This window comes from Chryseobacterium candidae (assembly GCF_004916905.1).
In the GTDB taxonomy this organism is placed as follows: Bacteria; Bacteroidota; Bacteroidia; order Flavobacteriales; family Weeksellaceae; genus Chryseobacterium; species Chryseobacterium candidae.
The window spans coordinates 115,344-173,014 of sequence record NZ_SDLV01000047.1; the positions used below are offsets into that span (position 1 = coordinate 115,344).

Genomic DNA, 57,671 nt, shown 5'->3' on the forward strand with positions numbered 1-57,671 from the left:
CGTATCTTACTTTGGATATACTAAAAAAGAACCTGAAGTTCCGATTCTGATCAATAACCCGTCTGAAATGATGGATCCCTCAACGATGGACAGAGTAGAAGAACCATTCATCAAAGCTTCTATCATTACAAAATCCGATTTCGTAGGAGCGGTAATGACTTTATGTATCGAAAAGAGAGGAGAAATTGTTAACCAAAGTTATCTGACTTCAGAAAGAGTAGAGTTAATTTTCAATATGCCGCTTGCTGAGGTTGTATTCGACTTCTATGACAGGCTGAAATCAATCTCTAAAGGATACGCTTCATTTGATTATCATCCAATAGGATTCAGAGCTTCCAAGCTGGTAAAAATGGATATTCTTATCAATGGTGACATGGTAGATGCCTTATCTTCATTGATTCACGATTCCAACGCTTATTACATCGGGAAAAGAATGTGTGAAAAACTTCGTGAGCTGATCCCTAGACAACAGTTCGATATTGCTGTTCAGGCTGCATTAGGGACGAAAGTAATCGCAAGAGAAACCATTAAAGCCTTAAGAAAAGACGTTACTGCAAAATGTTACGGAGGAGATATTTCCAGAAAACGTAAACTATTGGAAAAGCAGAAAGAAGGTAAAAAGAAAATGAAGCAGATTGGTAGAGTAGAAGTACCGCAATCGGCGTTCATGGCAGTGTTAAAGTTAAATGATTAATTATTAATCTATTATAAAGTAAAAACCGCTTCACAAGAGCGGTTTTTTTATTATATAAACTTACTATTTTTAAATAGTTTTGGTAATTTTTGTACATTTATAAAAATCACATTATTAAATGAAATCAGAAGAAATAAAAGATTTGTTCTATAAATTTGAAGAAGCTGCTTCCGAATTAGAAGGAATAGAATGCTGGAGTGCAAGAGATTTACAAATATTATTGGGGTATAGTAAGTGGGAAAACTTTGAAAAAGTAATTTTAAAAGCAAAAGATGCTTGTAAAAACGTTGGAGAGTTAATTGAGTATCATTTTCCTGATGTCAGGAAAACGATACAAATGCCTAAAGGGGCAGAAAAAGAAATAGAGGATATTTTACTTACAAGATATGGCTGTTACTTAATCGCACAAAATGGTGATAGTAGAAAACAGGAAATATCTTTTGCACAAAACTATTTTGCTGTTCAAACTAGGAGAGCTGAATTGGTAGAACAGAGGCTGTTAGAATATGAAAGAATCAAAGCTCGCGAAAAATTAAGTCAGACTGAGAAACAACTTTCAGGAATTTTATATGAAAGAGGGGTTGATAGCCAAGGATTTGCTGTTATAAGAAGTAAAGGAGATCAGGCGCTTTTCCATTTAAATACACAAATGTTAAAGAAAAAAATGGGAGTTCCTGAAAGCAGACCTGTAGCAGACTTTTTACCTACAATTAGTATTAAAGCTAAAGATCTTGCCGCTGAAATGACAGGTTTAAATGTTCAAAATAAAAACTTAAAAGGGCAGGTGAATATTGAAGAAGAGCATGTAGATAATAATGTTGCTGTTAGAAATATGCTTACAAACAGAGGAATAATCCCGGAAGATTTGCCTCCAGCAGAGGATGTGAAGAAGTTACAAAGGAAATTAGATGGTGATGAAAAGAAAGTTTTAAAACAGACTAAAAAACCGTTTAAGAAATAATTTATATAAAAAAATCGCTTCATAAGAAGCGATTTTTTTATGGATTTATTTTTTACGCGTATATTTTATTTCCATGGTTTTGTACTCTTTTCCTGTCTTGGAATCAGGACCGTACATTTCCAGTTTTTGAGTATTGTCATCTACGAACGTGAATACTTCTCTGAAATCACAGTCTTTTCCTGGTCTTGAAGGATCTGTCATTTTTCCTTTAAATTCAACCGATTTTGAGGAAGGGTTCCAGCCGCCTTCGCTATGCATGATTCCGGTTCCCATATTGTCGATCCATGTACTGACAAACTTCTTTTTTGAATTATCGTATCCTACAATGCTCATTCCTTCAAAAGGCATTCCCATAAAGTCACCTTTGTGATTAGTGATCTGATAACGTCCGCCAAACATCATTTTATTCGTAGCCTCAGATTTGCTCATCATAGGTTTTGCTCCGTTTTCCATCCACATAGTGGTTTCTCCGTTCCAGATTCCATCAGACTTGGCAAGCATTTTCTGCATTTCTCCCGGAGTTGAGTACGCCATCCAATCTTTCATGGCGGTTGCTGAATCTACAGGTTTCCACTCAGAGTTTGCAGCCGTAGAATCTGCTTTATCGGTGCCATTGGCTGCAGGTGTTTTTCCTTTTTCACAAGCTATTAATAAAAATGCTGCAGAAAGAATTGCTAATAAATTTTTCATAATAATTTAGTTTTAAGATGGTTAGAATGATGAATTAAATATAAGAACTTTTATTATAACGGAAATTATTTTTTAATACAGGCATAAATTGTAACTTTGTGTATTCATAACGCAAATCAATTTATGGAGTCTCCAAAAAAATTACAGGATATAAAAGTGGCTGTAGATGCCGTTATTTTCGGATATTTTGATAAAAAAGACCTTCAGATCCTTCTGATTAAAAGAAATATTGAGCCTTTTAAAGGTGGCTGGGCTTTACCGGGAGGTCTGGTTCTCGATGATGAAAGTGTAGATGATGCAGTAAAAAGAGAATTGTATGAAGAAGCCGGCATAAAGCCCGATTTTTTAGAGCAACTCTATACATTTGGTAGTCTGGGTCGCGATCCGAGAAACAGAGTGGTTTCTGTGGCTTATTTAGGGCTTGTAAACCCCTCTTATCATGAGCTGTTTGCCGATTCAGATGCCGAAGAAGCCCAATGGTTCAGTATCAATAGACTTCCTTCAGTGGCTTTTGATCATAAAACAATCATTGAGACTGCTCTAAAAAGGCTTCGTACAAAAATTCAATACCAGCCTATCGGCTTCAATCTTCTCAATGAAGAATTTCCTTTTTCAGACCTTGAAAACCTTTATAAAACAATTGTCGGACAGGAAATTGACAGAAGAAATTTCCGCAAAAAAATCATGAGCTACGGACTGCTTAACGAAACCAACAACGTTAAAAAAGAAGGCAGTGGCAGACCCGGAAAACTTTTTACATTCAATAAAGAGAAATATAAAGAGCTGGAAGAACAGGGCTTTTATTTTGAAATTAAATAGTTTGTTTTAAACACAAATTTCACAAATGTCTTGCACGATTATTCGCTAATATTTATAGGCGTTTTCGGAATGCACATTATACAATATTAATTGAAAGACATTCAATAGGAAATATTTGACTCCAGATTGTATTATCGGGCTTCTGTCATTCTGACGGAGGAAGAATCTCGTAGTTGTTTAGATTCATCACTATACTGCATTTCGTTCAGAATAACATTGATGTAATAATAATTTTTAAGATCAAATTCCATTGGCTTTAGCCTAAACGCATCAAATTTGTGTCATTTGTGATCAAAATTTGTGTTATTCGTGTTGATTGAAATTAAATTTTTATCTCTGAAAATCAATTAGTTAAATTCATTAGCGTAAAATCAACACAAATAAATTTGGTTAATAAAATCATATTCCTTTAAATTTGTGTCAAAATAACGCAATCATGAAATTCACCCTACAAAATATTACAGAACGCTTTCAGAAAAAAGAAAAGATAAAATTTCTTTTTTTCTGGGGACACACGGCAAAAGATGAGGTTACCAAATCATGTTTCAGTCAGTGGTTTCCGGGAACTTTTGAAGAAAACGGAATTACCTATAGAACGGCAGAACATTATATGATGGCTGGAAAAGCCAGATTATTTAATGATGCTGAAATGGAAAAGGAAATTTTAAGAGCCACTACTCCTAATCAGGCAAAAGCTCTTGGCCGAAAAGTGAAAGACTTTGACCCGAAGCTTTGGGATGAACATAAATATCAGATTGTAACCCAGGGAAATCTTTTAAAATTCTCTCAAAACCAGAAATTTAAAGACTTCCTGCTGTCAACCGGAGACAAAGTTTTAGTGGAGGCAAGTCCTTATGATAGAATCTGGGGAATTGGGATGCTGGAAACAGATAACAGAGCTGAAAACCCTTTATTATGGAACGGAGAAAACCTTTTAGGATTTGCTTTGATGGAAGTAAGAGATGAATTAAGAAGGTAAAAACACAAACCAGACACAAAATATTAATTATGGAAAAAATAGAATTACATCCACAGATATTCCTGATTGAAGATTTTCTGACTGAAACGGAATGTGATCATTATATCAGTCTTTCTCAGGAAAAAGTCTTTGAAGAAGCAAAAATCAATGTATTCGGACGCCAGCAGATGAATAAAGGAATCAGAAATAATGACCGGCTGATGATTTTTGATACTGCAATTGCTGAAGAGCTTTTTAATAAGGCTGCAGAGTTTCTGCCTCAGGAATATGATGGATATCAGCTTCTTAACTTTAATGAAATGCTCAGAGTTTATAAATATGCTCCCGGACAGCAGTTCAAAATGCACAGAGACGGAAGTTATATCCGAAATGAAAAGGAGAAAAGCTTTTACACCTTTATGATCTATCTGAATGATGATTTTGAAGGAGGAGAAACAGAATTTGAAAACCTGTTTACAGTCGCTCCAAAGAAAGGGACTGCCCTTGTTTTTCATCATCTATTAAGACACGAAGGAAAAACACTGATCAGTGGCTTGAAATATGTTTTGAGAACAGATATAATGTATTCAAAAGTATAAATCAACCGGATCAGAGACATATATTGCTATGTCTTGTTTAATTAGCGTAATATTAACACAAATGAAAATATTTGATCATGGAAAATGAATTAAAACCCAGATTTATCAAATCATTACAAAGAAATAATGATCAGATCAGAGAAGACCGTGCTAGAATCATCGGAGCAGATTCCGAACTGATTTACATGCGCAGAGTGGAAGATATCGAATTAAAAATTAAAAGACTCGAGCGCGAACAGGAAGGGCTTATTGATATCAGTCCTTTAGACAGAAACAGTCTGACTTTTGCGGATTTTAATCCCGAAGCATTCGTTCAGAAAGATATGGAATTATCATTAACAATCAGAAATCTGAATATTCAGCTCGAAGTGACCCAAAAGAGATTTGAATATTTATTTGGAAAAACAGTGTAGTCATGGGAAGTACAAGATACGATTTAGGCGCTCGTTATGACAGAGCAAGCAAAGCAGGTTACGGAACAAAATCCGTGGGAGAAATTTTCACCCAGAATGCCAAAAGAATGGCTCACGAATCTATGAATCCTCACGGTATTTCTTTCAGAGAATCCAGAGATTCGGAAGTTCATCCCAATTCAGTTCCGATTATTTTAGGATTGGATGTTACCGGAAGTATGGGACATATTCCTCATGAGCTGATCAGAGAAGGATTACCAAAACTCATGGGAGGAATTATCCAGGGAGGAGTTCCCGATCCGGCCTTATTGTTTCTTGGAATCGGAGATCATGAATGTGATGGCTATCCGCTTCAGGTGGGGCAGTTCGAATCGGGAGATCAAGAACTGGATATGTGGCTCACACGAACTTATATTGAGTCCGGAGGAGGTGGAAATGCAGGTGAAAGTTATCTTTTAGCGTGGTATTTTGCCGCTTTTCACACCAGAACAGATGCGTTTGAAAAAAGAGGACAAAAAGGATTACTGTTTACCGTAGGTGACGAACCCTGTTTAAAAACACTTTCTGCATCCGCGATCAGAGAGATTATGGGAAAAGGACAGCAAACCTACACTCATTTTGAACTGCTGGAAGAGGCAAAGAAAAAATATGAAGTATACCACATCAGTGTTTTGCATTCCGATCAGGCATTGAGAGCAGACAGAGGCTGGAAAGAATTATTAGGACAAAACTGTATTTCCATAGCAGATCACAGGGAAATTCCGGATGTTATAAAAAACATCATCTGTGATAAGTTTAAAAATCAAAGCTTCGGAACAAGAGGAACAGGAGGATTAGATCAGTTTCAGATGCTTTAGAAATCTGTCAATGTCATCATAAAATATGAATGGCAATACTAGAAACCTCAAAAATTAAAAGACATGAAAAAGGCGCAAATAGTAATAGGACTTGGTTTTGGTGATGAAGGAAAAGGGATTACCACAGATTTTCTGGCTTCTCAGAATCCGGAGGCTGTTGTGATCAGATTTTCAGGGGGGCAGCAGGCGGCACATACCGTAATGATTGATGAAAGAAAGCATGTACATTCCAGTTTTGCAAGCGGTGCACTTCGCGGTCTGCCTTCTTACTTTACCGAGCATTGTACCATTCATCCGGTTTTTCTACTCAATGAAAGAGAAGAGTTAAAAGCAAAGAACGGAAACATTGAGCTGCATATCCATCCATTGGCAAAAGTTACAACTCCTTTCGATGTATGGCAGAACAGAACAAATGCCCATAATCTGGAACACGGAACCTGCGGAAAAGGAGTGGGAGCCACGATGAAAAGAAACGAAAGTCCTTACAAACTATTTGCTATAGACCTGATTGCGCCGAGGCAAATGCTGATGGAAAAACTGAAAGGAATTGCTTATTACTATGGTTTTGCAGATGAAAAAGAAGTTGCTGAGCTTTTACATCCTTTTTTAGAAGCTGTTGACAGCATTGACTGGAAAATAAATGATTATACCTGGCTGACTTCATTCGATCACCTTATTTTTGAAGGAAGCCAGGGTATTTTACTCGATATGGATCATGGCGTTTTTCCTAATGTGACTTATGCGCATACGACTTCAAAAAATGCCTGTGAGATTTGTAAGCTTTTAAAGATTGAAGATATTGAAATGTATTATGTGACAAGAAGTTATGCAACCCGCCACGGAAACGGCTGGATGATCAATGAAAAAGAAATGAATCTGAGAAATAATGAAGAAGAAACCTGTACATTTAATGAATTTCAGAAGGAATTGAGGACAGGAGAAATAGATTACAGACTGCTGAATTATGCCTTAAAACTGGATGGAGCTTATGTATTTCCAGTTAAAAAGAACCTGGTCATTACCTGCCTGGATCAGGTTGATGAGCAATTTAAATTGGAAAATCTTGATGTAAAATTTGATGCTGTCTACGGATCTTATTCTCCGTATTCAAAGGATTTTAAGCCCTTTTTTAATTTCAAAAGAAGTAATCAGACATAGAGTAAAAGCATTATTTTTATACTTAATAAGAGATTAGAAGAATGATTTAAAGATTGAAAATAATGACCATGAAAGCAATAAAATATATAAAAGGAGATGCTACCTGTCCTGACGCAGGAGGAAATAAAATAATTGCCCATATCTGTAATGATATTGGAGGCTGGGGAAAAGGTTTTGTTACTGCCATTTCAAAAAGATGGAGACAACCGGAGAAAGAATACAGGGAATGGTTTAAAAACAAAGAAAATTTTAACCTTGGAGAAATCCAGCTGGTTCAGACAGAAGAAGATCTCTGGATCTGCAATATGATTGCTCAGCATAAAATCATTACTCATTCTGATGTTCCTCCTATAAGATATGATGCCGTGGAAGAATGTTTATTAAAACTGGCTCATGAAGCTACCCAACAGAATGTTTCAGTACATATGCCGAGAATAGGATGTGGACTGGCAGGAGGAAAATGGGAAGAAATAGAACCTATTATTGAAAGAACATTGCTTGCAAAAGAGGTACAAGTATATGTATATGATTTTGAATAAAATTAAATATTAAATGAAAATGGATAAACTCTTTCTTGCCTCAAAATCACTTACTGGAATAGCTATAGGAGATGCTTTTGGTGAAAGCTTTTTTGGAGAAGAATCTATAGTAAAAATGTATATTCATCAGAGAATTATTACAGAAAGGTCTCTGGATTTTACAGATGATACCATTATGTCAATTGCTGTTTTCAGATCTTTGGAAAAGTTTGGCAGCATCCATCAAGACTTTCTGGCAGAAGAGTTTACTAAAAACTATTATAAGGATATCAACAGAGGATATGGACCTACTATGCATCGGTATTTCAGAGATTTGAAAAATGGAGAGAATTGGAAAGACGTTTCTTATTCAAAATTTGCAGGGCAGGGGTCCATGGGAAATGGAGGAGCTATGAGAGCCTGTACAATTGGAGCGTACTTCTATGATGATCTTAAAAAATTAAAAGAAAATGCCGAGCTTTCCTGCGAGATTACTCATGCCAATAAGGAAGCAATAGAAGGCACAAAAAGTATTGCTTTGGCATCAGCATTTGCTATTCAGGAGAGATTGGGGATCATAAAACTTACTCAGCAAGATTTTATTCAGAAAATTCAAAATGAGTTAAATGATTCTGATATGAAAAGTAAGTTGAATAAATCATTATATCTTGATGGTAACCCAAGTATAGAATTACTAATAAGAACTCTTGGAAACGGAATCAAAATGACAGCTCAGGATACTGTTCCTCTTGTTATCTGGATGTTATCGAGATATAGAAATAATTTTGAGCAATGTCTATGGAATACAGTTTCTGCTTTAGGAGACAGGGATACAACATGTGCAATGGCTGGAGGAGTAAGCATTCTATGTTGTAATGAAAATACAGTTCCTGATTGGACAAAAAATGTTGAAAACTGGAAAAAAAGCAAATTTTATGAAAATTGAATTAATAAAAGGAGACATCACAAAAATCCAAGCTGATGCAATTGTTAACGCCGCCAATTCTTCCTTACTTGGTGGAGGCGGGGTAGATGGAGCTATTCATAGAGCAGGCGGTCCTCAGATTTTGGAAGAATGTATTGCGATCAGAAATAGACAAGGAAAATGCAAAACGGGAGAAGCAGTAGTAACAAATGCAGGAAATCTCTCTGCAAAATATGTTATTCATACAGTAGGACCAGTTTGGAACGGTCACGAAGAAAAGGAATCAACTCTTCTGGAAAACTGTTATCGTAATTCTTTGAATTTAGCAGAAAGCCTTGGTGTGAAGACGATTGCTTTTCCTAATATCAGCACAGGAGTCTATAGATTTCCAAAAGAACTGGCAGGAAAAATTGCGGTAGATGAAGTAAGAAAATTTAATTCAGATATTATTGAGAAAGTTATTTTTGTTTGTTTTGATGATGAAAATGAATTGATTTACAAAAAACTATTATATTAAAACCAATGAAAAAACTAACCATATTAAGCGGCGCAGGAATCAGTGCCGAAAGCGGAATAAAAACCTTCAGAGACGGAGACGGTCTCTGGGAAAATCATAATGTAACGGATGTGGCAAGTCCGGAAGGATGGAGAAAAGACAGAGCATTGGTCCTGGAATTTTACAACCAGAGAAGACGTCAGCTGCATGAAGTACAGCCCAACGAAGCGCATCAATTGCTGGCAGAGCTGGAAAAGCATTTTGAGGTACAGATCATTACCCAGAATATAGATGATCTTCATGAAAGAGCTGGATCTACCAATATCCTTCACATTCACGGAGAACTGTTCAAATCATGTTCTTGTAATAATAAAAGCCTGATTTATGAACAAAAAGAAGATATCAATATTGGTGACAAAGCCGAAGACGGAGCACAATTAAGACCTTTTATCGTTTGGTTTGGAGAAGATGTCCCTTTATATCAAAAGGCAAAAGAAATTGTAAAAGAATCGGATATTTTACTGGTTATCGGGACTTCTTTGCAGGTTTACCCGGCTGCCGGGCTTATTCATGATATCAAAGATGACTGTCTTTTAATCGTCATCAATCCTAACGAAACAGGGTTTGGCTACGGACAGAGAGCTGTAGTAATGAAGGAAACAGCTACACAAGGAATGAAACTATTATTTGATAAACTGATCAACCTTGCCTGATGGAAAATAAAGTAAGAGCAGGAATCATGGGTGTCTGCATTGGAGATGCACTTGGTGTTCCGGTGGAATTCAGAAGCAGGGAAGAGCTTAAACGGTCACCTGTTACCAAAATGCGTGCTTTGGGAACCCATCGCCAACCCGCTGGGACATGGAGTGATGATGGATCTTTAACTTTGTGTTTAGCAGATAGTTTGTGCAAAGGATATGATACTGAAGATATTGCATTGAAATTCTTGCAGTGGTATAATGCAGAAATATGGACTCCTCATGGAAGGGTTTTCGATATAGGTATTGCAACTTCACAAGCAATTTATAGAATTGGAAAAGGTGTTTCTCCTACTTTATGCGGAGGAAATTCAGAGTTTGATAATGGAAACGGCTCTTTAATGAGGATCATACCATTATTATTTTATATTAAGGATTTGCCTATTGAGAAGCGCTTTGATATTATAAAAGACGTTTCCTCTATTACACACAGACACATCCGTTCAATTCTAGCCTGTTTTATTTATTTGGAATTTGCTTTGGAGATTCTAAAAGGAAAAGATAAATGGGAAGCATATCGAACAATGCAGAAAACAGTTCGGGAATTTCTGGATCATAATCCAATTTGTTCGCAAGATGAAATGAATAAATTTCACCGGATTTTAGAATTAAAAGTGGGGAAATATGATTTAGTTCCTTTGCATACTTTACAAGAGGAGGAAATAAGTTCTGGCGGATATGTTCTTCACAGTCTGGAAGCTTCACTATGGTGTTTTCTCAATTCAGAAAGCTATTCTGAAGCCGTGTTGAAAGCCGTAAATCTCGGAGAAGATACAGATACTACAGGAGCCATTACCGGAGGAATTGCCGGAGTTTATTACGGATATGAAAATATTCCGCAGGAATGGATTGCTGAACTGGAGAGAAAGGATGATATTGAAGCATTGTGTGAGAAATTATACCAAAAATTAATGAATTAAAACACAAACCATGAACGAAATAGAAAAGAAAAAGATAAGTAAATTTTTAAGCCTGATCTTACGGCATCAGCCAGAAAGTATAGGACTTACACTGGATGAAAACGGGTGGGCAGATATAGAAGAGCTGAGAGCAAAATCAGCCAAAAGAAGAGCGTATTTCACTCCCGAAGAACTGGATGAGGTTGTAGAAACCAATAACAAAAAACGCTTTGCTTTTAATGAAGATAAAACGATGATCAGGGCAAGTCAGGGCCATTCTATTGATATAGATCTGGCTTTAGAGGCCAAACAGCCCCCTGAATTTCTCTACCACGGAACTGCAGAAGCCAATATCTCTTCCATTTTAGAAAAAGGAATTGAAAAAAGAACCCGCCAGCATGTACACTTAAGTGCTGATAAAGAGACTGCTGCAAAGGTGGGAATGAGACACGGTAAACCTGTAATTCTTACCATCAGAACCGGAACAATGCATCAGGACGGATTATCTTTCTATCAGTCTGCGAACGGAGTATGGCTGACCGATTTTGTAGATGCAAAATATATTTCAAAATGATAATGTTGGCAAACTGTCCCAATTGTAAGAATACATTTGAATTTTCTGATTTGGATATAAAAAGAAGAGCAACGGTTAGGGGTGATGGAAAGCCTTATGCTACCTGGGACTATAGAAAGAAGTGTCCTCATTGTTCTGTAGAATTACTAAAAAAAGGAGGATTTTATCAAAGAGAATGGGTAGTATTGGGACAAAATGAAAATAAATAATGAGCAGAACATTAGTAATAGGAGACATTCACGGTGGATTTAAAGCCTTACAGCAGGTTCTTGAAAGAGCAGGAGTCACACCTGATGATCAACTGATTTTCCTCGGAGATTATGTAGACGGTTGGAGCGAGTCCTCCCAAATTATCCAGTTCTTAATCGAACTTTCTGAAAAGCAGGAATGTATTTTCATCAAAGGAAATCATGACGTATGGTTTGAAGATTGGCTGGCATTTGGACAAAAAACTGATGTATGGCTTTTTAATGGAGGAAAAAGTACTGTAGAAAGTTATGCGGATTATTCTCTTGAAGACCTGGATATTCATCTCGAATTCTTTCAAAGGATGAAAAATTATCATATTGATGATCAGAACCGGTTGTTTATTCATGCCGGATATGCTTCCATGCACGGCCCTGAAAGAGAGGTGTATTCCAGTAATTACCGTTGGGACAGAACTCTGTGGGAAACAGCTGTCGCAATGGATAAAAAATTACAGAGAAACTCGGAATTGTATCCTAAAAGACTGCTTCTGTATAAAGAAATATTCATCGGACATACCCCAACGCTGGATATTGGGATCAAAATACCCGCCAATAAAGCCAATATCTGGAATATGGACACCGGAGCCGCTTATACCGGAGCTTTATCCATCATGGATATTGATACTAAAGAATTCTGGCAAAGTGATCCGCTTCCCTCCTTATATCCTGAAGAAAAGGGCAGAAATTAATACTATTGAGAACAAACCTAACAGGTTTTCAAAACCTGTTAGGTTTCTATTTTAAAATAATTTTACCTTTTACAATTTAACTGCCAGCACATCCCCGTTTCGCAAAAGATGATTAATTTTAAAGTCTGAAAATATGACTTCAATGAAACTGAAATATCTTTTATTCACTCTAATCTCTACGCTGTTTTTAGCTCAAAAATCATTTCAGACTCCTTTTGAAAAAGGGAATGGTAACCAAACTGTTATCTACGATGAAATGAATAGCTATTTTCACGATCTGGCTAAAAATTTCAATACCATTCAATACCTTAAAAAGGGTGAAGATGACAGTGGAAAACCCATTTATGTGGTGATTTATAATCCCTTTCCTGAAAAAGATCTTGAAAAATTAAGAAAAAACAAAGCCATTCTCTTTGTCAACAACGGAATTCACCCCGGAGAGCCTGACGGAATAGATGCTACCATGATGCTGATGAGAGATCTTGCCTCCAAAAAGATTAAAACCCCTCAGAACTTTATTATTGCTGCTATTTCAGCCTATAATGTAAGCGGAATGTTGAACAGAGGATCTTACTCGAGAGCCAATCAAAACGGTCCTGAACAGTATGGTTTCAGAGGAAATGCAAGGAATTACGATCTGAACAGAGATTTTATCAAAGCAGATTCCAGAAATGCCAGAAGTTTTCAGGAGATATACCAGTGGCTGAAACCGGATGTCTTTATTGATAACCATGTCAGCAATGGAGCAGATTATCAATATACGTTCACCTATATTTCTACCTTTAAAGAACGCTTGGGAAATACCCTGGGAAACTATTTCTACAATGATTATCAGGCTAAAAATCTTGAAGATATGAAGAAATTGGGCTATGAAAGTACGCCTTATGTCAACATTCACGGAGATGTACCGGAAGTAGGATTTGCCTCCTTTGAAGACTCTCCCAGATACTCTACGGGATATACTTCCCTTTTCAACTCGTTGGGAACCGTTCCGGAAACCCACATGCTGAAGCCTTATGACAAAAGGGTGGATGCTACCTACAAATATATGCTGGTGAATCTGCAGAATTTAGATAAAGATTATCAGAAAATAAAACAGCTTCGTATTGAAAATTTAAAACAATATCAGGCAGGAAAACAATATGGCATCCGCTGGAAAATAGATTCCACAAAATTCTCTACGATGGATTTTAAGGGCTATGAAGGAAAATACAAACCCAGTGAAGTTTCAGGGAAGCCAAGGCTGTATTATGACAGAAACAAACCTTTTACAAAAAATATAAAGCTTTTTACAACAGCAGTTCCAACCGGATATATTACCATTCCGAAGTATTATGTCATTCCACAGTCGCAATATCGGGTGATTGAAGAATTTAAAAGAAATAAAATTCTGATGAAACCAATAGAGAAAGACAGTACAATAGCCGTTGAGTCTTATAAAATCAAAGATTTTAAAACCGTTAAAAACCCGTATGAAGGCCACTATCTGCATTTTGAAACAACAGTGGACACTGCTCTGAAAAACATGACATTTGCTGCCGGGGATTATCTGGTTTCTACCGATCAGCCTGGTGTAAAATATATCATAGAAACACTTGAACCTGAAGCATTAGACTCATTTTTCAACTGGAACTTTTTTGACGGAATTCTGGCTCAGAAAGAATATTATTCCGCCTATATTTTTGAAGATACCGCTGCCGAACTCCTGAAAAAGGATAAAAAGCTGAGAGAATCCTTTGAAACAGCTAAAGCATCGGATAAAAAATTGTCTGAAGATGGAGAAGCACAACTGGATTGGATCTACAGACATTCTCCTTATTTTGAGGAGAAAACGTTTAGACAGTATCCTGTTTATAGGGTGTTGTAGAAGTTTTTTGTAAAAAACAAGATTATTTCTTTTTTTTTCATGTCGATTTGTTAATAAATATGTTTTGTTTTTATTAAATTATCCGATAAAACAAACACATGAAACAAATTTATCAATTCGTAACATTGCTGTGCTTTGTACCAATAGGTCTGCTTGCACAATATTCTCAAAGTTTTGATTCGGCAACAATACCTGCTGATTGGACCGTAATTAATGGAGGAGATTCCGGAACCTGGGAAACTTTGGATTCCTATGATTCCTCATTCAATGCTCCTCATTCAGGATCTCATTTTCTGGGATTGGAATATGGCAGTACTGCGCATGATGATTATGTCATTAGTCCTGCCATAGTAGTTACCGCAGGAGTATCAGATAAGCTTACTTTCTGGGCAAGAAACAGAGGGTCAGGACTAGCTGAAACGGTGGATGTAAAAGTTTCAACAACAACACCTACCATTGCAGGGCTTACCAACACGCTCGCAACAGCAGTAAAACCACCTACTTCGTGGAATCAGTACACTTACGATCTGACTCCTTATGTAGGGCAAACAATTTATATTGCTTTTCATTCCACTACAGAAGATATCTGGTTTATAGGGATAGACGATTTCCAGATTTCAGCAAATAATCTTGCGGTTTCTGATGTAAAAGCGGATAACAGCCGTGCATCTATCTATCCAAATCCGGTAAAAGATATCTTATACATCAAAAATAAAACAAAGATATCTGAAATCAATATCTATGATTTTAGTGGAAAACTGGTGAAAAAAGAAATGATGGGCTTAGAAAACGGAACTATAAACGTAAGCGAGTTGGCCGCAGGAAATTATATAATAAAAATAAAAGATAAAGAGACTGAAAAGGGCTATAAAATCATTAAGAAATAAAGTTTCTTATGCATAGAATAAAAAAGACGTTTCAAACGAAACGTCTTTTTTATTTATCTTGGTAAACCTCTCTTCAGGGCTAATTCTGCTCTTTTAATTGCCATTTTCTCTTTCCAGTCCATATAATTTTTTTTGAAATTGGACTTCATGATGTCGTCGAATTTACGCTGTACGGTAAGATTCCACAGTGAATGTGCTTTTACTGCCCACGATTTGTCCCAGGCTCTTAAAGAAATTGAGAAACTTCCGTCCAGGTATTTCATCCAGTGCCACCATCCTGTAGGCATGAATAAGGTATCTCCATGTTCCAGAAAACACTCAATTCCTTCTACACCATCCAGTGCCGGAAACTTGGTGAAATCAGGATTTTCAATATCATAATCTTCCAGGGCATAGGTTGCATATGGAATCTGATAAAGTCTTTCTTTCCATTTATAATCAAAAAGAAGAATGTGCTTTCTTCCGTTGAAGTGAGTATGGAAAATATGGGCCATGTCAATGTCAAAATGAAGGAACGTTACCGATCCTTTTCCGCCAAAGAACATATTGGGATATTTATCCAGAAAACCTCCCATTAATTCCTTGGGAGAAATATAATCTTCCAACAATTTTGGGGCATATTTTATAGGATCGAAAAGAAATATTCTGAGATCAGTAGGCTCCCGCTGGATAAGATCTATATAATCTCCAAACTTCATTTTTGCTGCCGATGCATTGATGGGAGCAGAAGGATCTGCCTTTGAACTGTCATATAACGGAACCTCCACATCTCCTACAACTTCCTTCATATATTCCATCGTCCATTTTTGATAAGCAGGCCATTTTTTTGCCATATTCCTGATGACAACGGGCCTTCTTGGCTTCAGATATTTTGCGTAGAATTCTTCTTTTGAAATGTCTTCTACAACATCTATAGGCTTTAAAATAATTCCCATTTTATAAATTTTATGTTACAAAATTATTAAATATATATTTATGTAATAGCGTTTAATTTTTTTTTAATCTATGATTCAAATCAGATTTTACTATTTAGAATAAGTAAGAATATTAATTCCTTTACTTCCTTTTAAAATTGTTCTTTATGTAATAAAAAAAGACAATATCTATCCGGATAATGTTACAGAAATTTAAAAATAATTTCCTACTCCTTTTGCATATTTTTTATGCCAAACATGATCTTATGATGAAATAAATATTGGAAAAGAAACCTTCAACTGTTTATGTTTTTGTTTGAGAATATTTCTTTTTTAAACAAAATTCAAAAGCTTGAAAATTATAACTATGTTTGTAGTGATACTGATTTAACCTTTGAGGGTAAAATTGATCTTTATAAAAGTGTAACAAAAAACCACAATGATTAACTAATTGAGCAAATAATAAGTATGAAAAAAAATATTACTTTATTTCTGATGCTTTTCTTTACTGTGCTTACTTTTGCTCAGAAAACGATTTCAGGAAAAATTACTGATGATGACGGGGTGGCAATACCAAGTGCCAGTGTTACTATAGAAGAACCCGGCAAAGATGCTATTCTTGCTTACGGAATTACCAATTCTAAGGGAGAATATAAGGTAACTTTCACTTCCGGAGAATCCAATGTGGATCTGAAAGTGAAAGCATTCAATCAGAAACCTCTTACCAAGCAAATCAATAACAGCGATCAGACTCTGAACTTCAAAATGCAGTCTGAAGCCACAGAAATTAAAGAAGTACAGCTGAAAACAAAGATGATTACGGCAAGAGGTGATACCATTTCTTACGATCTTAAAGCATTCAACAGTAAAAATGACAGAACCCTTGCAGATGTTATGAGAAAGATTCCGGGGATTGAAGTCAATAAAGACGGAACAATTCTTTATCAGGGAAATGCCATCAATAAATTCTACGTCAATGGAAAAGACCTGATGGAAGGTGGTTATGGAACCATCAACAACTCACTTCCGAAGGATGCTGTACAGAAAGTAGAAGTTCTTGAGAACCACCAGCCGGTAAAAATACTTCAGGATAAAGTACCTTCAGATCAGGCAGCCATCAATATCAAACTGAAAAACTCCGTTACCATGACAGGTAGGGGAGAAGTAGGAGTTGGTTTGGAACCTTTCCTCTGGAATGTAAAATTAACACCGATGTTTTTCGGACAAAAAAGCCAATGGGTAGTCAATTATAAAACTAATAATATGGGTGAGCAGGTAGAAAATGAAGGGAATATTCTGGCATTTGGAAGTTCGTGGGAAGGGAGAAGAAGTAATATTTCTCAAAATAACTGGCTGAGTGTAGAGAATGCATCCGTGCCTGATCTTCCGGTAAAAAGATATTTGATGAACAGCGTTCATTATTTGTCAGCTAATTATTTAACAAATATTGATAAGAAGAAAGAATGGGAGCTTAAAGCTAACGCAAACTATACTAATAATGCGGTAGAAAGAGAATCGAACAGTATTACCAGAGATATCCAGCAAGGAACACAATACACGACCAGATTCCTGAACAATTTCTATACAGATAAATTGAAGGGAGAATTGATATTTACGAAGAATGCCAAAAAAGGATTCTTTAAAAATACAACTACATTTTCTCAGTTTTGGAATGCAGACAGAGCTGTTGCAGAAAGAAATGATAAAACCGGATATAGATTTGGAAATGAAGCTTTAGAATCTCCTACGACATCTTTCCAAAACTCTTTAAGTACAATTATCCCTTGGAAAGAAAAAATGGTGAATTTTAAGTCTTATATAAGCTATCAGGATGATAGACAGACATTAGAAATTAGCCCTGCTAATTACCTGCAGTTTCCTTATAGAGATTCGCTTAAAGGTCCTTTAAAAACAATAGATTTTGCGCCGGGAAGTACAGCGTTACAGTATTTCAGAATCAAGTCTTTAGATACGTCACATTCTGCAAATATCAGTTTCACTACAAAAGGATGGACCTTTACACCACAAGTAGGATTTGATCTGTCAACAGATAACCTTACCACCAACTTTGATGGAAGCACAGTTAATAATAAACCGGATTTCGCAGGCTTAGCTTATGAAAATGATTTAAAATTCACAAGAATCAATCCATCTGCATCTGTAGGAATTAATTATAAATCTGAATCGTGGAGTCTATTTTCAAGTTTCCCGGTAAACTTCAATAATATTAAGGCTGAAGATGCTTTTAGAAATGTTTCCAAATCATTAAGTAAAGTAACCTTTACACCCAATATTTTTGCCCAATATTCATTTGCTTCATTCTTTAAAGCCAGCGTGAATGCAGGAATAAGCAATAATTTTGGAGATATACAGACGGCTTATGCAGGGTATATCCTGACAAGTCCGGGAGGATTTAATGTAATGAACCCTAAAAATCCGATACCTGAAACCAATACAAAAAATGGAGGACTACGATTAGAGTACAGAAATCCTTTGAACAATCTGTTTTTTAACGTGGGCTACAGGTTAACTGATACAAAAAACAATTTACTCGCCTCAAGCGCTGTCAACGAATTAGGATTTAGCGTTATTGAGTATATAGAAAGTGAAAATAAAAGAACAAACAATAGCCTGTATGTAGAAATTGGAAAGTATTTTCCAAAATTCAAAACCAATGCTTCAGTAACATTTAATGATACAAGTTCAAAATCACAGTCCAGAAGAAATGATCAGGATATTGACACCAAAAATAATGGGAATACATTAGGATTTAAATTCAACAATACCTATTTCTCATGGATGAGTATTGATTTTAATATGACCAAATCATGGAATAAACAAAGTAATGGAATCATCCAGAATGATCTTGGAAAAACCGAATCTTACACTCATAACTTAAATGTATTCTTTTATCCTTTAGAAAATCATACCATTGGTTTTTACTGGGACCAGATCAATTCAAAACTGGGAGATACAAAACTAAACAATGGATTTTTTGATGTTTCATACCAATTCAGCTGGGCAAAGAAAAAAGTTGACTTTGAATTGAAATGGATGAATATTGCAGACCGAAAAGTATTTGAAAGAATAAATGTCGGAGATGCTACCATTACACAAACAACCATGCAGCTCCGCCCAAGCCAGGTGATGTTTACCGTAAAATTCAATTTTAAATAAAACAAGAAACCAATCCACGCGGATTGGTTTTTTGTTGAGATATACTTAGATAGTAATTAAAAGCTTTGCTGGTCTGCTGAAGGCCCATAGCTTCCTGGCAAAGGAATATTGTTCAGTCTGTAATACACTCCCAGTTGAGCCCTGTGATGGGTGATCTGATTTAAAGCATGGCGTATTGCTCCGTTTTTGCTCCAGCTTGCCAGCTCATGACCATCATTTTTAATCGTCCAGATGGGATTCAGATCATCTTCTGTACTGTTTTCCAATGCCGTTTTGGCCAATTGGTAGTCCTCCTCCAGCTTTTTCATGAGTTCATCCCTCGTAGAAAGAACGACAGGTTTGTAGTCTCCTTTGGCAAAATCCAGTTCGGAAGTTTTTAAAATAGTGTTTGGCCATTCAAAAACTTCTACCAGATGAGCGGCAAGGGGCATCATTTTCATGCTTTTTTCATGAGGAGCATAATCGTTTTTTCCTTCCGGGAACAATTCAATAAATTTTTTCGTGGTTTGAAATTCTCCCTCCAGCTCGGATTTTAATTGAGATAAAGTGTCCATAATATTTTGTTTTTTAGAAACTTAAAGGTAAGCGTTTTAAAAATGAAACCGTTTTAAGAGAATCATAATTTTTTAATTCTTATAACATTAAGGATAAATGATAAATAAAATTTGAAAAAAACTGTAACAAAATAAAACATACGATTACTAATTATATAAAACTTGCTATAATGAAAAAATTATTCTCCCTATTTCTTATCGCTCTTTTTGCTTTTGCTGGCGCTCAGGAATCAAAAGAGACTACAAACCGTTTCTTTTATGAACTTACTTTTAAGCCGAAGAAAGATTCAGCAAAGATTGAGAAAGTAATTATGTCTCTTGATATAGTTAAGGACAAATCTATATATAGAGATTTTACAGCTATTGGACAAGATTCTATTCTGAAAGTTCAATTTGAGGCAATGCAAAAGGCTGGAGTTTTGAAGGATTTATCTAAATCTTTCAAAATGCCAAAGTTTTCTGAAAAAATTGTAAAGACATATCCAGATATGAAAATCCAATATATTGAAAGAATTGCCAACGGATTTTCTCCTATGAGTATTGGATACAATGAAACATTAAAGTTAGACTGGAAAATTTCTAACGAAAAAGCAAAAATTGGTGCTTACAATGCTCAGAAAGCAACAACGGAATTTGCAGGGAAAAAATGGACGGCTTGGTTTAGCTCTGAGCTTCCTTTTCAAGACGGACCATATAAATTTTCAGGACTTCCAGGCTTGATCGTAAAGATTGAAGACGAAGACAAAAACTATTCTTGGATTCTTCAGGGAAATAAAAAAGTTCCAAACTGGGAAGAATTGACATACATGGAGAAACTTTCCAATATTGGCTTAAAAGTGACTGAAATGCCGAGAGAAAAGTTTGAAAAAACCTTCAACGACTTCAAAAAAGATCCTTTTGCTACTGCAAGACCTATGATGACTCAGGAAATTATGTCTAAAACAATTCCTGGAATGGATGGAACAATAGGTGACATGATGAAGAAGCAGGAAAAGATGTATAAAGATTTCTTCAATGCCAATGATAATCCAATTGAGCCTCCTTACGAAAAACTGAAAGTTGGGAAAGTAGAAAAAATCGGGAAAGAAAATTAACTCAGTATTCATATCAACTAAATTATATTTTGAATCAACCCAGATACAGCAATGTATTTGGGTTGGTTTCTTTTTATTGAAAATGTTCTATTATATAATATATATGATTGAAAAAAAACGTTATTTCGAACGTATATTTTAGAATAGGGAGTTATTTTTAAGATTTAGTCAACAAAAATTTGATTTTGTTATTTTTCATTATATGTTTGTTTTACAACAAATTAAAATATTATACAATGAAAAAAATCATTTTCGCGTTGTTATTAACAACATCTGCAATGTTATTTGCAAGAACGGAAGAGCCAAAAGTGAAAATAGAAGAAAGTAAAAGTAAGGTTGAGACTGTTTTAGTAGCTAAAAAGAATTTTAAGGACGAAAAAGCAGCAATAAAAATGAATAAAGAATTAAAGCAAGCAATGAATTTAGAAGGATGTTTGGCCATTGCATTTACTATTACACCTGTTGACCCTTCAGGAGGAGCGGCAATGATAGGTTATTGCTTGGAGACATATTCTAGATAAGTTGAAAAAAATAACGACGTAATAAAAATTATTATTCGTAAGAATTTGATGGGCTGTTTCACTTTTGAAACAGCCTCTTTCTTTTGTATCGAAACGTTATTTAGATTAAATTTAAATAGCGTATATTTGCAAGACTAAAAATCAGGCTTTGAAAGAGAAAGGATTACATAAATTAAGTGGATTCCCTAAAAATAAAATGGGGAAGATATTGGGGTATGATAACGACCATCTTAAAATGCCCAATAAAATTATTGAAATGGGACTTCTTCCGGATACCCTTTTCAGGATTTTGTATCAGGCTCCGTTCAGCGGGCCAATGTATGTAGAATTTGGAGCAGAAAAAAGCCGGATTGCTCTTCGTGAGGAAGAAGGAGATTACATCATTGTTGAAGAATTGAATTAATGCAGGAAAACAAGAAAAAACAGATACTTTTAGTCGGGAATCCTAATGTAGGAAAGTCAACGGTTTTCAACACGCTTTGCAACAAAAAGCAGAAAACCGGAAACTACGCCGGCGTTACCGTTGCAAGTCATTCGGGGAACTATGTTTACAAAAATGAAGAAGTTGAGGTGATAGATCTTCCAGGTTCTTACAGTGTATACCCGAGTTCAGAAGATGAGGCTATTTTTTCCAAATATCTTATCGATGAGCAGAAGAACTACGCAGGAGTTGTTTATATTCTTGAAGCATTAAGTTTAAAAAGAGGGCTGCTGTTGTTTCAGCAGATTCAGGATCTTGGTATTCCTATGATTTTGATTGTCAACCAGATTGATCAGGCTGAAAGAAGAGGGATTACGATAGATATTCAAAAATTTTCCGATGCATTAGGTATTAAAATTATTCAGACCAATGCCAAGGAACAGATCGGGATTGATGAAGTAAGGGAAGCTGTTTATAACAGCGAGTTTGTAAAAACAGACAAACTTTCTTTTGAAACCCCGAATGAACATAGAGACTTTATTCAGAAACTGGCAGCACATAAAGGTTTCGATAACGAATATAAAGCATGGGTGAGCCTTTCCCTGGGAACAGATCTTGGAAGAATCGGCTCAGTAATGGAACAGTTGAATGAATCAGATTCTAAAAGCCTGGTGCCTAAAAGGTTGCAGGTTCAGGAAACCGTTAGAAGATATCAGAATGTAGACAAAATACTGGCTGATGTCATTTCTAAAAAAGCTCAGTTCAAAGAATTGTTAACCGAAAAACTGGATAAAGTTTTAGTTCATAAATTCTGGGGTTATGTTGTCTTTTTAGCTATTCTGCTGGTTATTTTCCAAAGCGTTTTCTTCCTTGCAGAATATCCGATGAGCTGGATTGAAGAATCCTTCTCATGGCTGGCAGCATTCACCAATGAACATCTTCCGGAAGGACCAATTAATTCACTGATTTCAAATGGAATTGTTCCGGGAATAGGAGGAATTGTGGTTTTTGCACCACAGATTGGAATCCTGCTGTACTTCCTTTATTTATTGGAAGATTCAGGATATATGGCAAGAGTGGTATTCCTGATGGACAGGCTGCTGCGCCCTTTCGGGCTTAACGGAAAAAGTATCGTTCCCCTTGTATCAGGAACTGCCTGTGCGATCCCGGCGGTGATCTCTACAAGAAATATTGAAAATGTAAAAGAAAGATTGCTCACGATATTGGTAACCCCATTTATGACATGTTCTGCGAGACTTCCTGTTTACAGCATCATTATCGGACTGATTATCTCAGAAGGAACATTCCTGGGAATAAAATATAAAGCACTGGTCTTGATGGGAATGTATCTTCTAGGATTTTTAGTGGCTTTATTCTCAGCAGCAATTCTTAAAAGATTTATTAAAAGTAAAGGAAAAACATACCTGGTAATGGATCTTCCTGCCTATAAAAAACCACTTTTCGGATATGACTTTAAAATGGTTTTAGGAAAAGTATGGGACTTCATTACCGGAGCCGGAAAAATAATTTTCATCGTAAGTATCATTATCTGGTTTTTAAGCTATTTCGGGCCAAGCCAGAAAACAAATGAATTTGTAGCAGCAGATGTTCATCTGGATCATTCTTACCTTGCTAAAATGGGTAAAGGAATAGAACCCGTAATCGCTCCGCTTGGCTACGACTGGAAAATGGGAGTAGGAATCCTTACAAGCTTCGTGGCAAGAGAAGTTTTTGTGGGAACAATGTCTACACTTTACAGCCTGGAAGATGATGCCCCGGAAGTAAAAGTTATTGATAAAATGAGAAGAGATGTAAAACCCAACGGAGAAAAAGTCTTCAGTTTTGCAACCGGAATTTCGGTGCTTCTTTTCTACGCATTTGCAATGCAGTGTGTTTCTACACTAGCAGTAGTCTACAGAGAAACCAAAAGCTGGAAATGGACCGGCTTTCAGGTGGTCATGATGACAGGTTTGGCCTATTTTGTGTCGATGATCGTATATCAGATTTTAAAATAATGGATTCATCATTAATTTTTCAATACGTACTTGTTCTGTTAATCGTAGCATTCGCCTGCTACTCTTTATTTAAAGTACTTAAAAAGAATTTCGCACCAAAGAAATTCAGTTCCAAAAGAACCAGCTGTGATAAAGATTGCGGCTGCAGTTAAAAAATATTCTTATTTATCTTGTTCTAAAGCTTTTGAAAATATTAAATCCTTCACTTCTGCCCGTACCGGTACTTGAATCAACCTGCCGGTAAACAAGATTTCCGCCGGTAACCTCAAAAATAAGGTCATCACCCGTTTGAACATCAAAAGTAAGTGTATTGGTTCCTGAGCCTTGAACCGTTAAAGAATTAGAATTGTTATTTGCGAAATCGTGACCGTTGGAACTTATGATAAAACCTGAACCCCTGGACCAGGTAACCGCAGCATATTTAACGACACCCGTACCGCTTTGTCCTTGAACAAACCCTGTCAGTACAGTAAAACCGAGAATACTTCCTGAATTCACAGAGCACAATGTCTTATTCGTGGCTCCTGAAGTCGTATAAGATCCGTCAAAAGTTAAGGAATTACTGTTAGCTGTTTTCAAATCAAACTGTTTCACCAAATTCCCATTTTCATCAGAAATGAGTGGAGAAAAGAGATTATAATTAATCCCCGTATTTTGTCTCCCATTTGTTGTACTTACCGTATTGATCTTTAATACCGATTTTGTATTCGTTCCTGTATTAATGCCTAGTTGTGCGTCTGGCGATGTAGAATTAATTCCCATATTGCCGTTATTTAAAAGCGTAAATTTTTCCAGCAATCCGGAATCAGATATTCTTAATGCCTTTGTAAAAGAATTACCGGTGGATACAATATCAACCTTTGAAGTTGGGGTATTCGTATTGATTCCAAAGTTTCCTGTCTGTGCAAAAATGCTATTTCCTGTTATAAGACAGCTGATAATAAGACTATTTTTCATAAATTATCTGGATTTAAAGCTATAGTAAACATTAAAAGGGACGGAGGTGGCTCCAGAACCGGTAATATTATAATTTAAAGTTCCCATATTAGAGCCTGCCCCTACACTTCCGGTTAAGTTTACAGAAAATGTCAAGTCTGTTCCATTGGTAAAATTAAATACAAGAGTGTTGGTTCCAAGACCATTAATCACCATTGGATTAACCGTTGCAGAAGAACTGTCATATCCATAATTAGATACCAAAAAGCCGGCATTACGAGTCCACATAACATCAGCATACAAAACGTCTCCGGTTCCTAACGTGAAATCAGGAGTAAGTATTTGAAAACGCACAACATTTCCTCCGGAAAGATTGGTAAGGGTTGTGTTTGTTGAGGTTGCTGTATAGGATCCGTCAAAGGTTGAAGCCGTTCCACTGGTTGTTTTGATATCAAATTGCTTAAATACATTTCCGTTATTATCCACTACCAGGCTGCTGAACTGATTATAGTTAACTCCTGAAGCAATAGTCTTATCTTTAGTATTGCTGAGGTTATCTAATTTTAATACAGATTTTGTAGCCGATCCTGAATTAATGTTTAATTGGGCTGTATTGGCTGCTGCCGAAGAACTGTTTATCCCCACATTACCATCATTTTGAATAGTAAAGATTTCTGTAGGATTTGAATTGGTAATTTTTAAAGCCTTCGTTGCATTGGTATTTCCTGATGATATAATATCTAATGTGGCGATAGGCGTAGTATTATTGATCCCAACATTCTGGCAGAAGAAAATAGAAGGAGTAAATAATAAAATAATTTTTTTCATTGAATAGTAAATTTTTATTACACAAATTTAAAAAAACATAAATTAATAAAGGAATCTGAAAAATGAGAACAAAATGTTAAAAATAATACATTTATGTTGATTATGATAGAGTATTTTTCTGTTAATTAAAAATAAAACACAAATTGCTTTGTTTTTTCTTCAGTATTAATAAAAAAAAATAATTATGCATTAAAATAAATTGAAAAAATCAGTAATTTCATTTTCTAATGTAAATTATTCGATTTGAATTTCTTTAAAGCAGGATTATCCATTTTATTTTCTTTATTTGTTCTTCAGGTAAAAGCACAGTCAGATACCTTAAACATCAAGTCTTATGCAGAACAGGTGATGATTCGCCTTAATCTTGATACGAATCTTGAAAAATACATTCTTTCCCAGGGAAAAAACGATAAAATAGAACTGTCTATCAATAACAAAACTAGAACATCTGTATCCGTTGACTATCGTGTTATAAGTGCTACCATTTCTTTTTCTCCCCAATTTATCCCGGGAAATAATGAGGATGATTTGAAAGGAAAAAGCTCCTATACAGATTTGAGCTTCAGGTTTTTCCCAAAAAGATTTATCCAGAATATTTATTATAAAAAAGTAAAGGGATTTTATGTGGAAAATATGAAAGATTTTATTCCGGATTGGAAGGAGACAGATGCTTATTTACAGTTTCCGGACCTAAAAGTACTGAGTTTTGGTGGAACAACATCATACGTACTCAATAAAAATTTCTCAGCCAAAAGTATATATACTCACAGTGAATGGCAGAAAAAAAGCAGCGGAAGCTGGATTCCCTATCTGGATTATGATGTTAGCTTTTTTACCAACACAATCAATGAAGTGAAAAACAAAGAGGTTCAGTATAAGATAGGCGGTAATATGGGATACTTTTATAATTGCATTATAAAAGATAAGGTAAATATTGCTCCTTATCTTTCTGTAGGTCTTGGGGGACAGTTTTCAAGCTCCACTGAGGAGAATAAGAAGAAAGAAAATGAACAGTTTGTAACCCTGAGAATGGAAGGAGGACTCCACGTCGGATATAATTCGGAACATTTACTTTTTGGAGCAAGAATGAGCTTTAAGACTTATACCTATCAGAAAAACCAAGAGGCAGTAGAAAATAATAATCTGTACGGACTTATTTATCTGGGGTATCGTTTTGCACCACCGAGAGTTGTGAAAAATACCTATGATAAAGTCCAAAAAAAGATTCCTGTTTTATAAGTTGAAGGGTCTTTTAAGTATCTTTGCGTTGGAAAATTCAGAAAAACAAAATAAATTAAAAACATCATGTCATTAATAAAATCTATTTCCGGAATTCGCGGAACCATTGGTGGTAAAGTAAATGATAACTTAACACCGCTGGATGTTGTAAAATTCGCATCTGCATTCGGAAGCTGGCTTCAAAATAATAAAAACAAAAAAGATCTTACGCTTATCATCGGTAGAGATGCAAGAATCTCCGGTCAGATGGTATCTTCTTTAGTAACCGCTACATTGCAGGGATTAGGAATTAATGTGGTAGACCTGGGTCTTTCTACAACGCCTACAGTAGAAGTAATGGTTCCTGGGCTGAATGCGGACGGAGGAATTATCCTTACCGCTTCTCATAATCCAAAACAATGGAATGCTCTTAAGTTATTAAACGAAAAAGGAGAATTCATCAGCGGTGAAAACGGTGCTGAAGTATTGGCCCTGGCAGAAAGTGAAGACTTCAACTATGCAGAAGTAGATGATCTTGGAAAATATGAAACAAGAGATGATGCTTTTGATATCCATATTCAGCAGATTCTGGATTTACCAATGGTAGATGCAGAAGCCATCAAAGCAAAGAATTTTAAGGTTGTTCTTGATGCGGTAAACTCTACAGGAGGAATTGCCATTCCTATGCTTTTGGATAAATTAGGATGCGAAACGATTAAATTATACTGTGAGCCTACAGGTCACTTCCCACACAATCCTGAACCTTTAAAAGAACATTTGGGAGATATCTGTGAATTGGTGAAGAAAGAAAATGCAGATTTAGGAATCGTTGTAGATCCGGATGTAGACAGATTAGCTCTCATTGATGAAAAAGGAGAAATGTTTGGTGAAGAATACACATTGGTAGCGGTTGCAGATTATTTATTGAAAAATAAAAACGGAGTTGCTATTTCCAATCTTTCTTCAAGCCGTGCACTGAAAGATGTGGCACAAACCCATAATTCAGAATACTTTGCAAGTGCTGTGGGAGAAGTAAACGTAGTCACCCTGATGAAAGAGAAAAATGCTGTCATCGGAGGAGAAGGAAACGGAGGAATTATCTACCCTGAGTTACATTACGGAAGAGACTCTTTAATAGGAGTTGCGCTTTTCCTGACTCATTTAGCCAAAGAAAATAAAACCGTTTCTGAACTGAGAGCAGGATATCCGAGCTATTTTATGGGGAAAAAGAAAATAGAACTTACACCAGAGATTGATGTAGATGCTGTCTTAAGTAAAATGGAGCAGGAATATCAGAATGAAGAAGTTTCTACAGTAGATGGTGTAAAAATAGACTTTGAAAACAACTGGGTCCACCTTAGAAAATCCAATACGGAGCCGATTATCAGAATCTATACTGAAGCTAAATCTCAGGAGGAAGCAGATCAGTTAGGTGATGATATCATTAGCAAAATCAGAAGTTTAATCTAAAAATACAGGAAGAACGGACAATGAGTCTGTTCTTTTTTTATATCAGAAATGTTTCAGGCAGCTGTGGATGGAAAAATTAAAATGGAGACACAAGAAATAGATAGTAAAGATATCGAATCGGCATGAAACGCTGAGATACAAAACGGAAAACACCTTGTTATAAGAATTTAACCCCAATTTCCGGTTTTTTATCCACAATCCTTTTATCGGTTTTCTTTTTTTACTATTTTTATAATAGAAATTTATGAAATGGAAAATTCAAAAAAAAGTTGCAACTTTGCATAAATATTTGAATATCAGTTTCAGATATATTATTAATTAAACGTTTGCCGAGGTTTGTAAGCAAATTCAAACGTTGGGCCGACAAAGAGGACACTATTGGAAGAGTATTTTGGAAATGAACTTGTAAAAAAGTTCGAGGAAATGATGGAAAACAATGACGAATTCTACTTTGATACAGAAGAGTTGGAAGACATTATTGTTTATTATTTGGAGCTTGGGGATTTTAATTACGCTGACATGGCTGTTAATTATGGACTAAAGCTTCACCCTAATTCGTTGGATATTAAGATTAAAAGACTTGAGATCCTTCTGGAGTGGGAAGAGTATAATACGGCGAAAGAACTTATTGACGAACTGAAAGGCGCTTCTATGGAGAATACAGACTTTTTGGTTTGCTACGCCAAGTATTATTCGAACCTAGGAAATCCCAGAAAATCCATTGAAATCTGCAAAAAAGCTTTAACATTAGAGGAAGAAGAAAACTTTCTCCACAACTTTATTGCGGATGAATATGTGAATCTCGGAGATCCTTTTAACGCTCTTAAACATTACAGAAAAGCACTGAAGGAAGATCCTACGGATGAATATTCGCTGGAAAATGCTATGGTATGCTTCAGTGACCTGAATAAGAGTGAGGAGGCTATTGCCTTTCTTAATGAATATTTAGATGAATTCCCTTATTCTGAAACCGCATGGTTTGAATACGGACAATTCTACTTCAACAGAAAAAATTATGACGAAGCGATAAGAGGCTACGACTATTTGCTGGCAATCAACTCAAACTCTGTAGGAGTATATGCCAATAAAGCAGCTTGTTATGAAGCTTTGGGACAATACCAAAAGGCGATCGAAACTTATGAAGAAATGCTGGAGCTTGAATATACAAAAGCATTTACTTTTTATAAGATCGGATTGTGCAATAAGGCCCTGAAACAGCCTATTTTAGCATTAAACGCGTTCCAGAAATCACTTAGAGAAGATCCTCAGTTCTATCTTGCCATGATGGAGCAGTCTTATCTTTATGAAGAGATGGGCGGAATGTCTGAAGCATTGCATTTTGCCAAAGAAGCTACCCAGCTCAATGAAAACAATCTTGATTATCAAAAGAGACTGGCATTCCTGTTCATTGATTCAGGAAAGTTTGAAGAAAGCCTTTCCTGTCTTAAAAAACTGGTGGATGCAGAGCCGTCAAGATTCTATAACTGGTATGCCTATTCAGAAGTTTTGATGTTGGTAGGAGAGTATGAAGATGCGGTAACGGTTTTGAACAGAGCCATTAAAAAGCATTACAGAGCAGAGCTGTTTTATCAGCTTAGTAATTGCTTTTACAATCTGAAAGACCAGGATAAAGGTATGGAATCACTTCAAAAAGCACTTGAACTTGATCCTTCTCTAGCTAAGGATATGCAGAAAAAATATCCTTTCATTAAAGACGAAGTGAAAAAGGTAAAAGCCAGCAAAGTGAAGAAAAAGAACTAGAAGAATCTAAAATAAGAGAAAAAACCTGCAGAAATGCAGGTTTTTTTTATTGATAATTGTATTCGTAGAAAAATTTATCCGGAGCGCTGGTGTTTGCATTTCCGTTCATATCAAGAGACTGTCTGCTTTCTTCAGATGGATAACCTGCAGTATTAAAAGTGGTGGTATACTTATGAGAGGTAGCTCCGGTAACTGTTCCTCCTCCGGCTGTAGCATGGGTGAACTCTCCTTTATAAGTACTTAAGCTGTTTTTTATATTCGAAAATAGCATGCTTACCCCGTCACTGTTCTCATTTCCGTTGAATATGATTTTGTCAAAGCCTTTTACATTTTTAAAAGGATAGTTTTTTTCTGTGTAAGTATAAGTCTCTTTTTCGTTATAATTAACGGTATTTCCATTAACAGTTCCGGTTCCTGATCCTACGCTGCTTACCATATTTCCATTGTTATAAGTAAATACACTGTTGATGGTGGAAGAACCTGCAATTCCCGAATTTGTCTCTCTTTTCACCTTGATTTCCGTATTACTGGTGTAGTTATAGGTAAATGTAACCGTATTTTGAACAGTTCCGGTAGTAGAATATTCCTTAACAACCGCTGAAGCCATACGTCCATTGGAATATCCATATTCCACAGCACTTTCAAGAACATTATTTTCGTAATTCTTAATGCCCGAAACATAATCATCGGTATAAGAAAACTCCACTCTTTGTCCATGATTAATGTTGTTCATCATACTGATGATTTTGGTTCCGTTGTAATTGATTTTCATTACAATACCGTCCATGGTCATCTTCGTGGGAAGAATTACACTTTGATTAGACGGATCACTGTTGTCAAAAGGAGTGTCGTCAGAATTGTAACAGGAAAGTACAGATAAGGCTACAGACCCCAAAAGTAGAAGTTTTTTCATAGTTATAAGTTATAATCAACCAAATATAATTTAATTTATAATATGATTTTATTTTTTTGGATTTGTTCTTAAAAAGATGAGTCCTGCGATAATAATTCCAGCACCCGTAAATTGTAAATAAGTGAGTTTTTCACCATCAATTATTCCCCAGATAATAGCAACAATAGGCATAACTAAGGTAACAGTGGATGCGAAGAGGGGAGAGGAAACTTTTAATAGACGGTAGTTCATCATCATGGCCAGGCCGGTCCCGAAAACAGATAAAAGGCTGACAAACATAAGTCCCATCAGATTATCCTTCGAAAAACTGAATTCCGAAAAGAATCCTGTACCTGTGAGTGCAATAATGGATGGCAGCAACAAAACAAAGGAAAAAACAAAAGCAGATAAAACCGTAGAAGAGACATCCATCAGCTTTGATTTTACAGTTGTGGTACTTAGTGCATAGCATAAAGTAGCCAATAAAAGGAGCAGAATAGGGATCATTTTCAGCTCTTTGCTGTCTCCTCCTCCAAATGCGAGTATGCATACTCCGGTAAAGCTTATTAGGGTTCCTGTAATCTGTTTTTTCGTGGTTTCAAACTTCCAGACCAGTGCACCTACAATAATCACAAAAATGGGCATCATGGAGTTGATGATTCCGGCAATACTACTGCTTATTTCCGTTTCAGCAATCGGAAACAGAAACATGGGAATGAAATTTCCGGTGAAGGCAGCCAGAATTAACCATTTTAAATGTTTTTTAGGGAAAAGTTTGTAATTGGAAATAGCCACCGGAAGAAGAATAATCCCGGCAATAAGAACTCTTAAAGACCCAACCTGAAACGGATTGAAATGCTCCAGCGATTTTTTGATTAAAATAAAGGATGATCCCCAGATAATACTCAGAACCACCAGAAGAACCCATTTTTCTTTATCTGCGTTCATTATTTTCGTGTAAGATTTTTAGAAATTCTTTTTTAGGAATCATTTTCGCCCCCAGACTCTCCAGATGTTCTGTATGTGATTGGCAGTCAATTAACTCAAGGTTGTCTTTGTTGCTTTCTACAAAGTTGATAAAACCTGCTTTTGAAGCATTACTTACCCTGGCAAACATACTTTCTCCGCAGAATACATTTCCAATCTGCAATCCGTAAAAACCGCCAACAAGTTCTTCACCCTGCCATACTTCAATACTTTTGGCCAAGCCGTATTGATGAAGCCGGATAAAAGATTCCATCAATTCATCAGAAAGCCATGTTCCTGACTGTCCTTTTCTTGTAGCCTGCTGGCAATTCCTGATCACTTCTCTGAAATTCTTATTCTCGGAGAAAGTAAAAACATTTCTGTTGAGTATCTTTCTCATAGACTTGGAAACTTTTAATTCTTCAGGAATAAGAACAAATCTTGGATCGGGACACCACCAAAGGATTTCCTCACCGGGATTGTACCAAGGAAAAATACCGAGCTGGTAAGCAAACCAAATACGTTCTACAGACAGGTCGCCACCAAAAGCAACCACTCCCTCGTGGCCATCATACAGCTCAGGGTCAGGAAATGAAATCTCGTTTTCGTCTAATCAGACCATTTTTAGAAAAAAAATCCCACTTCAAAAAGCAGGATTTATATTTGATCTTTATTCTTTAATTAAAAAGGCAAATCGTCATCATCGTCTCCGGCAAAAGGATTTTCGTTAGAAACTGGAGATGCTGATTGCTGAGGCATAGCCTGAGTAGGTTCTGAAGTATTTTCAGAAACTTTTTCTATTCTCCACCCCGTAATAGAGTTGAAGTATTTCGTTTCACCCTGAGGAGAAACCCATTCTCTTCCTCTGATGTTGATTCCTACCTTTACGTTTTCTCCTTCTTTAAGGTTATCTAATAAACTGATTTTATCAGACAAAAATTCTATGTTTATCGGCTGTGGATACTGTTCCTGGGTCAAAATAACCATTTCTCTTTTTTGAAACCCGCTCGCAAATGTTTGAGCATCAAAAAGTTTCTTTACCGTTCCTTGTAATTCCATATCGTAAATATTAACGATGTAAAAGTATGAAAATGAAATGTAATAAAAGAAGGCATGAAAAAAAAATATGGAAATTTTATTTTTTTTTCCTGAAAAGTTTGGTGATAAAGGAAATTGTCCTATATTTGCACTCACAAAAACGAAGCAAGCTCTTTAAAACTTACAATATAAAAAACCAGCGGATGTGGTGTAATTGGTAGCCACGCCAGACTTAGGATCTGGTGCCGTGAGGCGTGGGGGTTCGAGTCCCTTCATCCGCACTATGCGAAAATAGCTCAGCTGGTAGAGCACAACCTTGCCAAGGTTGGGGTCGCGGGTTCGAATCCCGTTTTTCGCTCCACACCATGCCCTGGTGGTGGAACTGGTAGACACGCAGGACTTAAAATCCTGTGTCCGCAAGGACGTACGGGTTCAAGTCCCGTCTGGGGTACAAAGCCCTCTGTAATTGGATTACGGAGGGCTTTTTTGTTTTCACTGCAATAAATCCCGGTTTGTTTTTTTATATTTAATTCATTATAATTTAAAAATAGTGAATCAAAAAGAAAAACCATATCATGTCTTTTGGTACATTTGCCACAGAAAAAATAAAACCATGAAATTATTCAATACCATTGTAGTCGTTAGCATGATCGGTGCTTCTAGCCCATTATTCTCACAGACATCCAGCGAAAGCAAAGCCAAAGAAATTATAGAAAAAGCCATTCAGGCAGAAGGCGGGAAAAAACTTCTGAGCAGCATAAAAACGCTGTATTCCAAATCCGAAACGGTAATGGACGGACGAAATGTGTATTGGATTACCAAAGAAATGGTACCCAATAAAGGAAGCTTTGAAATTGAATATCAGGGAAGAATTGTTTACAAATCATGGTTTGACGGTAAAACAGGTTATGAACTGGTCAACGGTGAGAGAAAGCTGGCTGATCCTGCTGAATTTAAAGATAAGGCCGACAGAAAGTATATCATGAATGAACTTGCTTACATAGATCCAAAATTATACAAGATTGAACTTATTGACGAAAATCCGGATAAGATCTATTATAAAATAAAAGCAACCTATATAACAGGAAAGGTGACCTATCTGTATTACGATGTAAAGTCATTCTTTCTAAGCAAAGAAGAAACGGTGGAAAATGGTGAAAAGAATACATTCTCTACGGTGTTACAAAGTGATTATAAAAAATTCGGGGATCTTTGGCATCCTACTAAATCGACTTTTGTTTCTGAAGATGGTAATCAGGAAACAACTCTTGTAGATTTGTATTATAATAAAAATATTGAGGATAAAGATTTTAAATAATTGATTTACAATCTCTCCAGACTAAACCAAAAACCTTTTTAAATGCATTACAAGGGTTTTCTTTTTTAATAAGATGCACAAAAAACCGCCTCACAAGCTGCGAAACGGTTAAAATATATTGAGAGGTGATTAGTTGCCTAATTCAAGCTGATTTTTTACAAGGCTGTAGTAATCTGCTTTTCTGTTGACCAATTCCTGGTGGTTGCCTTTTTCAACAACAGCTCCGTTTTTCAGAACAATAATCTGATCTGCATTTTTTACGGTGCTTAAACGGTGTGCTACAATAATTACCGTTTTTCCTTTGAAGAATTCCTGTAAGTTATCATGAATGATCTTTTCATTTTCGGCATCCAGCGCAGAGGTGGCTTCATCGAAGAGGATAAAATGAGGGTTTTTGTATACGGCTCTTGCAATAAGAACCCTTTGTTTCTGCCCTCCGGAGATTCCGTTGCCGGCTGCCCCGATTTTGGTGCTGTATCCTAACGGAAGATTATCTATGAAGGAAGAGATGTTGGCTACTCTTACTGCATTTTCCATCTTTCTGGTATTGATTTCCACTTCGCTGGTGGCGATATTTCTTTCAATGGTGTCGGAGAAGATAAACCCATCCTGCATTACCACTCCGTAGTTTTCTCTGATGCTTTTAGGGGAAAGGGTAAGAATATCATCTTCGTTATAATGAATGGTACCGTGAGTAGGATTATAAAACTTTAATAAAAGCTTCATCAAGGTTGTTTTTCCGCTTCCGCTGGCTCCTACAATGGCTGTCACTTTACCTTCAGGGATAAACAGGTTGACATCTTTTAATACAAACTGAGATTTCGGCCCTTCATACTGGAAAGAAACATTATTTAAGGTAATTCCTCTCTCTTCGTCTTTTGAATGGTTATTGCCTATTTCCAGGGCTTTCATTCCTTCTTTTTCTTCTTCTTCGTGATTCTGAACTTCATTTAATCTTGAAAGACTCAGTTTCGCATCCTGTAAAGAACGGAAGAAAGAAATCATCTGGTTAACGGGAGAATTCAATTGTCCGATGATGTAAGAGATGGCCAATAGTTCGCCGATGGTCATATTTCCTTTCACTACCTGCAATGCTGCAAAGAACGTCACGAAAATGTTCTTTAATTGGTTAAGAAATTCAAATCCTGAAAACTGATACTGATCTACTTTTAAAATACGAAGGGTAGTTTTGAAAAGCTTATTCTGAATGCCTTCCCATTCCTGTCTTTTGTAATCTTCAAACTGATTTAACTTCATTTCAGAAACTCCGTTCAGGATCTCATAAACGCTTTCCTGGCTTTGTCCTTTTTCGCGGAATCTGTAATAATCCAGAATTTCTCTTTTTTTCAGCCAGTATTGAGCCCAAACCAATGATAATGCCGTCAATGAGGAGTAAATAAGCACAATTGTAACGTTATAATACCAAAGCACTCCGAAAAACACTAGAAAAGTAACCATAGAGAAGAAGGTCATAAGGCTCTGAGAGGTAAGAAAATCTTCTATTCTCTCATTATCCTGAATTCTCTGGGTAAAATCTCCCTTCATTTTGGTATCAAAAAAGCCCATTGGAAGGAGAAGCATTTTCTTCAGAAAGTCTGAAATAATGGAAATACTGATTCTGGTCCCGATATAAAGCATCAGCCAGTTTCTGAGAATTTCTATCGTGATACTTCCTAAATATAAAACGACCTGAGAGACCAGAATGATGGTAATAAGATCTACGTCTTTTGTGTTAACTCCTTTATCAATAAGTGTTTGCGTAAGGAATGGAAATACAAGGCTCAGGCAGCTACCGATAAGCAGCATTCCGGATAAAAAGAGGAATTTGCTTTTGTGCTCTTTGAAATATTTCATGGCAAAAGAAATACTCAGTTTATCTTCTTCCGGGAAGGTTTGCTGGTAAAAGCTGTTGGTAGGGCTTACAAAAAGAGCAATGCCGTTTTCACCGTCAGACAGCCAGCTTTTAAGAAAGTCTTTTTCGCTCATCCAGATCATTCCGTGGCTTGGATCTGCAATTTTGTAGCGTTTTTTTCCTGAAATAAGGCTTTTCTTTACATCAATAAGCACCACGAAATGATTTTTATTCCAATGAAGAATACAAGGCAGGCTGCCGTTTTCATCCAGGGTCTGTAATGTAAGCTTGGCAGGATAGGTTTCAAATCCAATATCTTCGCACAGTTCGCTGATGCTCAGTAAGCTAACTCCTTCTCTGGATAGGTTGGCATTTTCTTTCAAAAAATGTAACGGAATCTGCTTGCCGAAGTAGGAAGCCACCATTGCGATACATGCTGGACCGCAGTCCATTTGGTCGTGTTGAGGGATAAATTTTAGCTTCATGATACTAGATATTTTCTTTTGCCGATTTTCATTTTGTAATACTTTTCTACGATGCCGTAGATGATCAGTTCATGCATTCTGTGTCTGGATCTTATCAGCCTGTTGATATGCATGTGAATAAAACTGCTCACTAATCTTTCTTTCTGAATAGTCTTGAGCTTTTCAATTTCTTTACAGTTTTCTGTGACTGCATTAACAAACTCTGAGAAGTATGGATTGTCATCCGTTTCTACAATTTCGCAGATGATATTCAGGTTGCTTCTGTATTTAAGGTCGAGCTGCTTTTTCAGGTTGCTGTCTACATTAAACTCTTTCTGAAACTGGGTATAGATTTTACTGATCACTTCATGCCGTTTATCCAGATCCATTCTGAAGACATCAAAATAGACGTCAATACTTTTGATGGCATATAACCAAAGATCATCATTGTTCGGAATATTCTTTAACAGATTCACTGTCAGTTTACTGTCATAGTGGAAGATATGTTCCGCAGTGTCAATAAATTCACCTTCATATCTTTCATATTCTCTGTCGTAGGTTCCCATTTCCACTTTATTAATGATTCCTTCGCTGATATATTTATCAAAATAATCGTTGAAAGTTGTAATGATCTGCGCTGTATTGGTAAGGTCATTATCATTAATTTCCAGCCTTAGTCTGATATGATTATCAGGATCACTGTACCTGATGTAGAACCATTTTTTGATCAGATCTTCTTCATTAAGTTGTTCTAAAAGCTCCGGAAACACATCCTGTAATATTTTGTCTGAGAACTTGTTTCCGCAATAAATTTTATAGTAAAGCCATTTATTTCCCGGGATGAATTTATGATCAGCAATATTGTTATTGAAAAGATGCGGGTCAAGCTCAGTTTTAAATGCTGTATAATTTCTGTTGATCATGGGAATGATAATCTCATTGTTGAATTCATCTGCTTCAAGATCATAAAGACATTCTGTAAGTGTCACCATTTCTTTGGATCTCAGTTCATCCACAAGGAATAATAAAAGGTTATCATTTTCCGTATCGATCAGTAATTTGTTATCTCCCTGAGCAATAAAGAAATATCGGTTAACTTTTTTATCTGATAGATATTCTTTTAATTTTTTAATGCTTTCCGTATTGTTTTTGGCCTTTATTCCTGATACTTCGTTCTGGTATACTCGCCATAATGCCGGCGTAAAGATGATATCATTACCAAAGGTGATGCGGGGAATATAATCATACATCAGGTAATTGGTATCCCCAATGTTTAAAACCAATGCAGTGGAAATATCCTGATGCTGGAGGTCACATAAAAACTGGTATACCGGCAGCGAATTATAATCAAAATTATGAGCGGTAGAATGGAAGATTTTTACTTCTTTATTCTGTTCTTTATGGAATAAAACGATTCTTTTATCTATCATTTTAATGTAAAGGTCCGTCAGGCTGATGGTATTTTCCGACGCAGAAGGTTTCGTAAGATAAGAAAGCTGGTTTCCTCTTTTTACCTGTCTCAGAAGGATATTTCCGGCTCTGTTATCAGGTAGGTGAAGCAGTTCTGCGTAAATAAAATGATCATCGTTCTGTTCTTCTTTAATGATTCTGTTCATCGGGGCAAGGATTTCTTCATCTTCATTGGAAAACCTGGCGATAAGGTTGGCTCCGCTGGTACCTCCTACAGAAGAAATAGCAATTTTATCAGAAACCTTTTCTATCATTACTGCAAGAGATCTTGCCAGGCTTACTTCTTCCGTATTCTGAAGATTGCTGATATCATGCTGGCTGAGATCTATAGAAGTCTCTCCGTTAATGTTGGCTTTATTGATGAGTCTTCTCCAGAATTCATGAATCTTTTTATTGTAAGTGATGGAAAAAGAATCCGTGTTAGAATTGGGCCAGCTTAACGTATCTAAAAGAGAAGAAAAATCGTTTTCACTGTTTTGTTCCTGAATATACCCGATGCCGCTTTCATTGTCCAGCACTTCTACCAAAGGGACCAGGCTTTCTTCATATCTTGTGTAAAAAGCTGTTTTAAACTTTTCTAAGTTTTCATTCACCGTTTCGCTTCCTTTGTCCCAAAAACAGGCTAAGGTATTGATTCCTTTTTTGATTTTGGAAAGATCTTCTCTGGTAACCGGAGAGAAATCAAGGGTTCTTTTTAATGAAGAATTAATCAGGTATTTTCTGTCATATAATATGGAGAACTGGTTGGCAAGGGCAAATATTTCATTGTAATATTCCTGAGGCTGTCCTACTCCTGAATTAAGCAGCTTCATATAGTCGTCCATTCTGATGAGGGTATCAAGGTAAGCATCCAGTTCAGGAGCAATGCCTTTTTTCGAATGTAAATATTCAATGATCTGGCATAGTGGAGAATGCTCATTCAGGCAGATATCAAAATTGCTTTTAAAGAACTGGGCATCTATCAGGCTGAAGATATAATATTTAGCATCTTCTTCAGAAACTCCTTCTACGTTTTCTGCTACCAGAGCCACCAGGCCGTCGAATGAGTAAGACTTATTGGCTGTGTTTTCAACCAGAAAATCCAGAAGCTCGTCTTTTTCCAATGAGCTGAGCGTGTAAACTCTTTTTTCATTTTGTACTGTAGTTTCGATATATCGGTAATAATCACCCAGCTTATAGACGGAGTCATTAAGCTCATATTCGTGAACTTCCGGAAAGTCTCTGTTGATCAATGCGATAACCTGAAAAAGGAAAGACAGGTCCAGCGTTGTATACCGGTGGATAGAATCCATATTTCCGGCTTCAATATTTTTATGTTCTGCGTTCAGTTCAAAAGCGGAATGAGAAGCAAATGTTCCGAACGGAGTAGATCTGGTGGTAATTCTGATATAGTATTTCAGGATAGAATTGTTAATTCTGTTTCTCTTTACCTGGGATAAAGATGAATCGTTCTGGCATAATCTTGCCCATTCGTTATACAGCTCATAAGATGCTAAGAAAACAGATTCTCTGAAGACCTCATCATTCCACAGTTCCAGAACAAAATGATCAAGATCTGCTGTATTTTTCGGTATGTTGTTATATTGTCTGAATGAGTACAAAGCGTTTCTCATAAAGCCAATATTAATGTTATCTAACTGCGTTTTCATGTTGAATAGATTGTAAGTTGTAATGATTGCTTATCGTTTCAGCGTTTTCTATTTTCTTATCACTGTCGGGTTCCGTATCATATAAGATGAATTCATCTACGGCCAGTTGATCATCCAGGTTTTCAATGAGTTCAAAAAGCTCTTCAAAGCTGAGGTGTAGAATTTTGAACGCTTCGGATTCATCTGCGTCAGACTTTATTTCACTGATTTCTGAGAGGTTGATTGCCAGAGCAAGTGATGTTTTGGGTTCAAATCCGTTTTTCTGTATAAATGTTTCTTTATATCTGTTGATCTTTTCTTTTTTACCTTCAAAACTGTCAAGGAATTTTCCGTTTCCGTGAAATGCTGATACACAATAATTTGAGTATAAACTGACGGCGTCATCCAGATTGTTCAGGGAAGAGGAAAGATACCATAGATCCGGGATCAGTCCGCCGTAAGGAGGGATCAGAATGCCTTCTTTTTCATTCTTTTCTGCTTCAGAATAAAAAAGTTCATGAATCATGCGGGCATTTTCTTTGAAGACCACTCCGGAGCCTCTTTCAAGAATGTCCGGGTTTAAAAGGTTTTTCGTATGATTACTTTCAGGGATGCCTTTGGACAGGCCAAGGTCTATTCTCCCGTTGAATATATTGTTGATCAGCTTATAATTGGTAGCCACAGCATAAGGAGAATAGCTCGGTACTGAAGTTCCTGCGGATCCTACTCTTATTTTTTCCGTCATTCCGGCAATCATGGCAATCACGATGTCCGGATTTGAAAAGGCAAGATTCTTAAGATGGGAATAATGATGCTCTGCCAGCCAGAATCTGCTGTATCCTAATCTCTCTGCATGAAGGGCATAATCAACTACATCGTTAAGAGCTGTGATGGAATCTTTGCCGCTTCTGTATCCTAGTTCTAGTAATCCTATGCTTTTTGTTTTCATGTTACAGTAAAAATTTTAGGTATTTCGTTTGGTCTATTTTGTCATTCAGAGCAATCAGGGCTCCTGTTTTTCCGAAGAGTAAATTGCTGTCTTCCAATGTGAATGGCTGATCCAGTTCGTTTTCCAGGATTTCCAGTGATCTTTTGGTCCAGAAATTTTCAGCTTTTTCATACTCAGGATGGCTGTCTTTTTCATGAAGCTCATGGTAAAGCTGTACAAGTCCTGAGGTTCCGTGGCAGTACTGGATAAACTCTACTCCTGTGTTGGCCATTACTTTCCTTTTGGTGGTTTCCAGACCCAGTTCGCGGGCCATTTCTGTGTATCTGTTTTCCTGTAGTGTTTCTTCTGTTTTATAAAGAAGATAAGAGAAGGAAAGATCACTGTTGCACCAGCAGAGTCTGTTATTATGAAAAGGCTTCAGCCGGTTTTGTGCTATTTTGTAATTGTATGGTTTATATATTCTGGCATTTTCTACTTCATGAACATCAAAATTGGAGATAATGAAATCCAGGCATGAGTTAATAATATGTTTTGCTTTTTCCGTTATTTCCGGAAGGGCCAAAAGATTATTAACAATAGAAAGATAGCCATAATTGAATCCTAAGTTGATACCATCTGCATAGCTGTCGTTCAGCTTGTTTTCAAATGGAATGGGGTGAGAAATACATTCGTCATAAAGTATGTTTACGATTTCGCTGCTGTATTTTTCGTTTCTGATGGTGTTGAAATAGTGAAGATTTCCTATGGGTCCATCAAAAAAAGTGTAATTGTTTTCGTTCAGCATGGTGACAGACTGTTGGAAGATCAGTTCTCCGATGTCTGCAATCTGTTCATCAAAATCATCCTGAATAAGTCCGTCCTGTTTCAGCAGGTTCAGAATAATGCCCAGTCCGGTCATTCCTTTGGATAGATTCGGGAGGGTGTATACGTTGTTTTCTTTTTGCAGGTTGCCATTTTCAAATACTTCTTCCAGGATAGCGCCTACTTTGTTCACATAGATATCATTTCCGGAGATCTGATACTGTGCAAGAAAATAAAGCAGAAGTCCCAGTTTTCCATAAAGCAATCCGTCCGGTAAATTTCCATAATCAAAATCCAGCAGTTTCTGATCATATTCCTGAAGAAGGATTGTTATGTTTTGAGATTGTAGAGTTTCCATTATAGATCGTAATTATAGAATGAAACATAATTGTGATGGTTTGTAATGATATTGCTCATCAGATTAATACCAATTCCTGCTATTCCCTGGCCTAAAGCCATGTTGATATTGTCATATTCTGCATTGTAGTAGGCATTGAATCCTGCCCATTGCTCATTTTCATTTTTCTTAGACTGAAGAAGATGCTGGTGCCAGTAGTCTTTGGCTTCCAGAAAGACATCCTGTTCGGTAAGATGATAAAGGTTTTTGTACAAAGCGGATAATCCGGCAGAACCATAAATTAATCCCGGTTCCAGGATGGCAGACTGATCAGTGTCTTTAAATTTTGTGGTATTGATCAGTATCTGAAGGCCTTTGTCGCAATAGTCTTTATTGTCTAAAAGAATTCCGGCATTGTAAAAAGTATAGCCAATTCCTATTTCCCCATAAGCCAGATTATGATAATCTATATAAACATCTTCAAATGCATTGAACGGGAAAAGAGAGATATGGTCTGTAGTGCTTTCTTTACAGCTCCAGATGAATGAAAGTCCGGAGTGAATAAGCGCTAAAGATTCCGGAGTGTAGATGTTATTTTTGTAAAGGAATAACAAATAGTTGATGACTCCTGTAGTTCCGTGCCCTAAGCCCAGTTCTACATATGGATTTTCTTTATTGCGAAGATCAAATTTCCAGTAGCTTCCGCTTTCGTGAGTTTGAGTAAGCTCAATGATTTTATCCAAGGTATTGTTTATCAGATGTTTTTTATCCTCAAGATTTCTCAAAACGAAATACTTGGCAAAACTCGGAAAACCGCTGGTAAGGTCAAGATCTCCGTTTTGTGTTTTCTGGATCAGAATTTCTTCCAGAATGTCATCTATATTCTCCAGTAAAGAATCTATTTCATTGTCTAAAACTTCCTGCTGTTTCAGGAATATAAGATATAATCCCAGCTCTCTTATTTCATCATTAAAATGAAGACTCTTATAATCCTCTGTTAAAACAGACAGAGACTTTTCAATATAATGGGTTACCAGTTCTAAAGATTCCGATTCCTGGGTCATCAGATAATGATAATAATAGAACATTGAAGCACTTAGAATCCCGTTATTAAGACCTATTCCGGTAAGGGATGTCTCTTTTTTACGGATACATTCTTCTATTTCTGAGATGATTAATTTTTCTTTTTGCATGATGTGAGAGCTGTGAGATTATATAATTTTTTTAAAAGAGGGAGACTGATGAACATCTCTCCCTCTTTTATAGGAGAAGATTACTTCGCTATTCTTGTTTGTACCACAGTGTTTCCACCGCAAGAACACTGTCCGCAAGACTGCGCCGCTGCCTGAAGGCTGTTAACTCCTCCTTTTAGGCTGTTCATTTGCTCTTCCTGTAATTTGCTGATTTGCTCTTTGTTGATTTGAAGACCCTTAGTTAGTTTCATTTTGTTCATGATGTTTAATTTTAAATGTTATTGTTTATTTTAAATGTGATTGGGAGTGCTGATTATTGAGCTGCTCTTGTTTTTACCACAGTGTTTCCACCGCAAGAACACTGTCCGCAAGACTGGGCCGCTGCCTGAAGGCTGTTAACTCCTCCTTTTAGGCTGTTCATTTGCTCTTCCTGTAATTTGCTGATTTGCTCTTTGTTGATCTGTAGACCTTTTGTTAATTTAATTTTGTGCATGATGTTTGATTTTTAGATTGTTATGGTTTATTTTAAATGTGATTGGGAGTGCTGATTATTGAGCTGCTCTTGTTTTTACCACAGTGTTTCCACCGCAAGAACACTGTCCGCAAGACTGGGCCGCTGCCTGAAGGCTGTTAACTCCTCCTTTTAGGCTGTTCATTTGCTCTTCCTGTAATTTGCTGATTTGCTCTTTGTTGATCTGTAGACCTTTTGTTAATTTAATTTTGTGCATGATGTTTAATTTTAAATGTTATTGTTTATTTTAAATGTGATTGGGAGTGCTGATTATTGAGCTGCTCTTGTTTTTACCACAGTGTTTCCACCGCAAGAACACTGTCCGCAAGACTGGGCCGCTGCCTGAAGGCTGTTAACTCCTCCTTTTAGGCTGTTCATTTGCTCCTCCTGTAATTTGCTGATTTGCTCTTTGTTGATTTGTAGTCCTTTAGATAATTTCATTTTGTTCATGATGTTTAATTTTAAATGTTATTGTTTATTTTAAATGTGATTGGGAGTGCTGATTATTGAGCTGCTCTTGTTTTTACCACAGTGTTTCCACCGCAAGAACACTGTCCGCAAGACTGGGCCGCTGCCTGAAGGCTGTTAACTCCTCCTTTTAGGCTGTTCATTTGCTCTTCCTGTAATTTGCTGATTTGCTCTTTGTTGATCTGTAAACCTTTTGTTAATTTAATTTTGTGCATGATTTTAAAATTTTTAGAATAGTTGATTGTGGTTATCTTTTCAAGTCATAAAACCTTTATTGGACCCTACTTGCAAGTATATAGTTGATTAATTAATTCTGTTTCTTTCGTCCTCGTTCCCGAAATTTCTCTGCTGTTCAGATTTCAGGTTCTTGTTCCCGAATTTGTAGCTTAAAGACACTCTCACTCCTCTGGTGTCGCCATAGCTGGTGAAGTCTGTTTTCACTCCGTTAGACTCATAAGTGATCACAGGTCGCTGGCCATTCAAAAGATCCATACCGGTAACCGTAAGCGTCAGTTTCTTATCCAGGAGAAGAAATTTCATAGAGACATCCAGAATATTCATGGTTGAGATATGAAAGATCTGATAACGTCCCGGAAGCTGAAGCCCGTAGTTCGCACTGAAGAATAGGGTTTTAGATTTATTCAGTGTAAAATCATTATTTGAATAGAAATAGGCATTATATCCGTCTATTGAACTGATGAAATCTGTTTTGGACTTTACCTTCTGATAATTCACATTAAACCCTGTAAAGCTGTTCCACCAGGACCATTTATTAAAATTATAATACGTGGAAACTCCTACCTGATACGTGTTGGCATAGTTCAGAGGTGTACTTCTGGTGATATTCGTTTCAGGATCCAGAATAGAAAGATCCTGGCTGAAATCTGATACCTGAGAATAATACACAGAGGATACCCATTTTTGGTTTCTCACATAAGAAAACTCTAGATTATCAATAATAGAAGGCTTTAAAAAAGGATTTCCTTCCGAATAATAATAAGGGCTTGTACGCACCACAAACGGATTCAGATAATCGAAATTCGGTCTGCGGATCCTTCTGCTGTAGTTAAGAGAGAAAGAGTTTTTATCATTCGGATTATACGTCACATAGGCAGTGGGAAATAATTTCACATAATCATTTTTGTTGGTCTGATTAAGATTGTGAGAATAGCCCGTTGTCTGCGTTGCTTCCATTCTCAATCCTGCCTGGGTTTCCCATTTTTCACCCAGTTTTTTGCTTGCAGAAACATATAGAGCTTCATTATGCTCCTTATAATTAAAAATATTCGACTGATCTGTATTGAGGACTGGTGTTCCGGTTTTACGATCTATAACCACAAGATCGTTATTGGTATTCGTATAAGTGTATTTCCCCCCGAAGCTTAAAGAAGCCCATTTCAACGGCATTTCCACATCTACTTTTCCGGAATAGTTCTCAATACGGTTCACATTCGTATTCGTTGCCGAGAAAAAGCTTCCCGGAAGAATATTTTTCAGGGGATCCAGTTCATTTCCTGCATAAAAGTTGTAATCACTTTTTCTGTAATGGAAATAATCAAAATCTGTAGTGATTTTTGTGCCGGTAGAATATAACTTAAATGTATTATACCAGTTAAGAGAATTCATATTGGGTTTATTGTTGGCATCCATATCAGATGTAATGTAGGAGTTGACAGCTCCTGCCGGATTAAATCTGGAGGTGAAAGGACTGTTGGATGAGGTATTTCTGGTAAAACTCCCCAGATATTTGGCTCCTGTTGTCCATTTTTCAGATATTTTATAATCTACGCCAAGTCCCAGCCCGAGATTGTTCTCTTCAGACTTATTTTTTACATTCAGAATCCAAAGCTCATCCGGATAATAGATTTTACTGTCTGAGGTAGTACGGAGTCTCTGAGAATTAGTATTAGCTGTAACCTGTAATGAAAGTCTGTTTCGGTTGTAATTAAATGCTCCCTGAAGCCCGCCTCCTGCATAGGTTTTCTGAGTATAATTACCGCCGATGTTGGCATTCCAGGAATTGGCTTTTCCTTTTTTAAGTTTGATATTGATCAGTCCGCTGTCTCCTTCTGCATCATACTTTGCTGGTGGGGTAGTAATCACTTCAATAGACTGAATATTATCTGAAGGGATAGATTTTAAGAAACTTGAAAGATCATCGGGAGACATTCTCTGAATACGGTCATCAATCATTATCAGAACTTCACCTTTTCCTACAATGGATACTTTCTCATCCTGAATACGAACCAAAGGAGTTGTTTTTAAAGCATCTATTGCTGTCCCTCCCGTAGCCGCAACCGAATTTTCCACATTGAAAACAAGACGGTCTATCTTTCTTTCCACCAGTTTTTTCTTTTGGGTTAAGCTGATCGCCTGGATTTCCTGGCTTTCCGGCTGGCTCTCTTTTATAATATAGCTTTTTGTCACCTCGCCTTCTATATTTTCACTTCCTTCGTATACCTTGCTTCCGTTCAGGAAAAATTCCATTTTATAAGAATCTGCTTTGGGAAGTTTAATAGAAAACAGTCCGTTTTCATCTGTAATTGCAGAGAACTTATCATCTCCTTTCAGCAAAATAACCTCTACGTAAGAAACATTTTTTGCCTTTTCATCAGATACTTTACCGGAAATACTCTGAGCATTAAGTTGAATGCCCATTCCTATGAAGGATAATAAAGGTATTAAGTATTTCTTTGTCATGTCTTTTATTTTATGTTTCAAATGTAGAATGTTGTATTTTGAACGATGCTACACGGAAGTGTAGTTTTAGGCGGTTTGTTGTAATACTACACTTTGGTGTAGAGCACTTATTTCCTGTGTTGACATCAGGTGATAATTCTTGTCCAGGAAATTTTTCAACCCGCTATAGGTAAGCATTACGGGGATAGTTTCTGAACCAAGATAATGAATAGGTTCGGCCAGTGTAATGGCTTCAATTCCCATAAGCTTAAGAACTTTCAGAAGCTTCGCATCACATTCCGCAATAGCAACAGAGTTTTTATTGCAGCAGACTTCATTGATTGCGTAAGCCATTAATGTTTTGAAAATTCCAAACCCCGTTTTATCAATTCCTTTTTTAATAGCAAATCTTCCGATATGCCAGATGTGGGTCTTTTTATTTTTGATAAAAGAAGATGGGGTAATCTGGAAAAGTTTCTCCAATGGAAGAACATCCTTGTGGTTCCATTTAAAAACTCTTATAGAACCATTGATCTTACCTTCGTGATCTCTGGAGACAAAAATTTTAGACTTTTTAAAGTTCTTTTCTTCATGATATATATCCTCTACTTCAGCTTTAAACTGATCCGTATCAGAATAACTTTCATGATGATTAAAATTTTCGGTAACAACAAATTCTGCTAATTCGTATAAGTTTTTATTACTTAAAGAGTAAAAGTTAAGATGTCCCATATTTTTTTTATCTTTATAGTAAAATTATTACACTGAATAGTGGGATAGGCTACACTTTAGTGTAGATTCCTTAAAGTCTACACTAAAGTGTAGTAACCTAAAAACTGTACCCTTAAAAACTAAACTATGGAAGAGATTGGAAAATTCTTTTCAAATAAAAACAGCATTGATTCGATCTCAGAGTCAGAGAATACTCAGACTTCTGACTACCTTGAGGTCATTAAAGCCTTTGCAAGAATCACCTATATGAGTCTGTATGTCATCGACTATCAGAAGCAGAATTTTGAGTATGTATCGGATAATCCGTTATTTCTTTGTGATCATACCCCCAAAGAAGTAGAAACAATGGGCTATGCTTTCTATTTCCGGCACGTGAAAAAAGAAGACCTGGACCTGTTGTTTAAAATCAATGAAGTAGGATTTGAATTCTACGAAAACCTGCCGGTAAATGAAAGAAAATTATACACCATTTCTTATGATTTTCACTTAGTCAATGCAAGTAAGAATACCATTCTTATCAATCATAAGCTGACCCCTCTTTTCTTATCTTCAGAAGGAAAAATGTGGAAAGCAATGTGTATTGTTTCATTATCGCATAACCACGCTTCCGGAAATATCTCTATTGTAAAGCAGGGAACTGATGAAATCTGGAATTATGATCTGAAAGATAGCAGATGGATTAAAGAAGAAAAGGTGAAGCTCTCAGAAAGAGAAGCCGAGATTCTGCGGTTATATGCACAGGGACTTACCATTAATGAAATAGCGGATAAAATTTTCGTGACAGGAGATACCGTAAAGTTCCATAGAAGAAAGCTCTTCGACAAAATGGGAGTAAGTAATATTACGGAAGCGCTGTCCTATGCCACCAATTACAAACTGATTTAATCATATAATGCACAAATAGCTATTCGGAAACAGCATTCATATAAAACTGAGGAAAAGTTTTGTAGGGCTTTCCTGTGGCTATTTTGAACATTATATGGGTACACATTCCGGCAACAATCCACGATGCGATCGCTAATTGAGGAGGAGGAAGATTTTCTTTCTCCTTCTTATAATCATCGATGATATTTTCCAGCCACTCATTGGGTGTTCTCCAAAACCGCAGATAACCCGCAATGTACTCTACCATTTTCAGTTCATTAAAATTTTCATCGGAAAGAATATCTAGCGGAAGACCGCCAGGTTCCAGAACGACGACTAAACCTCCCCAGCCAAGATTATAGGGATGCAGCACATGTATCCCTCTTTCCTGGCATATTTTGTCAAACACTACAGGAATATTGCTTGAAAAGTCCAATGCATTAATCGCAATATCGTGATCTCCGATTATTTCATGAACATTTTCAGGCGTAATAAATTCACTTCGGTAGCGGATATTGGCCTCCGGATTAATGCTTTTCAACCGGTGGTATAAGGTTTCCGCTTTGTAGGAAGAAATATCCTGATGCGTATAGTTTTGTCTGTTCAGATTAGACTGCTCAATAGTATCGCCATCCACAATGGTAATATTTTCAAAACCAAAACGAAGGGCACATTCAGCAATATTACTGCCGATTCCGCTTCCTGCAAGCAAAATAGAAAAATTTTTTATTGCCTGCTGCTCTTCCTGCTGTACGTATAACCTGTTTCGGGAATATTTTGTTTCCATTGTTTCTATTTTAATACAAAAATAGGTGTCTTTATTCTGATTTTGACTACACGATAGTTTAGTTTTTGTTCTGAGAATCAAAATAAAAGCATGCGAAACATAGATTAAATATAGGATTTTTTAAAATCCTGAATTATATTATTCAATAAGTGGTGATTAAAATGAGATTAAAGGCTTAAACATTCTTTACTGCTTTTATCCGTTAATTTTGACTTTATCTTCGAGTTTTTCCAGCCTTTCAAAAATATCGGTGAAAATATTTTTATCTGCGGTAGAAACATAGCCTACAATCTTATAATACTGCTGGTCATCAGCGTTTTTAATTTTAATGTCGGATGGATATTGCAGACGGCCGTCTTTATATAGCACCAGACTTGATAAGGCTTCTTTTTCCGGATCTGTCTTATTTAAAAATAAAATGTCTCCGTAGTGATAATTAAAAAGCAATTGTTTTTCTGCAGTAAATTCATAAATCAAATCAACGGATGCTAATATTTTTTGCAATATAGGCGAATTTGGATTATTATCTTCCGTTTTAGCCTGTGTTTCCTTGCTGTTTTGAATAGCCAGTTCCGGAAAAAGCATAAGCTGATCAATATCGGAAACGCTTACCAATTGGTTTACCTGGATGATTTCAGTCAGTAATTTATCCAGATTAAGGCTAAAATGATTGGCAACCTTTAATATCGTCTCAATCTTAGGTTCTGCCCGTCCTTCCTCATAAGAGCTTATTACCCCTCTGTTTAAATCAAATAAATCAGCAAAAGCCTTCTGGCTCAGTCCTTTTACCTGTCTTATTTTCTTAATATTAGTTCCAAAGAAGCTCATTTTGTCTAATCATTTTTGCAAAGATAGAGAATCTGGAATAAATAATTGCTAATAATATTTGCATTTTGAAAATTTTATTTTATATTTGTGTAGACGAAAAAATAAAACACTAAACCAGCCATCATGAGAAATCAAATATTCAGAACGGTCAAAGAGTGGTTGTTAGATTATGAGTTTAACATCACGCTGGAGGATGAAGCTCAGAGAATCTTAATCATTGAAAAAGAATCCAACGGGATAAAAAACATGATCCTTATAATATCAGATTCTATTCTGATTATGGAACAGTTTCTTTTTGAAATCAAAAACCCGTCAGAAAAAATATTCCTGAGACTGCTTCAGAAAAACAGGGACATTGTTCACGGAGCATTTGCATTGGACGGTACAGGAAGGCGTGTGATTTTCAGAGACACACTTCCTACCGATAATATGGCACAAAACGAAGTAATGGCTTCCATCAATTCTCTGGGAATCCTTGTGGGGGAATTTACAACAGAAATGCTAGAAATGAGTAAGTAATTCACAAAAGATATTTAAAATGAACATTTTCAAAAGATTGTTAACAATAGGAAAGGCAGAGATCCATTCTGTGATCGAAAACTTTGAAGACCCAATCAATTTAACGCAAGAGGGAATCCGTGAAATGAAAGAACAGCTGGCAAAAAGCATAGAAGCACTTGCACAGTTAAAAGCACTTGCCATCCGGAAAAAGAATGAAGCGGAAACAGAAGGACAGACGGCCAAAGATTACTATAATAAAGCTATAGTCATTGTTCAGAGAGCAGAAAAAGGAGAGGTAGGAACGGCAGAAGCAGACCGTCTTGCTAAAGAAGCCCTGAAAAGACAAACTGCTTCTCAGGAAAATGCAGATGCTCTTCAGAAAGAACATGAAAAACTGTACGAAGAATGCGAAAAGATGCAGGGAAATATCAATCACCTGAAATCAAGTATTACCAAATGGGAAAATGAATTGAAAACCCTGAAAGCAAGAGTTCAGGTAAGTGAAGCTACGAAAGATATCAATCAGAAGATGACCCAGATGGATACCGGAAGCACGGTAAGCATGCTGGAAAAACTGAAAGATCGTGTTGTACAGCAGGAAGCCCTTGCTGAAGCCTATTCTGACCTTTCAAAATCAGGAAAAAGCGTTGATGAAGAAATAGATGCTATAGTGAACAATAGTGATAAAAAGGCTGAAGAAGCCTTAAACAGATTAAAAGAAACACTTAAAAAAGGCTAATATATGACCTTTCAGGAATTTTTAAATGTAGCATTTTCTCCGGTGAATACGGTGCTGACGGTTCTTCTGGGGCTTTCAGTGGTGTATTGGCTCTTTACCATTCTTACAGGGCTGGATATCGATGTTGGGATTCATTCCGATCTGGATACAGATGCAGATATAGACGTTCCGGATGGTCATCTTCACACCCCTGATCACGACCCTTCGGCATGGATGCATTTCCTGAAATTTCTTAATCTGGATATTGTTCCGGTAACGTATTTTCTTACCCTTTCATTGCTGATCACCTGGCTGGGATCATTTTATCTGAATTATTTCATTCCACTTCCTACTTGGGCAGGAATACTGATTCTCTTTCCATTAATGATCGGAGGAATGCTATTAACAAGAATAATTTTAAAGCCTCTGAACCCTTTTTTTAAGGAAATCAATCATAAAGGTGAATTATCATATGCCTTTTTAGGAAGAGAAGGACGCTTAAAATCAAGCATTCAGGATGATAAAATAGGCATGATGGAAGTCTTTATCGGAAGTGATCCTATGACGCTGATGGTAAGAAGTAAAGACGGAAGCAGAATTGAACATGGAAGCCGTGTTATGATTGTAGATGAAGAACCCGAAAAAAGGATTTACTATGTACAGCGGTCAATAAGATATTAAAAATAAGAACTAATAACCATGATAACTATTTTTTTGATTCTGATGAACTATATCCTGGATGTCATCTGTCAATTTCTATAAAAACAAAAAACACAATCTATATATAAACTATAAACTATAAACTTATAAAACTATGAACTTACCTTTAATTGCTGGAATTGTTGTTGCTGTGGTAGCATCAATCGGATTGATTTTCTGGATTTTATCGATGTATAAAAAAACCGTTCAGGGAATCGTTATTTTAAGAACTGGTTATGGAGGTACAAAAGTCTTCTTTAATGCCGGTATTGTCATTCCCATTATTCATCGTATGGAATCTATGGATATCTCTGTAAAAAAACTGGAGATCTCGAGAGAGGGAAGAGCTGGATTAATCTGCAAAGACAATATGAGAGCAGATATTCAGGTCGCATTTTTTATCCGTGTCAACAAATCAGTGGATGATATTGTGAATGTAGGTCAAACCATTGGCTGTCAGCGTGCTTCTGATGCCCAGACGTTGAGGGAACTCTTTGAAGCAAAATTTTCAGAAGCTCTTAAAACGGTAGGAAAGAAATTTGATTTTACAGAATTATATGAGGCAAGAAGCGAATTCCGTCAGGAAATCCTTGATATCATCGGAACAGATCTTAACGGATATGTGCTGGACGACTGCGCCATAGACTACCTTGAGCAGACTTCCATTGATAAATTAGATAAAGACAATATTCTTGATTCTGAAGGGATTAAGAAAATCACAGAACTGACAGCTACTCAGAATATTAAAGCCAATCAGGTTCGCCGTGATGAAGAAAAAACCATTACAAAACAAAATGTAGAAGCCAGAGAAGCCATTCTTGAGCTTGAAAAACAGCTGGCAGAAAAAGAAGAATCTCAAAAAAGAGAAGTCGCCAATATCAAAGCCCGTGAAAATGCAGAAATTCTGAAAGTAGAAGAAGAAGAGCGCCTTAGATACGAAACCGTTCGCATTGCTACAGAAGAAAAACTGCAGATTGCAGAAGAAAATAAACTTCGTCAGGTCGTTATTGCTGCTAAAAACAAAGAACGTGCAGATCTGGTAGAAACAGAAAGAGTATTAAAAGATAAAGCTCTTGAAGCTACAGAAAGAGAAAGAATTGTCTCTCTTGCCCAGATTGAAAAAGAGAAAGCCATAGAGCTGGAGAAAAAAAGTATTCAGGATGCGATCCGTGAGCGTTTAACCATGGAGAAAACCGTAGTGGAAGAGCAGCAGGGAATCAAAGATCTGGAAGCCTTCAAAACAGCAGAAAGAAATAAGCAGGTAGAAATTACCGTTGCCACTCAGGAAGCAGAGAAAAAACTGATTGAAGAAACAAGAGCCGCAGAATCCCGCAGATTGGCAGCAGAAAAAGATGCTCAGAAATATGTCATTGAAGCACAGGCGAAAAGAGATGCAGCAGAAAAAGAAGCAGAAGCCCGTAAGATTATTGCAGATGCCAAAGCAAAAGAAGAAGCAACCGTAGGATTGTCAGAAGCTCAGGTAATGCATGCAAAAGCAGATGCTGCAGAAAGACAGGGAGTTGCAGAAGCTACTGTTATTGAGAAAAAAGCAGATGCCAACAAAAAAGAAGGAATTGCCCAGGCAGAAGTCATCAAAGAAAAAGCACTGGCAGAAGCAGCAGGAATCACAGAGAAAGCAGAAGCCATGAAGAAACTGAATGATGCCGGAAAAGACCACGAAGAATTCCGTCTTCAGCTTGCCAAAGAAAAAGATGTGGAACTGGCTCAGATTGCTATTCAGAAAGATATCGCAGAAGCGCAGTCTATGGTATTGGCGGAAGCCTTCAAATCTGCAAAAATTGATATTGTAGGAGGTGATAATACATTCTTCGACAACGTTATCAGACAGGTTTCTGCAGGAAAAGGACTGGATAAATTCATCAGCCACAGCGAAAACGCGCAGATTGTAAAAGAAAACCTTCTGGGTGATGGGGAAAACATCATCGGAAAAGTGATGGGAATGGTAGATAAATACAAAATCTCATCTGATGACATCAAAAATATGAGCATTGCTTCTTTGATCTTTAAACTGAATGGCGTTGCCTCTCAGCAGGAAAAAGGAATTCTGGAAAGAGCGCTGGATATGGCGAAACACCTGGGCGTGGAAAACAAGCCGGTGAACAATAATCATATTTGATGCAAGAGTGCTTTAGATACTTTAAGAGATTCTAAGCCTCAAACCTTATAGGTTTTTAAAACCTATAAGGTTTATATCAAAAAATTTTCAAAGTACCACAAGTTATACAAAGATCTGCTGTAAGACAGCAGTCATGACAACCTAAATAAAAACGATGTCAGAACAACTTAATTCCGGAACTTACGAAATTATTCAGAACCGTTTAAATGAGCAGAAGAATAACCTGATTCAGAGACTTCAGCAGCTTAATGAAAACCGTAAAAATATATTTGGCGGGGTAGATTTTTCACTCATTGCCAATGAAAGAATTTCAACGGATCACAGCTGTATAGCCAAAGATATCTATTCACTGGGTGATCACCTGATATTCGGGTTTAATGCCCACCTGGGACTTCAGACGGAAATCAATATTTCGGACGTTTTTTCAATATATACAATTAATAATGACCGGTTTGAACCTCAGGATCAAACCCTGATCAATGATGAGGTTTTCATTGATGAGTTCAAAAACCTTTACAAATATTACAGAAATACTTTCTTTGCCAGATTTACCTTCACCGAAAACTATCTGTACATGGTTTTCCAGCTGTCCGAAAGTACCACAGATATCAAAGCCTTTAAATGGCTGATCAAAGAAAATCAACTGGTCTATGTAGACTCAAGAAGTGCTTCCGAGACCTCTTACCCTCAGCAGCATGGTTTTGCATGGACAAAGGCCACGAGAGATATGCAGAGATCCGGGAAACATCCTCATATTTCTTTAGCAGATAAAGTTTTCGTAGAAAGTATTGGTGGAGATATTACCATCAAAGTAGAAGACAATACAGATACAGGAAAAGGAATTTACTCCGAAGATGTCATTCATAAAGATCAGAATCTGGACGATGCTGAGATTCATTTCTGTGATCTCGATAATCTTGTTTTGTTTAAAATAAAACCCTATCAGGAAACAGAACGCTATTTTATTTATAACCACAAAGAAAAGACCGTTTCCAGAGCAGATGCCCTTAAATATTCAGGGCTTTTGCTTCCGGAAAATCAAGGGGTATTGTTTTCAAACGGATATGCCCTGCAGACCGGAGGATTAAAAGTAATTTCTCAGGATCAGAACAGACTTTACTATCTCAAAACAATTATTGAGCCTAACGGAGAAAATTTTTTATACGTTTTCTACGATGATAAAACCAACAATTATCAGTTGATTTCTTATAATATCATCACCCAAACCATCGAAATACCAATCCGATGCAGTGGATTTACGTTTCTCAATGATGGAAAACTGATCTATCTCAGAGAAAGTATTGAAACCACTAAGCATCATCTGGCTCAGATCTGGCAGACTCCTTTTTCTAAAGAACTGCTGCCTAATGCGGAAAAAGCTGACAGTTTACTTTACAAAATAGGAAATAAAGATATTGTAAGAGTAATGGCAGAGAGCCAGGAGCTGATCACTCTTCTGAACAAAAAAGACTCTTACAGCGGTTTGTATGATGATATTGTAAAGCTTTCCACCTTTATTCTGGATACTTATTATTTCCTTGGTGAAGATGAGGTTCAGAAACTGGATCAGCCATTGAAAGAGATCAGAGCGATTGCGCATTCGGCCATCAATGAGTACGAAAAAGTAGTAGAACAAAGGAAAAATACAGAGGAAACTTTAGAAAAAATAAAGTTGTCCTGTGATAAAATTCTTGATGATACCAAAAGGCTTCACTATTCTCAGCTTACTGAATATATTGATGCTCTTTCTCAGATCAGAGCCTTAAGAGGAGAAGTGACGGGAGCAAGAGCGCTTAAATATGCAGACACAATTTTGCTGGATGCGTTGGAAAAATCTCTTGCAGACCGTTATACAGAACTGTCAAATGCCTGTGTGGGATTTCTGCTTCAGGAGGGAGCATTATTACCTTATCAAGAAAGAGCTGAGAAGATTTCCGAAGATATTATTGGACTGCAGAAAGCCATTGATGCCAAAACAATTGAAGAAGATATCAATCTCCTTTCCGGGCAGCTAGAATTGTTGGTGGATATTGTCAATAACCTTAAAATTGAAGACACCTCGCAATCTACCCAGATTATTGAAAACATATCTCTGATTTTTGCGAGGCTGAATCAGGAAAGGCTGGAGCTCAGCAAAAGAAAAAGAGAGATTTCAGGAAAAGAACTCGCTTCAGATTTTCAGGCTCAGATTACCCTGTTTGACCAATCGGTGATCAATTTTCTGGAACTTTCGCAAACTCCGGAAAAATGTGATGAATATCTCACCAAACTTTCCATCCAGTTGGAAGGAATGGAAACGAAATTTATTGATTTCGAAGAATTTATCCAGCAGATAGGAACTAAAAGAGAAGAAGTTTACGGACATTTCCAGAATAAAAGAGTACAACTTACCGAAACACGAAATAAAAGGACTCAGAATCTTTTTGATGCTGCGCAGAGAATCCTGAAATCTGTACAGACCAAAGCAGAATCTTTTGACTCTGAAAATGAGATCAACGGTTACTTTGCAGCTGATCTGATGGTGGAGAAAGTGAAGGATCTTTCAAGACAGCTTGCAGAGCTGGAAGATTCAGCAAAATCTGAGGAAATTCAGACGCTGTTAAAAACATTACAACAAGAAGCGGTAAGAAAGCTTAAAGATAAAAAAGAGATCTATGCAGACGGAGAAAGCGTCATTGCATTGGGAGACTATAAATTTGCAGTCAATCAGCAGAAGCTGGATCTTACTTTGGTGCTTAGAAATGCCCAATATTACTATCACCTTACCGGAACAAGCTTTTATGAACCTTTGAATTTCACAGCAGATGAATTCAAAGAAGTCTGGAATCAGGAATTTGTATCAGAAAATAGCACGGTAAAAAGATTTGAATATCTTGCCTGGAATGTGTTTTCCGCTCACAAGGAAATAACTTCAGAGATTGAAAACGAAAAGGCTGTACAGCAGTTTACAGCAGAGCATTTCGGAGAAGGATTGGTAAAAGGAATTCATGATAAAGATGCTGAGACAATTGTATTGAAACTTCAGCAGATGCACAATGAATTGGGACTGATGAGGTTTACTGCACAGGAAAGAGCACTGGCACAGCTTTTCTGGTTTTTCCTGGAAAGTGAAAGAAAAGAATATTATACCAAACAGTTTGAAGCAGCCGCTATTATTGCTCAATCATTCACTGTAAAACAGGGATTTGAGTATTTAATCAGAGAAATTTCGGAGGAAATGAAATCTTTTGCATCGGCCCATGGTGTTTTTAAAGAAACGGATTGTATCAATGCTGCCATATACCTTAAACAGGAAGACAAAGAAAACTTCCTGATCTCAGAAAAAGCGGCCGGATTATATGAACTTTTCATGAAAGAACTGAAGGAAAAAGGCAAAGACCTGGAGTTTATCAGCCAGTTGCAGGCAATGTATCAATACCCTCAGGCATGTTATTATATTGCAGAAAGCGCGCTAAAAGCCTTTAATTCTGGGGCTGGCCAAGATATTATACAGGAGGCAGCAGTATTTATCATCAGTCAGAAGTTTGATCCGAATAATATCAAATACATTTCTTATGAAGTCACCATAAAAGAACTGAAGTCTCTTGAAAAAGATACGGAATACCATCTTAGCTACTTTGAATTTGTATCCCGTCTTAGTCATTTTAATACGGTTACCGTTCCTAAATACAAACGGCTTCAGGAATTGAAGTACAGCTGGGTGGATGAAAAGAAAAAAGCGATGAAACTTGATACTTTCAAACCTCAGGTATTGAGTTCATTTGTGAGAAATAAACTGATCAATGATGTCTATTTCCCTCTGATCGGTGCCAACCTTGCCAAGCAGCTGGGAACTGCCGGTACCGATAAAAGAACAGACAGAATGGGAATGCTTCTTCTGGTCTCTCCGCCTGGATATGGAAAAACTACCCTGATGGAAT

The 57,671-nt window shown here is 36.6% G+C and carries 56 protein-coding genes and 3 tRNA genes (2 of these 59 cut by a window edge); 36 read left to right on the top strand and 23 right to left on the bottom strand.

Translation table 11 applies throughout. The features are described from left to right. On the top strand, positions 1–694 hold the final stretch of the coding sequence (lepA, locus tag EK417_RS18110; RefSeq protein WP_076595195.1) for a translation elongation factor 4. Its footprint begins 1,103 nt before the window's first position; the window shows 694 of its 1,797 coding nt (coding positions 1,104–1,797); its start codon lies off the left edge, out of view; the stop codon is at positions 692–694. 118 nt (positions 695–812) lie between these two features. Beyond that, positions 813–1,655, top strand: a complete 843-nt coding sequence (gene dinD / locus EK417_RS18115) for a DNA damage-inducible protein D (protein WP_136522954.1) — start codon at positions 813–815, stop codon at positions 1,653–1,655. Positions 1,656–1,700: 45 nt separating this feature from the next. On the opposite strand, the gene EK417_RS18120 is transcribed toward dinD, so the two are convergent. Then, positions 1,701–2,345, bottom strand: a complete 645-nt coding sequence (locus EK417_RS18120) for a DUF1579 domain-containing protein (protein ID WP_136522955.1) — start codon at positions 2,343–2,345, stop codon at positions 1,701–1,703. Positions 2,346–2,468: 123 nt separating this feature from the next. Between EK417_RS18120 and EK417_RS18125 the strand changes: the two genes are divergently transcribed. From EK417_RS18125 to EK417_RS18200, 16 genes are all read left to right on the top strand, one after another. Then, positions 2,469–3,164, top strand: coding sequence for an NUDIX hydrolase (locus EK417_RS18125; protein ID WP_076595197.1), 696 nt, complete (start codon positions 2,469–2,471; stop codon positions 3,162–3,164). A 436-nt stretch (positions 3,165–3,600) separates the two neighbouring features. After that, positions 3,601–4,143, top strand: coding sequence for a riboflavin biosynthesis intermediates N-glycosidase (ybiA, locus tag EK417_RS18130; protein WP_136522956.1), 543 nt, complete (start codon positions 3,601–3,603; stop codon positions 4,141–4,143). A 29-nt stretch (positions 4,144–4,172) separates the two neighbouring features. Continuing rightward, positions 4,173–4,721: a 2OG-Fe(II) oxygenase gene (locus EK417_RS18135; RefSeq protein WP_076595199.1), complete on the top strand. Its 549-nt coding sequence runs from the start codon at positions 4,173–4,175 to the stop codon at positions 4,719–4,721. Positions 4,722–4,798: 77 nt separating this feature from the next. Further along, positions 4,799–5,134, top strand: a complete 336-nt coding sequence (locus tag EK417_RS18140; protein ID WP_136522957.1) for a hypothetical protein — start codon at positions 4,799–4,801, stop codon at positions 5,132–5,134. Between the two features lie 2 nt (positions 5,135–5,136). Further along, on the top strand, positions 5,137–5,991 hold the full coding sequence (locus tag EK417_RS18145) for a hypothetical protein (protein WP_136522958.1): 855 nt from the start codon (positions 5,137–5,139) through the stop codon (positions 5,989–5,991). Between the two features lie 63 nt (positions 5,992–6,054). Next, positions 6,055–7,149, top strand: a complete 1,095-nt coding sequence (locus EK417_RS18150) for an adenylosuccinate synthetase (RefSeq protein WP_136522959.1) — start codon at positions 6,055–6,057, stop codon at positions 7,147–7,149. Between the two features lie 68 nt (positions 7,150–7,217). Further along, positions 7,218–7,688, top strand: coding sequence for a macro domain-containing protein (locus EK417_RS18155; protein WP_136522960.1), 471 nt, complete (start codon positions 7,218–7,220; stop codon positions 7,686–7,688). A gap of 19 nt (positions 7,689–7,707) precedes the next feature. Beyond that, positions 7,708–8,613 carry an ADP-ribosylglycohydrolase family protein gene (locus EK417_RS18160; RefSeq protein ID WP_076595203.1) on the top strand — a complete coding sequence of 302 codons (906 nt, stop codon included), beginning with the start codon at positions 7,708–7,710 and terminating at the stop codon, positions 8,611–8,613. After that, positions 8,603–9,109 carry an O-acetyl-ADP-ribose deacetylase gene (locus EK417_RS18165; protein WP_136522962.1) on the top strand — a complete coding sequence of 169 codons (507 nt, stop codon included), beginning with the start codon at positions 8,603–8,605 and terminating at the stop codon, positions 9,107–9,109. The genes EK417_RS18160 and EK417_RS18165 overlap by 11 nt, the downstream gene beginning before the upstream one ends. A 5-nt stretch (positions 9,110–9,114) precedes the next feature. Next, positions 9,115–9,801 carry an SIR2 family NAD-dependent protein deacylase gene (locus EK417_RS18170; RefSeq protein ID WP_076595204.1) on the top strand — a complete coding sequence of 229 codons (687 nt, stop codon included), beginning with the start codon at positions 9,115–9,117 and terminating at the stop codon, positions 9,799–9,801. Further along, positions 9,801–10,766, top strand: a complete 966-nt coding sequence (locus tag EK417_RS18175) for an ADP-ribosylglycohydrolase family protein (protein WP_136522963.1) — start codon at positions 9,801–9,803, stop codon at positions 10,764–10,766. The genes EK417_RS18170 and EK417_RS18175 overlap by 1 nt, the downstream gene beginning before the upstream one ends. Before the next feature lie 10 nt (positions 10,767–10,776). After that, positions 10,777–11,319, top strand: coding sequence for an RNA 2'-phosphotransferase (locus EK417_RS18180; protein WP_136522964.1), 543 nt, complete (start codon positions 10,777–10,779; stop codon positions 11,317–11,319). Further along, entirely contained in the window at positions 11,316–11,528 is a 213-nt protein-coding gene (locus tag EK417_RS18185) for a hypothetical protein (RefSeq protein WP_136522965.1), read from the top strand. The genes EK417_RS18180 and EK417_RS18185 overlap by 4 nt, the downstream gene beginning before the upstream one ends. Further along, on the top strand, positions 11,528–12,256 hold the full coding sequence (locus tag EK417_RS18190) for a metallophosphoesterase family protein (RefSeq protein WP_136522966.1): 729 nt from the start codon (positions 11,528–11,530) through the stop codon (positions 12,254–12,256). Before EK417_RS18185 ends, EK417_RS18190 begins: the two co-directional genes overlap by 1 nt. A 142-nt stretch (positions 12,257–12,398) precedes the next feature. Next, complete coding sequence (locus EK417_RS18195; RefSeq protein WP_136522967.1) at positions 12,399–14,123, top strand: M14 family metallopeptidase; 1,725 nt, start codon at positions 12,399–12,401, stop codon at positions 14,121–14,123. Between the two features lie 98 nt (positions 14,124–14,221). Then, positions 14,222–15,010 carry a T9SS-dependent choice-of-anchor J family protein gene (locus EK417_RS18200; protein ID WP_136522968.1) on the top strand — a complete coding sequence of 263 codons (789 nt, stop codon included), beginning with the start codon at positions 14,222–14,224 and terminating at the stop codon, positions 15,008–15,010. A gap of 53 nt (positions 15,011–15,063) precedes the next feature. Here EK417_RS18200 and EK417_RS18205 read toward each other — a convergent pair whose 3' ends face one another. Continuing rightward, positions 15,064–15,945, bottom strand: a complete 882-nt coding sequence (locus EK417_RS18205) for a cupin-like domain-containing protein (RefSeq protein WP_076595207.1) — start codon at positions 15,943–15,945, stop codon at positions 15,064–15,066. A gap of 447 nt (positions 15,946–16,392) precedes the next feature. On the opposite strand from EK417_RS18205, the gene EK417_RS18210 reads away from it, so the two are divergent. Further along, positions 16,393–19,101, top strand: a complete 2,709-nt coding sequence (locus EK417_RS18210; RefSeq protein WP_136522969.1) for a carboxypeptidase-like regulatory domain-containing protein — start codon at positions 16,393–16,395, stop codon at positions 19,099–19,101. Between the two features lie 56 nt (positions 19,102–19,157). Here EK417_RS18210 and EK417_RS18215 read toward each other — a convergent pair whose 3' ends face one another. Next, positions 19,158–19,655 (bottom strand): DinB family protein, encoded by a 498-nt coding sequence (locus tag EK417_RS18215; RefSeq protein WP_136522970.1) that lies wholly within the window; start codon positions 19,653–19,655, stop codon positions 19,158–19,160. A 170-nt stretch (positions 19,656–19,825) separates the two neighbouring features. On the opposite strand from EK417_RS18215, the gene EK417_RS18220 reads away from it, so the two are divergent. The 4 genes from EK417_RS18220 to feoB all read left to right on the top strand — a co-directional run bounded on the left by EK417_RS18220 (position 19,826) and on the right by feoB (position 23,706). Further along, positions 19,826–20,749, top strand: a complete 924-nt coding sequence (locus EK417_RS18220) for a GLPGLI family protein (protein WP_136522971.1) — start codon at positions 19,826–19,828, stop codon at positions 20,747–20,749. Positions 20,750–20,985: 236 nt separating this feature from the next. After that, positions 20,986–21,270, top strand: a complete 285-nt coding sequence (locus EK417_RS18225) for a hypothetical protein (RefSeq protein WP_136522972.1) — start codon at positions 20,986–20,988, stop codon at positions 21,268–21,270. A 148-nt stretch (positions 21,271–21,418) separates the two neighbouring features. Next, complete coding sequence (locus tag EK417_RS18230; RefSeq protein ID WP_076595212.1) at positions 21,419–21,673, top strand: FeoA family protein; 255 nt, start codon at positions 21,419–21,421, stop codon at positions 21,671–21,673. Continuing rightward, the gene (gene feoB, locus EK417_RS18235; RefSeq protein WP_110367450.1) at positions 21,673–23,706 is read left to right on the top strand and encodes a ferrous iron transport protein B; all 2,034 of its coding nucleotides are present in this window, start codon (positions 21,673–21,675) and stop codon (positions 23,704–23,706) included. Before EK417_RS18230 ends, feoB begins: the two co-directional genes overlap by 1 nt. Before the next feature lie 165 nt (positions 23,707–23,871). On the opposite strand, the gene EK417_RS18240 is transcribed toward feoB, so the two are convergent. Then, positions 23,872–24,663: a hypothetical protein gene (locus EK417_RS18240; protein WP_136522973.1), complete on the bottom strand. Its 792-nt coding sequence runs from the start codon at positions 24,661–24,663 to the stop codon at positions 23,872–23,874. Positions 24,664–24,666: 3 nt separating this feature from the next. Further along, a complete protein-coding gene (locus EK417_RS18245; RefSeq protein ID WP_076595215.1) occupies positions 24,667–25,470 on the bottom strand; it encodes a hypothetical protein in 804 nt (267 codons plus the stop codon). 243 nt (positions 25,471–25,713) lie between these two features. Here EK417_RS18245 and EK417_RS18250 point away from each other — a divergent pair, with 243 nt between their 5' ends. The 3 genes from EK417_RS18250 to EK417_RS18260 all read left to right on the top strand — a co-directional run bounded on the left by EK417_RS18250 (position 25,714) and on the right by EK417_RS18260 (position 29,919). Then, entirely contained in the window at positions 25,714–26,709 is a 996-nt protein-coding gene (locus tag EK417_RS18250) for a DUF4421 family protein (protein WP_136522974.1), read from the top strand. A 66-nt stretch (positions 26,710–26,775) separates the two neighbouring features. Beyond that, positions 26,776–28,158: a phosphoglucosamine mutase gene (gene glmM / locus EK417_RS18255; protein ID WP_136522975.1), complete on the top strand. Its 1,383-nt coding sequence runs from the start codon at positions 26,776–26,778 to the stop codon at positions 28,156–28,158. 378 nt (positions 28,159–28,536) lie between these two features. Further along, positions 28,537–29,919: a tetratricopeptide repeat protein gene (locus tag EK417_RS18260; RefSeq protein WP_076595218.1), complete on the top strand. Its 1,383-nt coding sequence runs from the start codon at positions 28,537–28,539 to the stop codon at positions 29,917–29,919. Positions 29,920–29,965: 46 nt separating this feature from the next. Here EK417_RS18260 and EK417_RS18265 read toward each other — a convergent pair whose 3' ends face one another. The 4 genes from EK417_RS18265 to EK417_RS18280 all read right to left on the bottom strand — a co-directional run bounded on the left by EK417_RS18265 (position 29,966) and on the right by EK417_RS18280 (position 32,836). Beyond that, positions 29,966–30,832 (bottom strand): hypothetical protein, encoded by an 867-nt coding sequence (locus tag EK417_RS18265; protein ID WP_136522976.1) that lies wholly within the window; start codon positions 30,830–30,832, stop codon positions 29,966–29,968. 48 nt (positions 30,833–30,880) lie between these two features. Continuing rightward, positions 30,881–31,759, bottom strand: a complete 879-nt coding sequence (locus EK417_RS18270) for a DMT family transporter (RefSeq protein WP_076595220.1) — start codon at positions 31,757–31,759, stop codon at positions 30,881–30,883. Then, positions 31,746–32,333 carry a leucyl/phenylalanyl-tRNA--protein transferase gene (aat, locus tag EK417_RS18275; protein WP_438830170.1) on the bottom strand — a complete coding sequence of 196 codons (588 nt, stop codon included), beginning with the start codon at positions 32,331–32,333 and terminating at the stop codon, positions 31,746–31,748. The genes EK417_RS18270 and aat overlap by 14 nt, the downstream gene beginning before the upstream one ends. Positions 32,334–32,458: 125 nt before the next feature. Next, on the bottom strand, positions 32,459–32,836 hold the full coding sequence (locus EK417_RS18280; protein WP_110367509.1) for a DUF3127 domain-containing protein: 378 nt from the start codon (positions 32,834–32,836) through the stop codon (positions 32,459–32,461). Between the two features lie 178 nt (positions 32,837–33,014). Here EK417_RS18280 and EK417_RS18285 point away from each other — a divergent pair. The 4 genes from EK417_RS18285 to EK417_RS18300 all read left to right on the top strand — a co-directional run bounded on the left by EK417_RS18285 (position 33,015) and on the right by EK417_RS18300 (position 34,133). Beyond that, positions 33,015–33,096 (top strand) — tRNA-Leu (locus tag EK417_RS18285). Between the two features lie 4 nt (positions 33,097–33,100). After that, a tRNA-Gly gene (locus EK417_RS18290) sits at positions 33,101–33,176 on the top strand. A 6-nt stretch (positions 33,177–33,182) separates the two neighbouring features. Beyond that, positions 33,183–33,266, top strand: a tRNA-Leu gene (locus tag EK417_RS18295). A gap of 162 nt (positions 33,267–33,428) precedes the next feature. Continuing rightward, positions 33,429–34,133: a hypothetical protein gene (locus EK417_RS18300; RefSeq protein ID WP_136522977.1), complete on the top strand. Its 705-nt coding sequence runs from the start codon at positions 33,429–33,431 to the stop codon at positions 34,131–34,133. A gap of 129 nt (positions 34,134–34,262) precedes the next feature. Here EK417_RS18300 and EK417_RS18305 read toward each other — a convergent pair whose 3' ends face one another. The 12 genes from EK417_RS18305 to EK417_RS18360 form a co-directional block, all read right to left on the bottom strand. Further along, positions 34,263–36,470: a peptidase domain-containing ABC transporter gene (locus tag EK417_RS18305; protein WP_076595223.1), complete on the bottom strand. Its 2,208-nt coding sequence runs from the start codon at positions 36,468–36,470 to the stop codon at positions 34,263–34,265. Then, positions 36,467–39,568, bottom strand: a complete 3,102-nt coding sequence (locus EK417_RS18310; protein ID WP_136522978.1) for a lantibiotic dehydratase — start codon at positions 39,566–39,568, stop codon at positions 36,467–36,469. Before EK417_RS18310 ends, EK417_RS18305 begins: the two co-directional genes overlap by 4 nt. After that, positions 39,549–40,496: an LLM class flavin-dependent oxidoreductase gene (locus EK417_RS18315; RefSeq protein ID WP_136522979.1), complete on the bottom strand. Its 948-nt coding sequence runs from the start codon at positions 40,494–40,496 to the stop codon at positions 39,549–39,551. The genes EK417_RS18310 and EK417_RS18315 overlap by 20 nt, the downstream gene beginning before the upstream one ends. 1 nt (position 40,497) lies before the next feature. Next, positions 40,498–41,655: a lanthionine synthetase LanC family protein gene (locus EK417_RS18320; protein WP_136522980.1), complete on the bottom strand. Its 1,158-nt coding sequence runs from the start codon at positions 41,653–41,655 to the stop codon at positions 40,498–40,500. Continuing rightward, positions 41,655–42,827 carry a lanthionine synthetase LanC family protein gene (locus tag EK417_RS18325; protein WP_136522981.1) on the bottom strand — a complete coding sequence of 391 codons (1,173 nt, stop codon included), beginning with the start codon at positions 42,825–42,827 and terminating at the stop codon, positions 41,655–41,657. Before EK417_RS18325 ends, EK417_RS18320 begins: the two co-directional genes overlap by 1 nt. Before the next feature lie 80 nt (positions 42,828–42,907). Beyond that, a complete protein-coding gene (locus EK417_RS18330) occupies positions 42,908–43,078 on the bottom strand; it encodes a class I lanthipeptide (protein ID WP_174774463.1) in 171 nt (56 codons plus the stop codon). A gap of 62 nt (positions 43,079–43,140) precedes the next feature. Continuing rightward, on the bottom strand, positions 43,141–43,320 hold the full coding sequence (locus tag EK417_RS18335) for a class I lanthipeptide (protein ID WP_076595229.1): 180 nt from the start codon (positions 43,318–43,320) through the stop codon (positions 43,141–43,143). Between the two features lie 55 nt (positions 43,321–43,375). Further along, a complete protein-coding gene (locus EK417_RS18340; protein ID WP_076595229.1) occupies positions 43,376–43,555 on the bottom strand; it encodes a class I lanthipeptide in 180 nt (59 codons plus the stop codon). 53 nt (positions 43,556–43,608) lie between these two features. Continuing rightward, on the bottom strand, positions 43,609–43,788 hold the full coding sequence (locus EK417_RS18345; protein ID WP_076595231.1) for a class I lanthipeptide: 180 nt from the start codon (positions 43,786–43,788) through the stop codon (positions 43,609–43,611). A 53-nt stretch (positions 43,789–43,841) separates the two neighbouring features. Beyond that, on the bottom strand, positions 43,842–44,021 hold the full coding sequence (locus EK417_RS18350; protein WP_076595229.1) for a class I lanthipeptide: 180 nt from the start codon (positions 44,019–44,021) through the stop codon (positions 43,842–43,844). An 88-nt stretch (positions 44,022–44,109) separates the two neighbouring features. Beyond that, positions 44,110–46,506 carry a TonB-dependent receptor gene (locus EK417_RS18355; RefSeq protein WP_228457968.1) on the bottom strand — a complete coding sequence of 799 codons (2,397 nt, stop codon included), beginning with the start codon at positions 46,504–46,506 and terminating at the stop codon, positions 44,110–44,112. A gap of 66 nt (positions 46,507–46,572) precedes the next feature. Beyond that, the gene (locus EK417_RS18360; protein WP_076595233.1) at positions 46,573–47,217 is read right to left on the bottom strand and encodes a hypothetical protein; all 645 of its coding nucleotides are present in this window, start codon (positions 47,215–47,217) and stop codon (positions 46,573–46,575) included. A gap of 126 nt (positions 47,218–47,343) precedes the next feature. Here EK417_RS18360 and EK417_RS18365 point away from each other — a divergent pair, with 126 nt between their 5' ends. Continuing rightward, positions 47,344–48,102 carry a response regulator transcription factor gene (locus EK417_RS18365; RefSeq protein ID WP_076595234.1) on the top strand — a complete coding sequence of 253 codons (759 nt, stop codon included), beginning with the start codon at positions 47,344–47,346 and terminating at the stop codon, positions 48,100–48,102. A gap of 19 nt (positions 48,103–48,121) precedes the next feature. Here the strand turns inward: EK417_RS18365 and EK417_RS18370 are convergent, their stop codons facing one another. Together EK417_RS18370 and EK417_RS18375 are read right to left on the bottom strand one after the other, a co-directional pair. After that, entirely contained in the window at positions 48,122–48,868 is a 747-nt protein-coding gene (locus EK417_RS18370; RefSeq protein WP_136522982.1) for a ThiF family adenylyltransferase, read from the bottom strand. Positions 48,869–49,063: 195 nt separating this feature from the next. Continuing rightward, complete coding sequence (locus EK417_RS18375) at positions 49,064–49,696, bottom strand: helix-turn-helix domain-containing protein (protein ID WP_136522983.1); 633 nt, start codon at positions 49,694–49,696, stop codon at positions 49,064–49,066. A 123-nt stretch (positions 49,697–49,819) separates the two neighbouring features. Between EK417_RS18375 and EK417_RS18380 the strand changes: the two genes are divergently transcribed. From EK417_RS18380 to EK417_RS18400, 5 genes are all read left to right on the top strand, one after another. Then, positions 49,820–50,215, top strand: a complete 396-nt coding sequence (locus EK417_RS18380; RefSeq protein ID WP_076595237.1) for a type III secretion system chaperone family protein — start codon at positions 49,820–49,822, stop codon at positions 50,213–50,215. Between the two features lie 19 nt (positions 50,216–50,234). After that, positions 50,235–50,936, top strand: coding sequence for a PspA/IM30 family protein (locus EK417_RS18385; RefSeq protein WP_110367464.1), 702 nt, complete (start codon positions 50,235–50,237; stop codon positions 50,934–50,936). Positions 50,937–50,939: 3 nt separating this feature from the next. Beyond that, positions 50,940–51,596, top strand: coding sequence for a hypothetical protein (locus EK417_RS18390; RefSeq protein WP_136522984.1), 657 nt, complete (start codon positions 50,940–50,942; stop codon positions 51,594–51,596). A 133-nt stretch (positions 51,597–51,729) separates the two neighbouring features. Further along, entirely contained in the window at positions 51,730–53,751 is a 2,022-nt protein-coding gene (locus EK417_RS18395; protein ID WP_136522985.1) for a flotillin family protein, read from the top strand. Positions 53,752–53,905: 154 nt separating this feature from the next. Continuing rightward, a protein-coding gene (locus EK417_RS18400; RefSeq protein ID WP_136522986.1) for a DNA repair ATPase crosses the window boundary here: on the top strand, positions 53,906–57,671 show its 5' portion. 1,034 nt of this gene lie beyond the right edge of the window; 3,766 of the gene's 4,800 nt are visible here — the first part of the coding sequence; it begins with the start codon at positions 53,906–53,908; the stop codon falls past the right edge of the window.

Bases quoted from the DNA above. Each gene is read 5' to 3' on its own strand.
- dinD (WP_136522954.1), top strand. From the start codon at position 813: ATGAAATCAGAAGAAATAAAAGATTTGTTCTATAAATTTGAAGAAGCT.
- EK417_RS18120 (WP_136522955.1), bottom strand. From the start codon at position 2,345: ATGAAAAATTTATTAGCAATTCTTTCTGCAGCATTTTTATTAATAGCT.
- EK417_RS18125 (WP_076595197.1), top strand. From the start codon at position 2,469: ATGGAGTCTCCAAAAAAATTACAGGATATAAAAGTGGCTGTAGATGCC.
- ybiA (WP_136522956.1), top strand. From the start codon at position 3,601: ATGAAATTCACCCTACAAAATATTACAGAACGCTTTCAGAAAAAAGAA.
- EK417_RS18135 (WP_076595199.1), top strand. From the start codon at position 4,173: ATGGAAAAAATAGAATTACATCCACAGATATTCCTGATTGAAGATTTT.
- EK417_RS18140 (WP_136522957.1), top strand. From the start codon at position 4,799: ATGGAAAATGAATTAAAACCCAGATTTATCAAATCATTACAAAGAAAT.
- EK417_RS18145 (WP_136522958.1), top strand. From the start codon at position 5,137: ATGGGAAGTACAAGATACGATTTAGGCGCTCGTTATGACAGAGCAAGC.
- EK417_RS18150 (WP_136522959.1), top strand. From the start codon at position 6,055: ATGAAAAAGGCGCAAATAGTAATAGGACTTGGTTTTGGTGATGAAGGA.
- EK417_RS18155 (WP_136522960.1), top strand. From the start codon at position 7,218: ATGAAAGCAATAAAATATATAAAAGGAGATGCTACCTGTCCTGACGCA.
- EK417_RS18160 (WP_076595203.1), top strand. From the start codon at position 7,708: ATGGATAAACTCTTTCTTGCCTCAAAATCACTTACTGGAATAGCTATA.
- EK417_RS18165 (WP_136522962.1), top strand. From the start codon at position 8,603: ATGAAAATTGAATTAATAAAAGGAGACATCACAAAAATCCAAGCTGAT.
- EK417_RS18170 (WP_076595204.1), top strand. From the start codon at position 9,115: ATGAAAAAACTAACCATATTAAGCGGCGCAGGAATCAGTGCCGAAAGC.
- EK417_RS18175 (WP_136522963.1), top strand. From the start codon at position 9,801: ATGGAAAATAAAGTAAGAGCAGGAATCATGGGTGTCTGCATTGGAGAT.
- EK417_RS18180 (WP_136522964.1), top strand. From the start codon at position 10,777: ATGAACGAAATAGAAAAGAAAAAGATAAGTAAATTTTTAAGCCTGATC.
- EK417_RS18185 (WP_136522965.1), top strand. From the start codon at position 11,316: ATGATAATGTTGGCAAACTGTCCCAATTGTAAGAATACATTTGAATTT.
- EK417_RS18190 (WP_136522966.1), top strand. From the start codon at position 11,528: ATGAGCAGAACATTAGTAATAGGAGACATTCACGGTGGATTTAAAGCC.
- EK417_RS18195 (WP_136522967.1), top strand. From the start codon at position 12,399: ATGAAACTGAAATATCTTTTATTCACTCTAATCTCTACGCTGTTTTTA.
- EK417_RS18200 (WP_136522968.1), top strand. From the start codon at position 14,222: ATGAAACAAATTTATCAATTCGTAACATTGCTGTGCTTTGTACCAATA.
- EK417_RS18205 (WP_076595207.1), bottom strand. From the start codon at position 15,945: ATGGGAATTATTTTAAAGCCTATAGATGTTGTAGAAGACATTTCAAAA.
- EK417_RS18210 (WP_136522969.1), top strand. From the start codon at position 16,393: ATGAAAAAAAATATTACTTTATTTCTGATGCTTTTCTTTACTGTGCTT.
- EK417_RS18215 (WP_136522970.1), bottom strand. From the start codon at position 19,655: ATGGACACTTTATCTCAATTAAAATCCGAGCTGGAGGGAGAATTTCAA.
- EK417_RS18220 (WP_136522971.1), top strand. From the start codon at position 19,826: ATGAAAAAATTATTCTCCCTATTTCTTATCGCTCTTTTTGCTTTTGCT.
- EK417_RS18225 (WP_136522972.1), top strand. From the start codon at position 20,986: ATGAAAAAAATCATTTTCGCGTTGTTATTAACAACATCTGCAATGTTA.
- feoB (WP_110367450.1), top strand. From the start codon at position 21,673: ATGCAGGAAAACAAGAAAAAACAGATACTTTTAGTCGGGAATCCTAAT.
- EK417_RS18240 (WP_136522973.1), bottom strand. From the start codon at position 24,663: ATGAAAAATAGTCTTATTATCAGCTGTCTTATAACAGGAAATAGCATT.
- EK417_RS18245 (WP_076595215.1), bottom strand. From the start codon at position 25,470: ATGAAAAAAATTATTTTATTATTTACTCCTTCTATTTTCTTCTGCCAG.
- glmM (WP_136522975.1), top strand. From the start codon at position 26,776: ATGTCATTAATAAAATCTATTTCCGGAATTCGCGGAACCATTGGTGGT.
- EK417_RS18265 (WP_136522976.1), bottom strand. From the start codon at position 30,832: ATGAAAAAACTTCTACTTTTGGGGTCTGTAGCCTTATCTGTACTTTCC.
- EK417_RS18270 (WP_076595220.1), bottom strand. From the start codon at position 31,759: ATGAACGCAGATAAAGAAAAATGGGTTCTTCTGGTGGTTCTGAGTATT.
- EK417_RS18280 (WP_110367509.1), bottom strand. From the start codon at position 32,836: ATGGAATTACAAGGAACGGTAAAGAAACTTTTTGATGCTCAAACATTT.
- EK417_RS18300 (WP_136522977.1), top strand. From the start codon at position 33,429: ATGAAATTATTCAATACCATTGTAGTCGTTAGCATGATCGGTGCTTCT.
- EK417_RS18305 (WP_076595223.1), bottom strand. From the start codon at position 36,470: ATGAAGCTAAAATTTATCCCTCAACACGACCAAATGGACTGCGGTCCA.
- EK417_RS18310 (WP_136522978.1), bottom strand. From the start codon at position 39,568: ATGAAAACGCAGTTAGATAACATTAATATTGGCTTTATGAGAAACGCT.
- EK417_RS18315 (WP_136522979.1), bottom strand. From the start codon at position 40,496: ATGAAAACAAAAAGCATAGGATTACTAGAACTAGGATACAGAAGCGGC.
- EK417_RS18320 (WP_136522980.1), bottom strand. From the start codon at position 41,655: ATGGAAACTCTACAATCTCAAAACATAACAATCCTTCTTCAGGAATAT.
- EK417_RS18325 (WP_136522981.1), bottom strand. From the start codon at position 42,827: ATGCAAAAAGAAAAATTAATCATCTCAGAAATAGAAGAATGTATCCGT.
- EK417_RS18330 (WP_174774463.1), bottom strand. From the start codon at position 43,078: ATGAAACTAACTAAGGGTCTTCAAATCAACAAAGAGCAAATCAGCAAA.
- EK417_RS18335 (WP_076595229.1), bottom strand. From the start codon at position 43,320: ATGCACAAAATTAAATTAACAAAAGGTCTACAGATCAACAAAGAGCAA.
- EK417_RS18340 (WP_076595229.1), bottom strand. From the start codon at position 43,555: ATGCACAAAATTAAATTAACAAAAGGTCTACAGATCAACAAAGAGCAA.
- EK417_RS18345 (WP_076595231.1), bottom strand. From the start codon at position 43,788: ATGAACAAAATGAAATTATCTAAAGGACTACAAATCAACAAAGAGCAA.
- EK417_RS18350 (WP_076595229.1), bottom strand. From the start codon at position 44,021: ATGCACAAAATTAAATTAACAAAAGGTTTACAGATCAACAAAGAGCAA.
- EK417_RS18355 (WP_228457968.1), bottom strand. From the start codon at position 46,506: ATGACAAAGAAATACTTAATACCTTTATTATCCTTCATAGGAATGGGC.
- EK417_RS18360 (WP_076595233.1), bottom strand. From the start codon at position 47,217: ATGGGACATCTTAACTTTTACTCTTTAAGTAATAAAAACTTATACGAA.
- EK417_RS18365 (WP_076595234.1), top strand. From the start codon at position 47,344: ATGGAAGAGATTGGAAAATTCTTTTCAAATAAAAACAGCATTGATTCG.
- EK417_RS18370 (WP_136522982.1), bottom strand. From the start codon at position 48,868: ATGGAAACAAAATATTCCCGAAACAGGTTATACGTACAGCAGGAAGAG.
- EK417_RS18375 (WP_136522983.1), bottom strand. From the start codon at position 49,696: ATGAGCTTCTTTGGAACTAATATTAAGAAAATAAGACAGGTAAAAGGA.
- EK417_RS18380 (WP_076595237.1), top strand. From the start codon at position 49,820: ATGAGAAATCAAATATTCAGAACGGTCAAAGAGTGGTTGTTAGATTAT.
- EK417_RS18385 (WP_110367464.1), top strand. From the start codon at position 50,235: ATGAACATTTTCAAAAGATTGTTAACAATAGGAAAGGCAGAGATCCAT.
- EK417_RS18390 (WP_136522984.1), top strand. From the start codon at position 50,940: ATGACCTTTCAGGAATTTTTAAATGTAGCATTTTCTCCGGTGAATACG.
- EK417_RS18395 (WP_136522985.1), top strand. From the start codon at position 51,730: ATGAACTTACCTTTAATTGCTGGAATTGTTGTTGCTGTGGTAGCATCA.